Genomic DNA, 57,671 nt, shown 5'->3' with positions numbered 1-57,671 from the left:
AGATCAGCGCCCTTGGCGCGAGAAAGGTATATTTCGGTCATGGAAGTCCGGTGGAAAACCGGGCGTGGAACAAGACAGGAATTTAGACAAAGGTTTTAAGCAGTATGATACGGATTTATCTGACAAGATATGAGGCAGCCTGTGGAAAGAAAAAGTGGGAGCAGGAGCATGAGCTTGGAAAAAAGCTTCTTCACATGGGGTTAAAAGATCTATATGGAATCAGTTCAGGATCACAGAACCAGCCGGTTATTTTGAAAGGGGAGCACGGAAAACCCTATCTTAAGGATTTTCCCCACATCCGCTATAACATCAGCCATACAGACGGCATGGTGGCCTGCGGAATTGGAGACAGGGAGCTGGGAATCGATGTGGAACGGATACGGCCCTTCCGGCAGAATATCCTGAGGAAGGTTTTTTCTGATGCTGAAAGACGGCGTATGGAGGAGATACCGGAGGAGGAGCATTCCCAATACTTCTTCCGGATATGGACGTTAAAGGAAAGCTACTTAAAGGCGGTGGGCTGCGGCATCACCATGCCTCTCACCGGCATATCCTTTGAATGGAATGGGGAGGCCCATCCGGTGTGTTCTGTTCCAGGCGCAGCCTTTTATCAGACAATGGTGGAGGAGGAATATGTTCTCTCCATATGTGCCCTGGGGGATGAGAAAATCAATTTTGGGCAGAACCTTGTTTTCTCCACCGAAGGCGGAAGCCCTGGGAATGGGTCTTGCTTTCGGAAACCATAAGCCCTGCCAGGGTCAGCATGATCCCGCAGGCAGACTGGAAGCTGATGGGCTCCCTTAACAGGAGCATGGATGAGATCACAGTGATCACCGGGACTGCATAGATGTAGACGCTGGTCTTTACAGTGCCCAGTTCCTTCACGGCAAAATTCCAGGTGGCAAAGCAGAGTGCAGAGGCACCCAGGCCTAAAAACAGGATATTAAATAAGTTCTTTGTATCGGCAAAGCGGTAAAGGCCGAGGCGGAAGGGGAGAATTGCCAGTGAGGGAACCATGAACAGAAGGCCGTAGAAGAAAATGCGCCTCGTTGTTACAACGGTCCCATGGCCGTATTCTCCTATTTTTTTTGTGATCACAGAATAAGCTGCCCAGGTGACTGCGGCAGCCAGTGCCAGAAAATCCCCCTTTGGGTTCAGCTTCATGCCGGAGGTTCTCTGGAAGCTCATCAGGCTGATCCCCATGATCGCAGTCAAAAATCCCGCCAGAAAGCGGGGACCCGGTTTTTTCCCTTTTAGGAACAGCCAGTCAAACAGGGCTGTAAAAAACGGGGCTACGGCGATGATCACACTGACGTTGGCGGCAAGGGTATAGGTAAGGGCAAAATTTTCCATGAGGAAATATAAGGTTACGCCACATATTCCGGCGGCTGCGAAAAGGATTTCCTGTGTCCGGCTTTTTGTGCGCAAAAGGCGGGGACAAGCCAGCCACAGGGCAGCATACCCCATGAGAAAGCGGAAAAACAGAATTTCAAGAGGGGTGAAAGCCTCAAGAAGAACTTTGGTGGAGATAAAGGTAGTTCCCCATACAAATATGGAGAACCCGGCGGCTAAGTGTCCGTATAAATGATTTTGCTTGTTCATGATCGTCTGCTCCTGTAAGTGATTTTATGCCGCCTCATGGGAAGGGATAAACAGTATGGCATGTTACCGGTTTTTCCCATCCTGACAGCTTCTTAAATTTTAGCACAGATTATAAAAAATGTCCTGCAGAACGGCCCTGATGTTGAAAAAATGGAACTTTGCAATAAACAAGGCTTATGAAATCACGAAAAACGGGCAAAAATCTCAGAAGGAATAAAAAGCAGATTGGAGGAAATGCCATGAAAACCATGACAGACAACTTTTTAATTTCCTTTCTTCAGAGATTTGACCAGCACCCCTTTGACGTAAAGATTCATGGAAAGACTTATCACATCGGGCAGGGGAATCCAACGTTTATTGTGGATCTGAAAGAGGATATCCAAGGCAGGGATCTGCTGACCAGCACTTCTCTGGCCCTGGGAGAGGCCTATATGAAAGGGAGCCTGGATATTGAAGGGGATCTGTTTCACGCACTGAATCATTTCCTGGGCCAGATGGAGAAGTTTTCAATGGATCAGGGAAAGCTTAAGAAGCTGATTTTTTCGTCCCAGTCCAAGCGGAATCAGGAAAAGGAAGTCACATCCCATTATGATATCGGAAATGATTTCTACCGCCTTTGGCTTGATGATACTATGAGCTATTCCTGCGGCTATTTTAAGACGGAAAATGATACCTTATACGATGCCCAGTGCAATAAGGTGGAACGGATCTTAAAGAAGCTTTATCTGAAAAAGGACATGACCCTTCTGGATATCGGCTGCGGCTGGGGATATTTGCTGATCAGGGCTGCCAAGGAATACGGGACCCGGGGAGTTGGAATCACCTTAAGCAAAGAGCAGAAAAAGAAATTTGAAGAGCGGATTAAGGCGGAAGGCCTGACGGGCAGGGTGTCGGTGGAACTGATGGATTACCGGGACTTAGAAAACTGGGGCAGGACCTTTGACCGGGTTGTCAGCGTCGGCATGCTGGAGCATGTGGGAAGGGACAATTACGGTCTGTTCGTAAAAAATGCGGAAGCAGTGTTAAATCCAGGCGGATTGTTTCTTCTTCATTACATCAGTGCCTTAAAGGAATATCCGGGAGATCCATGGATGAAGAAATATATTTTTCCGGGAGGCACCATTCCAAGCCTTCGGGAGATGATCAACATTTTAAGCGAGCATCAGTTTTACACCCTGGACGTGGAAAGCCTTCGCCGCCATTATTGCAGGACCCTGCTTTTGTGGGGACAGAATTTTAATGACAACCGTTTAGAGATCCAGGAGAAAATGGGAGCAGAGTTTACCAGAATGTGGGACTTGTATTTAAGCTCCTGTGCTGCCACCTTTAACAACGGGGTCATTGATCTCCATCAGATCCTTGTGTCCAAAGGGATAAACAATCACCTTCCAATGATAAGATGGTATGAATAAATGTAAAAATCCGCCCTGTGTGTTCGTGACAGCGGCGGATTTTTGCTGTATCATGGAGAGAACGGAAAAGGCCCGGGTGTGTCCATGGGCCTTTGCAAGAGAGAAAAGGTTGCCGTATTTTTGAAAACATGTTATGATTCCATAGGATAAAACTGACAGGAAGTGGAAAGGGATCTTTGTGGAACAACATGAACAGAAGAAAAAAGAACTGGCTCCTGGTCCTGATTTATACGGTCATGATTTTCCTTTGTTTTGGCATTGTCATGGTCGTGGATAATCTGGATACCTCCAAACGTGGCAGGGAGGAAACCTCCGGCAAGTCTTATGAAGAAAGCTTAAAGCCGACGGAGCAGGAGGAAAGTACCAGTGAAAAAGAACCTATAAATTTTAAGACAGAGACAAGTGAAGAAAAAACGGAACCGGAAACCCGGAAAGAGATCAGGAAAAAACGGCAAGAACAGCCTGTAGAGGAAGAAACAGAGGAAGAGACAGAGGAATACAAGCCTCCTGTGATCGTAGTCGCCTCTGATGTCCATTATTATTCTCCAATGCTTACGGATTACGGAGAGGCCTTTGATGAGATGCAAAAGCAGGACGATGGAAAGCTGGTCAATTACATTCCTCAGCTCATGGATGCTTTTACGGCTGAGATGGAAGTACTTAAGCCCACTGCCGTGGTCTTAAGCGGAGACTTAACTCTTAATGGGGAAAAGGCGGGCCATGAAGCATTGGCGGAGAAACTGGGGATACTGGAAGAAAAGGGAGTAAAGGTGCTTGTCATTCCCGGCAACCATGATATTAACAACTATTTTTCAGCCTCCTATTTCGGCAAGGAAAAGGAAGTGGCGGATATTGTAGACCCTCAGGGGTTTTATGACATTTACCGCCGGTTTGGGTATGACCAGGCGAAGAACCGGGATGAAGACTCCTTAAGCTATGTCTATGAGCTGGATGAGAAAAACTGGCTTCTGATGCTTGACTCCGCCCAGTATGAGCCTCTTAATAAGGTCGGAGGAAAGATCAAAGATGAGACCCTGGTATGGATGAAAAAACAGCTTGAAGAGGCAAGGCGGCAGGGGATAACTGTGATCCCCATCGCTCATCACAACCTGTTAAAGGAAAGCATTCTCTATCCAACCGACTGCACCCTTGAAAACAGCCAGAATGTCATTGAACTTTTGGAATCCTACCGGGTTCCTCTTTACATAAGCGGCCACCTGCACTTGCAGAGGACCAAAAAGCATAAGCCGGAGCCGGGAGAGAGTGAGGACGCCTACCATATCAGTGAAGTGGTTGCAGACTCTTTTGCCATTTCGCCCTGCCGCTACGGGGTTCTTCAGTGGACAGAGGATGAAAGGCTGGTTTATACCACCAGGGCCATGGATGTGGAAGGTTGGGCAAAGGAAGAGGGGATTTCCGATGAAAATCTTCTTAATTTCAAAGAATACGGGATGAAATTTCTTACAGAAGTGGTCAGCAGCCAGGTTTCCGGCAAGATTAAGAACCTGCCGGAGGAACAGGTGGAAAAAATGGCAGAGCTGTATGGGGATATTAACAGGGCTTACTGTGAAGGAGTCCCTGTTAATGGGGCAGAGATCCGCTCAGGGGAAGCCTTCGGTTTATGGCAGAGGAATCTGCCGGAAAGCCGGATGTTTGCTGAAATTGGAAAGATCCTTAAGGATACGGGATATGACCACAACACCTGGGAGTGCCGGCTGGAGAAGAAGGAATGAGACAGACAGGAAAAGCAGACAGCCCCTTTACAATATATTTCATGTCGTGATATAATGATGAAATAAAATTACGTAAAGTTCGAGGTAGATTGTTCATGCAGGAAAATATTAGCGTATCCGGTGTTCTCTGTTCATCTTATGATTCGTTTTTTGAAGCGGAAAAGAAGATTGCGGATTATATCCTGGCCCATAAAAGTGACATAATCGATATGACGGTGGCGGAGCTGGCCCTTGCAAGCGGAACCAGCGATGCAACGGTGTCCAGATTCTGCAGAAGGTGCGGATTTAACGGTTTTCATCACTTAAAAATCAATCTGGCAAAGGAGGTGGCTGAGGAAAGGGGCAATTCCATTGAAGTCTCCAATGACATCAGCCGGGATAACATTGCTCAGTCCCTTCAGAATATTCTGGCCAATAAGGTGGCGGAGCTGACCCAGACCATATCCATGATGGACCCGGAGGCGTTAAACCGGATCCTGTCCGTGATCGAACGAGCCAGGACCGTACAGCTTGTGGCTGTTGGGAATACCATACCGGTGGCAATGGATGGCTCCTTTAAGTTCAATCAACTTGGGGTTGCTGCCGTATCCGGTTCCATCTGGGAAACCCAGATGGCCTATACCTGCAATCTTAAGGAAGAGGATGCCATCATCATCATATCCAATTCCGGCTTTTCCAAGCGGTTGATGACCCTGGTGGCGGTTGCAAAGGAAAACCATACGCCAACCATTGCCATTACCAACAACGCCTCATCTCCCCTGGGCCAGGCCTGTGATTACCACATCACCACAGCCACCAGGGAAAAACTCCTTCTGGGAGAGTTCTGCTTTTCCAGAGTGTCGGCTACGACCGTGATGGAAATATTGTATCTGTTCTTATCGGTCAGCAGAAAGGATTCCCATGACCGTATCAGGCGTCATGAGATCGCCATTTCTGATGATAAAAAGTAAATCAGCACCGCTGGTAAAACCGGCGGTTCTGGCTGCAGGCAAATCGGTGTCAGGACACAAGTCCTGGCTCCGATTTTCTTTGTGCTCTTTAGGAAACCCAATCCTCCTGGGATTATAAAGTGTAACGGAAGAACTTATGAAGAAACTCATCTAAGCCGATATAGTTTCTAAGAAGCCGGAAAAAGAAGGAATATGGTCAGGGAAAATATCCTGACAGTCAGAAAACTGTCTTTTGCCTGAAAATAACTGTTAAAAGGGGAAATTAAGATGAACAATGAAAAAATACTATGGAGAAACAGGCTTTCAGTAAAAATACCGATTACTATGGCAATTATAATCTTGATTGTAATTGTTGCAATGTGTTCCTGTTTAAGTCTGTTAGCAAGTACTACCGTAACTAAAATGACGGAGAAAGAGCTAAATTATATTGCAGAAGAAAATGCCAAAGAAGTATTATCGTATTTGGATAGTATGCTGGTATTTTCCCAGGCCTTATCTTTAGAAGTGCAGAGATATCAAACACTTAACAAGGAAGAAGCAAATGCAATGCTGGCAAAATCTTTGCAGGGAGTATTAAAAAACAACAAGATATTTTCCGCATATTATGCGTTTGAGCCAAACAAATATATGCCGGATACACCCAACGGACTTTCTTATTATGTTTTCCGGGATGGTTCCAGCGCAGGACTTGATGTTTTAAATGATTTTGATACATACGGAAATGCAGATTATTATTTACCTGCAAAGAATAATTTATCGGTTCATGTAACAGAACCATATGAGTACCAGCTTTCTACAGGTGAAAAGATTTGGCTGATTACGCTGAGCACCCCCATTGTAAATGAAGACGGTGAATTTTTAGGAGTTGCAAACTGTGATATCGATCTGTCCAGCATTGCAGGATTAGATTATGCAGACGGAGGATATGAGACTTCCTATAGCTATATTGTTACAAGCAATGGAATTTGTATGGCACACACTGCAGACAAAGGAATCGTTGGCACTGTGCCCCAATCTGTTTCTGATTATGAAGCAATTCAAAATGCAGTGGCAAGCGGAAAATCGGTAACCGGAAAAATCAAGAATTCTTATTCTCAGGGAAAAACTGCATTGGTCATTCATGAGGCACTTCATTTAGAGGGGACTGATGTTAACTGGTCAAGTGCTTTTGTGGTGAATGAAAGTGAGGCTATGAGCTCAGTAGCAACGATCACTTTAGCGTTAGCGGGTATTGGTATGATTGGTTTGGCTGTACTGATATTGGTCAGTGTTATGACATTAAAGAAAGGTCTTGCTCCCGTGGATTCTGTAATGGGTCTGGCAGAAAAAATGAGAAACGGTGATCTTTCTCATGACAATGGGTCTATCATTTATAAAAATGATGAATTAGGATTGCTTGCTAAAATTTTTGAAGAAACTTCGGAAATATTAGGCGGCTATATCAATGAAATTTCAAAGGTACTTGGACAGGTAGCTTCAGGCAATCTGGATCTTTCCATTGAAAAAGAGTTTATAGGAGATTTTAATAAAATAAAGATTAGTTTATGCCGTATTTTAGATTCACTTAATGATACTTTCAACGAAATGCGGGTAGCTGCTGAACAGGTGGCAACTGGTTCCCAGCAGTTTTCTGACGGTTCTCAGTCATTGAGTCAGGGGGCGATTGAACAGGCAAGTTCCATAGAAGAACTTTCTGCAAAAATTATGGAAATTACCGGTCAGGTCAAGGAAAGTGCAATGCATGCGAATAATGCCAATGATAAGGCTGAGGCCGTTGGAACAGAATTGGAAAACAGCAATAAACAGATGAATGAGCTTCTTAAGTCTATGGCTGATATAACGGAAACTTCAGGCCAGATTGGAAACATAATAAAGACCATTGAAGATATTGCATTCCAGACGAATATACTGGCTCTGAATGCGGCTGTTGAAGCTGCCAGGGCCGGAGAAGCAGGAAAAGGATTTGCAGTTGTTGCTGATGAAGTAAGAAATCTTGCATCAAAGAGTGCACAAGCAGCTAAAAATACTACCGGCTTGATTGAAAGTTCTCTTCGTTCCATACAGGAAGGTGCTGAATTTGCTGAGATTACAGCGACTTCCCTTGGAAATGTTATGACAGGCGCCAAAGAAATTATTTCGGATATTGCTGAAATTTCAGAAAAGACCGATGTACAGTTTTTATCTTTGAAAGAAGTTACAGCAGGTATTGAACAGATTTCCAATATTGTTCAGAACAATGCGGCAATCGCTGAGGAAAGCGCTGCTACAAGTCAGGAATTATCAGCACAGGCTCAGATGCTTAAAGAACAGGTTGCCAGATATACTATTAAGAAAAAGCTTTTTTAACCGAATCAAGCAGCCAAGGGGATTGGGAATATCCCCTTGACTAAAATTGCATAGAGAGTCCATGGACAGCAGGTTTGCACAATGTTATGATGACAGTGTAAACCTGCTTTTTATTTAGGATGTTGGGGATGAGTGATGAAAAAACAGCGGAAGAAAAGGGTAAATACTTTGGCCCTTATCAGGGAATACTCAAAAAGGCAATCAGCATAAAAAAACGGTTTTTTTCTTCGAAATATTATAATAAATTTGTGCAAAATCCTGAAATGCTTCAAGAAATAACATTTCTTAAAGAAAGATATTGACGAAATAAAGCAATCGTATTATATTATAGAAGTAGAGAAGAAATAAAATTTTATATATAAAAGGAGAGGTGACATATGATTTACACCGTAACATTTAATCCTGCCCTGGATTATGTCGTAAGGGTAGATCACTTCACACTGGGAGCTGTCAATAGAACTGAGCAGGAAAGCATCTATTATGGGGGAAAAGGACTAAACGTATCTGCGGTTTTATGGGCTTTGGGGTATGAAAATACCGCACTTGGCTTTGTGGCAGGATTTACCGGAGAGGAGATCTGCCGGGGAGTTAAGGGCCTTGGGTTTGAGGCGGATTTTATCCGTGTCAAAAAGGGCTTATCCAGGATCAATGTGAAGCTTAAATCCCAGGAAGAGACAGAGATTAACGGCATGGGGCCTGAAATCACCGGGGAAGACGTAAAGCTGCTTTTTGAGAAACTGGACCATCTGACTGAGGGGGATATGCTGGTCTTATCCGGCAGCATTCCAAAATCCATTGACGATGACATCTATGAGCGGATCATGAAGTCTCTGGACGGAAGGGGAGTCCGTATTGTGGTGGATGCAACAAAGGATCTCCTCATTAATGTACTTTCTTACCATCCCTTCCTCATTAAGCCTAATAATCATGAATTAGGTGAGATGTTTGGCGTAACCCTTCATGGCCCGGAAGAGATCATCGACTATGGGAAGCGCCTTCAGGAGAAGGGAGCCAGAAATGTGCTGGTTTCCATGGCAGGAGACGGAGCCATTCTGATTACTGAAGAAGGGGAAGTGTTCCGGATGGGTGTGCCAAAGGGAACGGTGAAGAATTCTGTGGGAGCAGGAGATTCCATGGTGGCAGGATTTATTGCAGGTTATCTGGAAAACGGCAGCTTTAAGCATGCACTGCATCTTGGAAGCGCGGCAGGAAGTGCCAGCGCCTTTTCAGAGGGGCTTGCAGGCAAGGAAGATATTATGAAGCTGTATGAAGAATTATCAAAGGAGGGGTTTTGATGAGAATTACGGAATTGCTGAGAAAGGAAAGCATTGAGCTGGGAGTAACGGTTTCCAGCAAGGAAGAGGCCATTGACAAACTGGTAGGCTTAATGGAAGCCGGAGGAAGGCTTAAGGATAAGGCCGGATACAGGGAAGGGATCCTGGCAAGGGAAGCCCTGGGAAGCACGGCAGTAGGCGAGGGGATCGCCATTCCCCATGCAAAGGTAGCAGCAGTAAAGGAGCCGGGCCTTTCCGCTATGGTAGTGCCTGACGGAGTGGATTACCAGGCTTTTGACGGTTCTCCTGCCCATTTGATATTCATGATTGCAGCACCGGAGGGAGAAGCGGATGTTCATCTGGAGGCATTATCCAGGCTTTCCACTCTCCTTATGGATCTAGACTTTAAGGGTGATTTAATAAAGGCAAAATCAAAGGAAGAATTTTTGCGGCTCATTGATGATAAGGAGTCAGAGCGGTATCAGAAGAAAAAAGAAGAAAAGGTTGAAGGCGCGGCAAAGCCCCAAACCGGATTCAGGGTTCTGGCTGTAACTGCCTGCCCCACGGGAATCGCCCATACTTTTATGGCTGCCGAGAATTTGGAGCAGCAGGGGAAAAAGCTGGGAATCCCTCTTAAGGCGGAAACCAACGGAGCGGAAGGTGTTGGCAATGCCCTGACAAGAGAGGAGATCGCTGCAGCAGACGGAATCATCATAGCCGCGGATAAGAAGGTGGATCTGGCCCGTTTTGACGGAAAGCGGGTGATCATGGCTACTGTTACGGAAGGTATCCAAAAGGGAGAAGACCTGGTTAAAAAAGCGGTAAGCTCCGAGACTCCTGTTTACCATCATTCAGGGTCTGCCTCCTCATCAGAAGGCGGCGATCAGGAAAGAGTCGGCCGCTCCATTTATAAGCATCTGATGAACGGCGTTTCCCACATGCTTCCTTTTGTTATCGGCGGAGGAATCTTAATCGCGCTGGCTTTCCTGTTTGACGATTATTCCATTGATCCTTCTAATTTTGGAAAGAACACTCCTCTTGCCGCTTACCTAAAAACCATTGGAGAACAGGCCTTTGGCATGATGCTTCCGGTCCTGGCGGGATACATTGCCATGAGCATTGCAGACCGTCCCGGTCTGGCCGTGGGGTTTGCAGGCGGACTTATTGCTAAAATGGGCGCTACCTTTGCAAACCCGGCAGGGGGAAGTGTAAACTCCGGTTTCCTTGGTGCTTTGCTGGCCGGTTTTATCGGCGGATACATCGTGATCATGCTGAAAAAGGCGTTTAGCAAGCTTCCAAAGTCCTTAGAAGGAATCAAACCTGTTCTTTTGTATCCATTGATCGGTATTTTCCTTGTAGCAGTGGCAACCACCTTTATCAATCCTTTTGTAGGCGCTATTAACGATGGAATCACGGGCCTGTTAAACGGCATGGGCGGCACCAGTAAGATCATTCTTGGCGCTGTCGTGGGAGGCATGATGTCCGTGGATATGGGCGGTCCTGTAAACAAGGCTGCTTATGTGTTTGGCACTGCCCAGTTGGCAGAAGGCAATTTTGATATTATGGCGGCTGTTATGGCAGGCGGTATGGTTCCGCCCATTGCCGTAGCTCTCTGCACCACATTTTTCAAGAAAAAATTCACGGAAAAGGAGCGTCAGTCCGGTTTGGTAAACTATATTATGGGTCTGTCCTTTATTTCTGAGGGTGCGATCCCCTTTGCGGCTGCTGATCCCATCCGTGTAATTCCTTCCTGTATCTTAGGTTCCGCAGTGGCAGGCGGTCTTTCCATGGCCCTTGGCTGTACCCTTCGGGCGCCTCATGGTGGTATCTTCGTCCTTCCTACCATTGGAAATCCTTTCGGATACCTGCTGGCCGTTATTATCGGCTCTGCAGTAGGCTGCCTTGTGTTAGCGGCATTAAAGAAGAATGTGGAAACAGAATAAAGTGTTTCAAGCGTCCCGGCCGGAAGGCTGGGACGCTTTTTCCCCATCCAGGCACGGAGGTTTAAATCTGTGATAATTCCGGCAGATTTTGGGCGCTTTCTCATGGGGCTGCGGTTGGGGTGGATTTTTAAGCGGTTTTGTTCTATAATCTTAAGAAGCAGGACTTAATCGTCAAAATTCCTTATGCCGCCTTATGGCAGGAGAAGGAGTTCTTAACAGGAAGAGAGCAGGAAGGAGAAAACCATGTATAAATGCTGTATATTTGATCTGGATGGGACCATTATCAACACCATCCATTCCCTGGCTTACAGTATCAGCCTGACCATGGAGCATTTTGGCTATGAGCCGGTTGATGTGGCCCACACCAAGAAGTTTGTAGGTGACGGATTTAAAACGCTGGTAGAACGGGCCCTGATTTATTCGGGAGATGATAAGCTGACCCATTTTGAAGAGGCCCTTGCATTTTATGAGGATACCTTTGAGAAAAACTGTCTTTACAAGGTGGAGCCATACGAAGGGATAGCAGAGTTTTTAAAATTCCTTAAGGATAAGGGAATTAAGATCGGAGTGCTGACCAACAAAGGCCATGAACGTGCCGTGGAATGCGTGGAAGCTGTTTTCGGCAGAGGATTTTTTGACCTGATCATAGGGGAAGGCAACGGGGTGAAATGCAAGCCGGATCCATCAGGAGCCTTTATGGCGGCAGAGCACTTTTATGCAAAGCCTTCCCAGTGCCTTTATTTTGGAGATACCAACACGGATATGAGGACAGGCATCAATGCCGGAATGGATACGGTGGCTGTGACCTGGGGTTTTCGTGAGCGTGCAGAACTGGAAGCGTTTCAACCCAAGTATATTATCGACCATCCCAGTGAGATTGAATATGTTTTTGAATAAAATTTCAAAATAAAGGAAAATTAAGGAGAGATAAGAATTCCATCTCTTCTTTTTTTTATTTAACAATACGGGAGGAACCATGACTAATTACTTAAAATGGGGATTGATTACCATAGCGGCCGTCTGGGCGGCGCTAATAGGGACCATGCTGGGATATACCTGGAACATCATGCACATGCCGCAGATGGTACCAAAGATACAGATGCCTCAGATGCAAAATGCGAATATAAGCATTGAGACCCAGGAAAAGATGGAGGGCTACTGGACCGTGGCGGTGTTTGGCGTGGATTCCAGGGAAGGGACCCTTGGAAAGGGGACCAGGTCAGATATGCAGATGATCCTTAATGTGAATCTTGGCACTGGGGAAATACGGCTGGTTTCTGTTTACCGGGACACCTATTTAAAGATAGAAGATAAAGAGCGTTACGATAAGATCAATGAGGCATATTTTAAGGGCGGCCATAAACAGGCCGTTGAAGCTTTAAATGAAAACCTGGACTTGACCATTGACGATTATGCTTCATTTAGCTGGAAGGCAGTGGCTGATGCCATTAATCTTCTGGGAGGGATCGATGTGGATATCAGCCATGAGGAATTCCGGGTGATTAACGGCTTTATTACGGAAACTGTGGAATCCACGGGCGTAGGTTCCCATCACTTAAAAAAGGAAGGCCCCAACCACTTAGACGGGGTTCAGGCGGTTGCCTATGCAAGGCTGAGGAAAATGGATACGGATTTTAAGCGGACCGAGCGGCAGCGAGAAGTGGCCGACCTGGCTCTTATAAAGGCCAGGGAAGCGGATGCGGCTACTCTCAGCAAGGTGGTTGCCGCTGTGTTTCCCCAGATATCCACCAGCATCGGCATGAAGGATATGCTTCCTCTGATGAAAAATATAAAAAGGTTCCACTTAACTGAAACGGAAGGATTTCCGTCAAAGCTTAAGGATGTGATGATCGGAAAGAGGGATTGTGTTGTCCCGGTGACGCTGGAATCAAATGTGAAAAGGCTTCATCAGTTTTTATTTGATGAAGAAAATTACGAGCCCTCGGACCAGGTAAAGGAGATCAGCCGGCAGATCGAACTTCGGGTAAAAAATAAGGGTTGAAAGGCTGTTTGGCCTGTAAACGGCAGGAGGAGTTTCTCTCCTTTTGCCGTTTACAGGCCTTTTCCTGCTCAAATGAAAAACTGTCCTTTTCCTTCAGTATAAAGTGTGCTATACTATGCAAATGGAATCAGATAGGAGATTAAAAATGAATAAAAATAGATGGAAAAGACTCCTGTTTTTATGCCTGGCGATTCCTCTTGCAGCTACGCCCTTATGGGGATGCAGCAACAGAAACGGCAGGCCCTCTGACACAGGAGAGCCTAAGCTTAAGGTTGTTACCACCCTGTTTCCATACTATGATTTTACAAGGCAGGTAGCCGGGGACCGGGTGGAGCTGACCATGGTGGTACCGGCAGGAATGGACAGTCATTCCTTTGAGCCCACTCCCGCAGATGTGCTGGCGATCCAGGAGGCAGACGTTTTAATATGTAACGGGGGAGCCCTGGAGCACTGGCTTTCCCAGGTCATAAATGCGGTTGACTCAGGTTCTATAACCATTGTCACAGGAATGGACTATGTGAACGCGGTACAGGAAGAGCTGGTGGAAGGGATGGAAGAGGAAGAACACCACCTGGAAGAAGGCGATGATCAGGCCGGGGGAGACGGCCACCAGGAGGAGATGGAATACGATGAGCATATCTGGACCTCTCCTGTTAATGCCATGACCCTGGTGGAAGCCATCCGGGACACTCTGGTGGAGGAAGACCCGGAAAACAGGGATTTTTATGAAGAAAGAGCCCAGGCATACCTTGGAAAGCTTAAGAACCTTGACAGTGAGTTCCGCCAGGTGGCTGAAAATAAAAAGCGTGACATGATCGTTGTGGGAGATAAATTTCCTTTCCGTTATCTGGCGGATGAATATGGCCTTCGTTATCGGGCAGCGTTTTCAGGCTGCAGCACGGACACGGAACCCAGCGCCAAAACCATTGCCTACCTCATTGACAGGATGCGTCTGGAACAGATTCCGGTGATCTATTACCTGGAACTTTCCAGCCACAGGGTATCGGAGATCATTGGAGAAGAGACAGGAGCAAAGCCCCTTTTGCTTCATTCCTGCCACAATGTTTCAAGGCGGGAATTTGATGGCGGTGTCACCTATCTTGAGCTTATGGAGCAGAATGTAATTAATTTAAGAAGAGGATTGGATGAATGAACCCATTAATACAATGCAGTCATGTGGATTTTGGATATGAGAACCAGGATGCTGTGGTGGATGTGACTATGGACGTGAATCCAGGAGAATATGTCTGTATCGTTGGTGAGAACGGTTCTGGAAAAAGCACCTTGATGAAGGGGCTTTTAGGGCTGTTAAAGCCAACAGGAGGCACCATATCAATGTCCGATGAATTAAAAAAAAGCGGGATCGGCTATCTGCCTCAGCAGACTGCGGCCCAGAAGGACTTTCCGGCAACGGTTTATGAGGTGGTCCTATCGGGCTGCTTAAGCCGCAGAGGAATCCTGCCCTTTTATTCCGGAAAGGAAAAAAGGCGTGGGGCTGAAAATATGGAACGGTTAGGGATCGCAGATATATCCGGACAATGCTACCGGGAATTATCGGGAGGCCAGCAGCAGAGGACCCTGATTGCCAGAGCCCTCTGCGCCACGGACAAGCTTCTGATTATGGACGAGCCCATTACAGGCCTTGACCCCTCTGCCATTGGAGAATTCTATGAAATAATCCGCAAACTGAACCGGGGGGAAGGGGTCTCCATCTTAATGGTATCCCATGATATTGCCAATGTGGTGAAACAGGCGGATAAGATCCTCCATCTCAAGCGGGAGGTTCTGTTTTACGGACCTACAAAAGATTATTTAAAAAGTGATGCCGGATATATGTATACAGGAGGTGCGTAAAGATGGGAATGATCGGTGAAATGCTGTCCTATCCATTTCTGGTCAGGGCTTTGGCAGGAGGGGTCCTGGTTTCCTTATGTGCGTCTCTTTTAGGGGTCAGCCTGGTGCTGAGACGGTATTCCATGATTGGCGACGGACTGTCCCATGTCTCCTTTGGAGCCTTGTCCTTTGCAGTGGCTTTTGGGTGGTCTCCTTTAAGGATATCGGTGCCGGTGGTGGTGGTGGCTGCATTTTTCCTTCTGCGGATCACAGAGAACGGAAAGATGAAAAGTGATGCGGCCATTGCCATGATATCTGCCGTTGCGCTGGCAGCGGGCATTATTGTCACCTCCATGACCACGGGAATGACTACGGATGTGAGCAGCTATATGTTTGGAAGTATACTGGCCATGAGTAAGGGGGATGTCCGTTTAAGCGTGATCCTGTCCTTTTTTGTGCTGGGACTGTTTTTGATCTGCTATAATAAGATTTTTTCCGTGACCTTTGATGAAAGCTTTGCAAGGGCAACGGGTGTGAACGTATCCTGGTATAATGTACTGATTGCGGTTTTAACCGCTGTTACCATTGTTCTGGGCATGAGGATGATGGGAGCCATGCTGATCTCCAGCCTCATTATTTTCCCGTCTCTTACTTCCATGCGGGTGTTTAAAAGCTTCCGGGGAGTGGTGGTATCCTCAGGGATCTTGTCGGTTGTGTGCTTTGTAATGGGTATGATGGCATCCTACCGTTATTCCATCCCGGCGGGAGCCAGCGTGGTGATGGTGAATCTGGCGGCGTTTCTGGTTTTCTCAGGGGCCGGATATGCGGCCAGGATGAGCCGGGCCGGTAAAAAGGCGGAACATGGGACCGCAGAAAAAGAGGAAAGACAGTGAAATGAACATAGAAGGAAAACAATTAAAGCGGCCTAAGTGGCATGTGAGCCAGACGCAGTTTATTGCTTATGGATTTTTTTGTTTGATTATGACAGGGGCACTTCTTTTAATGCTTCCTGTTTCCAGCAGGGATGGGCAGTCAGAAGATTTTTTAAGCTGCCTGTTTACAGCCACCAGTGCCTCCTGCGTAACAGGACTGATTGTCAGGGATACCTGGACCCAGTGGTCACTGTTTGGCCAGATGGTGATCCTGACCATGATACAGATCGGAGGCCTTGGGTTTGTCACGGTGGGCGTGTTTATTTCCATTGTGCTCAGGCGGAAGATCGGGTTAAAGGAGAGAGGGCTTTTACAGGAAAGCGTTAATACCCTGCAGATCGGCGGGGTCGTAAGGCTGGCCAAAGGCATCATAAAAGGCACCTGCCTTTTTGAAGGGGCCGGGGCCATTCTTCTGGCCATCCGTTTTATTCCGAAATACGGATTCTGGAGGGGGACGTTTTACGGCATTTTCCACTCCATTTCCGCGTTCTGTAATGCGGGATTTGATTTAATGGGAAATCAGACTCCCTACAGCTCCTTTGTCTCTTATTACGATGACTGGCTGGTGAACCTGGTGATCATGTCCCTGATCATCATAGGCGGTATCGGTTTTATCGTATGGGAAGATTTATACAGGCATAAGCTTCGCTTTAAAAAATATATGCTCCATACAAAAATGGTTTTGGTGAGCACCGCAGTCCTGGTTTTTGGAGGAGGGTTCCTGTTCTATCTGCTGGAACGGAACAACCTGCTGGTGGGGATGAATGCAAGCGGGCAGATCTTAACGTCTCTGTTCAGCTCCGTAACCGCCAGAACCGCCGGTTTTAATACCACCGATACGGCGGCGCTGACTAATGGGAGCAAGCTTCTGACCATAATCCTCATGTTCATCGGAGGAAGCCCCGGATCTACGGCAGGAGGAATTAAGACCACCACTGTATTTGTCCTTCTTATGTGCGTCCATTCCAATATCAAGCAAACCTACGGGGTCAATATTTTTGGAAGGCGTCTGGAAGATGCCGCCATCAAGCGTGCCGGAGCCATTTTGACCATCAACCTGTTCCTGGCTCTTTCCGCTTCCCTGGCCATTATGGCAATTCAGCCCCTGGGATTTTCGGACATACTGTTTGAAACCGCGTCTGCCATCGGAACGGTAGGAATGACCACAGGCATCACCAGAGATCTTTATTCCGTATCCCGGGTGATCATTATTATCCTTATGTACAGCGGAAGGATCGGAAGCTTATCGTTTGCCCTGGCATTTGCCCAGAGCCAGCGCAAGGCTCATGTGGCACAAGTGACGGAAACGATCAATGTAGGTTAAAGGAAAAGGAGTAAAATCATGAAATCAATATTAATTATTGGACTTGGCCGATTTGGTCATCATCTGTGCATCAATATGGCAAGACTTGGCAACGATATCATGATCGTGGACCAGAAGGAAGAGTTCCTGGAGGATTTACTTCCCTATGTTACCAGTGCAAAGGTAGGCGACTGCACCAATGAGACGGTCTTAAGAAGTTTGGGAATATCTAATTTTGATCTATGCTTTGTATGCATAGGGACGAATTTTCAGAGCAGTCTGGAAATCACCAGTCTGGTTAAGGAACTGGGAGGCAGAAGGGTGATCAGTAAGGCCAACCGTGATATCCATGCCAAATTCCTGCTGCGAAACGGAGCAGATGAAGTCATTTATCCGGACAGGGACATTGCGGAAAAGCTGTCTGTCCGTTACAGTACGGACCATGTATTTGACTATATTGAGCTGACGCCGGAATATTCCATTTATGAGATCCCGCCGCTTCCTGAATGGATCCACAAGTCCATAAGAGAAGTGGATATCAGAAACCGGTATCATATCAGCGTCCTTGGAATCAAGCGGGAAGGAAGAGCCCAGCTCATGCCGCCGGCGGATTATGTGATCCAGGCCCAGGAACATTTGATGGTGATTGGCAAAAGAGAGCATATTGAGCATATACTAAAGGAATTAAAGTAGAAGTGCGTAGGAGGTTTGATATGCCTGCATGGTTAGCTTCCAATGGTTCCACAGTTTTCATCGCCCTGATTCTTTTGGTGCTGGTGTGTTTTTCAGTCAGAAAGTTCATTAAAAATAAGAGAGGCGGCTGCTGCGGCTGTGGGGGCTGTGGCGGAGGCTGCAGTCATTGCCCCTTTGGGAAGTCTGAGGAAGAAGAGAAGGAGTTATAAAAGATAAAAGCCGAAGGAGGATGCCGCCTGTTTTTTGCGGTATCCTCCTTCGGCTTTTTTCCTTATTTTAAATCCAGTTTTAAGTCTCCGAATTTGATCCAGCCCATCTTTCTAAGTATTTCACCCAACAGAAGGGTGAGGAGGGCAGGAAGCAAAAAGCATACCATCAGGATTCCAAGCCACATGAAAGTCCCGCCTTTCATGGCAGTATAGACGCCGATGGGGCCTACCAGCCCGCAGGTGCCCATGCCGGAGCCTGCCGGTATGTTTTTTAGCCGGAATACCATGGTGGCTATGGGACCGGTTATCATGGAGGCAAGGGTGGGAGCGATCCAGACTTTTGGATTCTTCACAATGTTTCCCATCTGCAGCATGCTGGTGCCAAGACCCTGGGCCATAAGGCCGCCTACCCCGTTTTCCCGGAAGGAAAGGACGGCAAAGCCGATCATCTGTGCACAGCAGCCGGCTGTGGCGGCTCCTCCTGCCAGGCCGTCAAGGGATAAGGCGATGCAGATGGCAGCACTGCTGATGGGCAGGGTCAGGGCGATGCCGATCAGTGCGGATACCAGGATTCCCATAAATAATGGCTGGAGCTCGGTGGCTGTATTCACAAGAGAACCAAACCAGCTCATAAAGCCTGCCACTCCCGGTCCTACGGACTGGGCAATGAGGACTCCGGAAATGATGGTCACTCCCGGGGTGACCAGAATGTCCAGCCGGGTTTCCTTTGAGACGATCTTTCCCAGCTCCGTGGCAACCACCGTTGCAGCAAGAGCGCCTACAGGCCCGCCAAGAGCATTGCCGGCAATGCCCACGGTCGCTGCAGAAAAAAGGACCAGGGCAGGGGCATGAAGAGCATAGGCAATGGCAACTCCAAGGGCTGCTCCGGTTGCACTTTTCGCGTAATCCGCGATCACATTGAAAATAGTGAGATTGAATTGCTGACCCAGAGTACCGAATATGGTTCCGATCAAAAGTGACGCAAAAAGGCCAAATGCCATAGCACCCAATGCATCAATGAGATAGGTCTGGACAGTAATTGTGACGTTTTTCCTCTTGAGGAATTCTTTTACGCCGCCTGTTTCCATGTTAGAAATCTCCTTTAAATAGTTTGGTGCACACATTTGACCTTTGTCAAAGCAGTTGTCATGTATTCTACCATAAAATCATCAGATTGCAAGGTTTTTTGAAGGATTTTGCTAAAATTGATAATTTTTAAACAATATCCGCCGGAAAAACCCTTGGACCGCTGCTTGACTTTGTTTAAGGTTTGTGACACAATAAATAAATGTAATTTCATGTAAAACTCTGGAAAGAAAAGAGGTACCTATTAATATGACGAAAATTGATATTATTTCCGGTTTTCTTGGAGCCGGGAAAACAACTTTTATTAAGAAACTGCTGCAGGAAGCCATTGCTGGAGAGCAGGTTGTCCTGATTGAAAATGAATTTGGTGAAATCGGTATTGACGGAGGTTTTTTAAAGGATGCAGGGATCGAGATCAGGGAAATGAATTCCGGCTGTATCTGTTGCTCCCTGGTAGGTGATTTTGGTAAATCCCTTGAAGAAGTGCTGACAAAATACCATCCGGACCGGGTGATCATTGAACCGTCAGGAGTGGGAAAATTATCCGATGTCATGAAAGCGGTCATAGACGTAGCTTCTGAAGCGGAAGTGACCTTAAACAGTGCGGTTACCATTGTGGATGCACAGAAATGCAAAATGTACAGAAAAAATTTCGGTGAATTTTTTAACAATCAGATCGAAAATGCGGGAACCGTTGTATTGAGCCGTACGGATATCGCTTCTGCCGACAAGGCAGATCAGGCAGTCCAGATCATTCGGGAGCTGAATCCAAAGGCAACCGTTGTAACGACTCCATATGAGGAACTGACCGGAAAACAGCTTCTGGAGATCATTGAAAAACCGGATACAATGGCAGAGGATTTGATGAAGGAAGTAAAAGAGCGCCGTCATCACCATGAAGGGGAAGAATGCGGCTGCGGAGGCCACCATGACCATGAGGCAGAAGAATGCGGCTGTGGCGGCCATCATGACCATGAAGAAGAGCACAGCCACGAGCATCACCACCACGACCATGGCGAAGGCTGTAGCTGTGGCCACGATCACGGCCATGATGCGGATGAAGTATTTAACAGTTGGGGCCTTGAGAATGTAGGGGCTATGAGCAAAGAAGAGCTGGACAAGATTCTTGATGAGTTGGCTTATGGAGATCGTTTTGGTGATGTACTTCGTGCAAAGGGCATGATTCCAGGCGAAGAAAAGGGCACGTGGCTTTACTTTGACCTGGTTCCGGAGCAATACGAGATCCGGAACGGAGCGCCGCAATATACCGGCAAGATTTGCGTGATCGGAGCGAATTTAAAGGAAGAGGAACTTAAAAAGTCCTTTGGAAGATAATCGGAATGGAGGGAACCATGAGCAAAACGGATAAAATGGAAGACGACTTTATGCCGGTATTCCTCATAAATGGATTTTTAGAGTCTGGAAAGACCCAGTTCCTTCAGTTCACCATGGAACAGGATTATTTTAAGGCTGAAGGAAAAACCTTGTTGATTGTATGTGAAGACGGTGAAACCGAATATGACCAGTCCCTGTTAAAACGCACCAGGACAGCAGGGATATTTATTGAAAGCATTGAGGAGTTGAACCCGGACAGGCTTTTGGAGCTGGAACTGCTTTACAATCCGGAACGGGTTCTCATCGAATGGAATGGGATGTGGAGTATGGATGAATTGAAGCTCCCTGATGACTGGAAAATCCATCAGCAGATCACCTTGATCGACATGTCCACCTTTGACCTTTATTCTGCAAATATGAAGCCTTTGCTGTATTCCATGGTCCGAAATTCGGAGATGGTTATTTGCAACCGCTGCGACGGAATCGAAGATTTATCCGGATACCGGCGGACTCTTAAGGCCATGTGTCCCAAGGGGGAGATCGTATTTGAGGATTCCGATGGAGAGGTCAATGAGATTTCGGAGGAAGACCTGCCCTATGATATGAGTGCCGATGTGGTGGAAATTTCACCGGAAGCCTATGGCATCTGGTATATTGATTGTATGGAAAGACGGGACCGTTATGAGGGAAAGACCGTAGAATTTACCGCTATGGCTTTGAAAACTCCTGATTTCCCGAAAAATTATTTTGTGCCCGGACGTATGGCAATGACCTGCTGCGAGGATGATATGACCTTTTTGGGCTTTGTCACAAAGTCCAGGGAGGCAAGGGATTTAGAAACAAAGCAGTGGATCCGTGTCAAGGCAAAGATCGCCTATGAGTTCTGGAAAGATTATGAAGGAGAAGGCCCCGTATTGTATGCGGAGTCTGTGGTTCCGGCCCAGCCCATCAAAGGGTTTGTGCAGTTTTAGAAAAGAAACATAAGTCTGCTTCCAGAAATCAGAAATTGTCTCCCATGACATGAGTTTGGGCTGACAGAAAGCCGTCCTGCTGACAGTAAATCAGCAGGACGGCTTTGTTTGTATGGAAATTATTTCTTTCGCCTTTTTTACAACGAATATAAGGAAAGAGAAAAGCCGCAGGACTTCAAAAGTCTACGGCTTTTCTCAAAGATTCCAAACCTCTTATTGATCCAGGTGCTGGTTTTTCGGTTTTATTTTTAAAAAGTTACATGGGAGGCACTGGTGTGGGTCTGTCCGGATCAAAAACATCAGGAACATTAAACAGATCCGTTAAACTGTCGGGATAATAATACATCCGGTATCCGTCTAAGTTTCTCCGGGCCTGGCGGAAATAGTCGGTGCCCATCTGCATCCAGGCGGGTTTGCTGGCGTCCACGTTGCAGAAATAGCGGAACCCAAGGGATTTTAAATATGTAAAGCGCTCATTGTCATTGGTATAAGGAGTCCAGCTTCCGATATCACTTCCAAAGGGGAAGAGGATAATGTCCGTGGGGCCTGTTAAGGATTCAACGTTGCGTTTCCATTTATCACTGTCCGCCTTAAAATGGCTCATGTGTATGGTTCCCATATTCCGGTGGCCCCAACTGTGGGAGGCCAGCTCCCAGCCATGGTCTTTTAAGACCTGGGCTACCTTTGCAGCCTGTTCCCGGTCCGCTTCATAATTGGGATTGGTGTCTTTATAGGATTCATCTGTCCGGTATCCCAGGATCCCGTTATAGCCTGTAAAGGCCAGGATCCCCCTGGCTCCCTTATAGGAAAAGTCAGGATGGGTTTTTATAAAGGTTTCAAGAATGGGTACAAGATCGTAATCTCCCACAGAAACGCTGCCGTCAGCCATTTTCATCTCACAGGTGGGATATCCATCTTCTCCGATGATTATGCGGGAGGCAAAGCCGTCACCTTCCATATATTCATAATAGCAGACGTCATCCTGTGACAGGACAAAGGCTTTTTTGCCTGGGGGAAGCATGATATCGCCGTATACAAATTTTGGATTGCCGTTCTCATCCTTTCCTTCATAAGCAAGATCGTGAATCTTTACCAAAACATATCCCTTGTCATACATGGACTGCATGATCTTAAGAAATTCCGACGTGGTGGTCATCATCTGGTTGTAGCCTGCCTGTTTGGAATCTCCGTCAAAGGCTTTTGAATTATCCATAATAAGTGAATGGAAGAAAACATGGGTGACATCCTGGGGATTGATCCTCACCAGTGCATCCTTTGCGGTCTGATAGCCGGCAATGGCAGAGACAACCTCTTCCCGTGTGCTGAACCCGGGGTCAGACTGGAGGAGATTGATGGCTCCGTCGTAATCATACACTACAGCAAGAGCTTCCGCCTGGGAAAGAAGAGATTTTAAGTTTTCTTCATTGGCCTGTTCGCTTGATGTGGTCTCTGGGGTGGAAGGAGTCTGGGGGTCTTTCTCAGAAGGGAGCTCTGCGACTGAGGAATCTGCGGGCAATGCCTTGTTATTAAAGTTCTTGTTGATCGCAATTCCGCATAGGGTCAAAACAGTGACGATTAATATTCCCAGAATAACAATTAGGATAACCTGCAATGTCTTGCTCCGGCCTCTTCCGGAATAACCTCCGCGAAAGTCATGTTTGTTCATAGCTTAACCTCATAATTTCTGTAGTATTGGGGTAATATTGAAAAAACTGAAATATTCCCGGTACAAGTATAGCATACTTTGCCGGAAGATGAAATGAAAAGCAGGTAATTTTTTTTGGAAAAAGTGGCATATGTATGTGAAACAATCCCATACAATGGTACAAAGGAATTTTAGGGGATCGTGTATCATATGAAGAGAGTTACGGCATTAGTATTAAGCTGCCTTTTGCTGTTTTTCTGTTTGTGCTTTCCGGCGGCAGGGCAAGAGCCGGATATGGCGGTAGCCTCGGACATGATTATCCAGGCAGAAGAGGCCAAAAAGGTAAATGCAGAGGGAGGGCCGGCCTTACAGTCTCCCAGCGCCGTTCTGATGGAAGCGTCAACCGGACAGATTATTTATGAAAAAAACCCGGACGAAAAAAGGAGTCCTGCCAGCATTACGAAGATCATGACTCTGATACTTATTTTTGATGCGCTGGATTCCGGTAAGATCAAGCTGACGGATGAGGTTGTGACCAGCGCCCACGCAAAGTCCATGGGAGGTTCTCAGGTCTTTCTGGAAGAAGGAGAAGTGCAGACGGTGGATACCCTGATTAAGTGCATCGTAATCGCTTCAGGGAATGACGCCTCCGTAGCCATGGCAGAATACATAGCAGGAACAGAAGATGAATTCGTTAAGATGATGAATGAGAGGGCGGCAGGACTTGGGATGACCAATACCAATTTTGAAGACTGCTGCGGACTCACTGAGTCAGGCACTCATGTGACAACAGCCAGGGACATTGCGCTTATGTCCAGAGAACTGATCAATAAATATCCTCAGATCCATAATTATTCTACCATCTGGATGGAGAATATTACTCATGTAACAAAGCAGGGAACAAAGGAATTCGGCCTTTCCAATACCAATAAGCTTTTAAAAATGGCTACGAATTTCAATGTGACCGGTTTAAAGACCGGTTCCACATCAGTGGCAAAGTATTGTCTTTCTGCTACAGCGGAAAAGGATGGGGTCCGCCTTATTGCCTCGGTCATGGCAGCCCCGGATTACAAAATCAGGTTTGCCGACGCCCAGACTCTGTTGAACTACGGATATGCCAACTGCAAGCTGTATGAGGATAAGGAAATGCTTCCTCTTCCTGATATGGTGGTGGATAACGGAGTTGTGGATCAGGTCCCGTTAAAATATGGGGGCTCCTTTTCCTACTTAAGCCTTAAAGGGGAAGATTTTTCCACCATTGAAAAGAAGCTGGAGCTGGTGCCTTCCGTGTCCGCGCCTGTAGAAGAAGGGCAGAAGGCAGGAAACCTTATTTATAGCATTGGAGGGAAAAAGATAGGGGAAGTTCCCGTATTAACAGCCGAAGGGGTGAGAGAAGCCAAATTTACCGATTATTTTAAGCGCCTTTGGATGGCCTTTAATCTGTGACATATCATGGGATAAATTCTGCCCTGTAAGTGATGCACAAAAAATGTGTACCGCTTACAGGGCATTTTTTTCGTATTACGCAAAAATATTGCCGGTATACCTTGACCATTTCCCTTCTTTTTGTAAAAATATTGACGGAAGGTCCAGGAAAGGATAAGATTAATTCGTGCGCCGGCAGGAAAAGAGGTAATCCGCCGGGAAAAAGTGGTTTGAGGGAGGAAAACAATTGGGAGATCGATTGCTTGCCCTTTGGTATCAGATGTCTTTGAAGCGGAAACTGTACGTGATCATCGGAAGCGTGGGGATCATTATGGCGGCTTCCATTTTCATCAATCTGAAGGTGGCATATATTTTTATTAATGATGTGAGCATTATCATGGATGATAATCTGGCCTGTTACAAATTTCTGGAATCCATGGAAAATGAGAGCGGACGGTTTGCCCAGCTTCTGGCAAATGATACTCCGGAAAACCAGGCTGCATACCGGCAGGCCTGTCAGGAGACAAGGGAATATTTAAACAATCTGCCCTATGATTATGATAAAATCGGGGAAGAGCGCTACGGCATCACCTGGAACATCATAAATTGTTACGGCACCTATGAGAAGCAGCGGGAAAAGGTGGCGGCTATGAGGCAGAATGAGCCTGGCTATATTAAGGAACTATATAAAACATACAGTATGCAGAAATATTTAGACAGCTATGGGACGCGCCTGACCAAGGTGGTTTTAATGGGAGGGAACGATTATTACGAGATCCAGATCCCTGTGCTTAAACGTATGCCTTATATTCTGGTTGCCATCAGCATTGTCGCTTTTTTTGTGCTTATGATCCTTTTGCGCTTTATTACGGGCAGCATTGTAAAAACAGTGGTGCAGCTTGCCACAGTCTCAGGTAAGATCGAAAAGAACGATTTCTCATCTCCTGACGTCCGCTGGGATGGAAGGGATGAGATCGGACAACTGGTGAGCGCATTCAACAAAATGAAGCACGCCACACGGGATTATATTACCGCTACAGAGGATAAACGGTTAATGGAAGAAAAACTGTACCGGCAAGAACTGGAGAGGGCAGAGCTTGAGAAACGGTTTTCCATGGCCCAGCTTCAGTTGATCAAAAGTCAGTTAAATCCCCACTTTCTCTTTAATACGCTGAATATGATCACCAGGATGGCCCAGATGGAAGAAGCGCCGGTGACGGAGGAAATGCTGGTGGCCATCAGCAGCCTTCTTCGTTACAGTCTCCGCACGTCCAATGCCTTTGAACCTCTTGAACAGGAGTTAAAGGTGGTGAGGGATTACATGTACATCCAGAAAATGCGCTTTGGAGACCGGATCCAATGGGAAATCCACTGCGGCACGGACTTATACCAGGAGGAAGTGCCGGTCTTTATGCTGCAGCCGCTGGTGGAAAATGCGGTAATCCACGGCATACAGGAAAAGGAAAACGGAGGAAACATTGACATACGGATCGAGAAACGGGGAGCGCTTTTATGTATATCCGTAGCAGATACCGGAAAGGGCATGGACCCGGAAACCCTTGCAGCGATCAGGGAAGCCGTTGAAACAAAGGGGACCGGGCTTGGAATCGGGCTTGGGAATATATATAGAAGGATTTCTTATTACTATGAATATGGGAAGGTAACCATTGACAGCGGCGAAAACAGCGGCACAGTGGTACAGATAGAATTTGGCCGGAGAAGGGATATGATAGATCATGTATCGGTTGATGATAGTGGAAGATGAGATGATTGAGCGGATTGTGCTTAAAAAGATGCTTTTAAAGAAGTTCGGAGGAGAGTGTCATGTTTTTGAAGCGCAGAACGGAAAAGAAGCGGTGGAGATTTTTAAAAGGGAAGATATCCAGGTGGTGATCCTGGATATCGGGATGCCGGGAATGAACGGAATCCAGGCTGCGGAGATCATGAGGAAAGAAAAGAAAGATTGCTGCCTTATTTTTCTGACAGCCTATGACCGTTTTGATTATGCAAAAAAGGCGATCTCCATCAGGGCTATGGAATATCTGCTGAAGCCTTATTCCCAGAAAGAGGTTTTGAATGTGGTTGAGGAGGCTCTGCGGCTTGCCGGAGAGCAGGAGGACAGGCAGGGAGGAATAAAACCCCATAAGGAGGAGAAAGATGCCGAAGCGCCGTCCAAGGAGGAAAAGGACCATCAGTCCTTAGAGGATGAGTCTGATTTTAGCGGAAGCCGTTTGTCTGTGATGACATCCATGGTGGAGGAATACATCCGGTCCAATTATATGAATGATATTTCCATGAGCGAAACAGCCCGGGCCGTTGGATATTCGGAGCCTTACTTTTGCAGGATGTTCAAGCTGCAGTTCGGGCAGAGTTTTACCTCCTATCTGGCGGAATACAGGGTGGGGGAAGCGAAAAAGCTTTTAACCCAGCCTAATGTGATCGTTAAGGAGGTAGGGGTCAGGGTGGGATATATGGATTCCAATTATTTTACAAAGGTTTTTAAGCGTCTGGAAGGGGTGAATCCTTCGGAGTACCGAATGGCCAGACTAAAAGACCTCCAAAGTTAACCTGATTGTAAAAAATGCCTGTCATGATGAGATGACAGGCATTTTTTATGTGCATTTAACTGAAAAGACAAAATTCTACTATGGATGATAAAAAGTTACGATAGAATCTGCCGGGGCCAGTAGGTATAATGAATTCAAACACATGAAGTGTATACAAAGCAGAGAGGAGGAAGGGGCATGGAACAGGAACTGTTTCGAATGGAAGGGATAAGTAAAAGCTTCCCCGGAGTCAAGGCTCTCGATAAAGTAAGTCTGTCGGTTAATAAGGGGGAGGTCCTGGGGCTTGTCGGTGAAAACGGAGCCGGTAAATCCACCCTGATGAAGATTTTGTCCGGTGTGCACCGGGCAGATGAAGGTGAAATATTCATTGAAGGAAATAAGGTGGACATTGATTCCGTTGCAAAGGCCCATGAGCTTGGTGTATGTATCATCATGCAGGAGTTGAATATGTGCGGTCATCTTAGTGTGGCAGACAATATATTCATCGGCAGGGCTCATAAAAAAGGAATTTTCATCGATGACAGCAAGATGCATGAGGAAGCTCAGAAGATCCTGGAGGACCTGGGCATTGAATTGAATACCTATGCCCACGTGGGGAGCTTAAGCATTGCCCAGCAGCAGATGGTGGAAATTGCAAAAGCGATCAGCTTTCATTCGAAAATACTGGTTCTTGATGAGCCGACGGCAACTCTTACGGAAAAAGAGATCGATCAGTTGTTCGGGATCATCCGCCGTTTAAAGGAAAAGGGAGTTGGCATGGTGTATATTTCCCACCGAATGGCAGAGCTTAATCAGATCTGTGAACGGGTTACGATCATCAGGGATGGCCAGTACATAGGCACCAGGAATCTTAACGAAATTACCATGGATCAGTTGGTGAACATGATTGTTGGGCGTTCTTTGGAGGATAAGTATCCTAAATACAAGCGAACCATTGGAGAAATTGTACTTGAGGCCAGAAATGTCCGCAGAGGCACAAAAGTGAATGCGGATTATTTTTATGTGAGAAAGGGAGAGATTCTTGGAATATCAGGACTGGTAGGAGCGGGAAGAACAGAGCTTATGCGCTGCATCTTTGGTGCGGATCAGGCGGATTCCATGGAACTGACCCTGGAAGGCAAACCCATCAAGGTGAATTCTGTGATCCAGGCCATTAAGCATGGGATCGGATATGCCACAGAGGACCGGAAGCGGGATGGTCTGGCTCTTGGCCTTGATATCAAATATAACACGAACATGGCCCATCTTCCAAACATTACCCGTTATGGATTTATCAATGACAAGGAAGGGCTTAAGAATGCGGAAAAATATGTGGAGCTTCTGCGCACGAAAACTCCAAGCGTGCATCAGCTTTGCGGGAATCTTTCCGGAGGCAACCAGCAAAAGGTAGTTTTAGCCAAATGGCTGTGCAACGATGTAAAGGTGCTGATCGTTGACGAACCAACCAGAGGAATCGATGTGGGAGCCAAATTTGAGGTGTATGAGCTGTTTAACAAGCTGAGCGCCCAGGGAGTGTCCATCATCATGATTTCCTCAGAGCTTCCCGAGATCCTTGGTATGAGTGACAGGATTCTGGTCATCCATCAGGGAGAGATCAACGGGGAATTGGATGCAAAGACCGCTACTCAGGAAGATATCCTGTATCTTGCGGCAGGTTATAACAAACTAGAAGGAAAACCGGCGCCAATATTATCAGGCGGCGGTAATAGAAAGGGAGAGTAAGGATGGGAAACTTAAAAACAAAGGGACAGGACAAGAAAGGCGGTTCGTTCAACAAGTTAAATGCAGCCACACGGCGGGCAATCTACTCATTGTGCATCCTGGTCGGACTGTTTGTGCTGTTTTCGATTCTTCAGCCTGCTAAATTTTTAGCTCCGGCCAATTTACAGAACCTTCTGCAGCAGATCGTTACCTATACCATCATCGGCTGCGGCCTGACCTTCTGTCTGGTCTGCGGTGGAAACGATTTATCAGCAGGTGCTTCCATGGCATTGTCAGGCATTATTATGGTATCACTTCTGATGCAGGGACTGCCTCTTGTGGTATGTATCGCCCTTTGCCTGATCATGGGTATTATGACAGGTATTATGAATGGTTTTTTTATAGAAATTCTGGGCGTTGTGCCATTTGTTGCGACTCTGGCAACCCAGTGGGTATACCGGGGCATGGCAAACGTGCTTGTAAACGGTGCGCCCCTGTATACCACAAACATTCCTTCTAAGGCCATACAGAAGCAGTTTTACGTTCTGGGCGGCGGAAGGATCGGAGGGGATGGACTTCCCTACAGCGTTATCATCACTTTGGTATATGCTGTGGTTTTAGGAATTGTTCTTGCAAAAATGAGGATCGGACGCCAGATCTATGCCTGTGGTTCCAACTTAGAGGCTGCAAAGCTTTCCGGCATTAACGCAGTAAAAACCCGTATGTTTGCCTATTGTATTTCCGGTTTATCTGCAGCAATCTGCGGAATCCTGGTTGCTTCCCGTCTTTCCAGCGCCCAGCCAACAGCAGGAAACGGATACGAGATGGAAGCCATTGCAGCGTCTGTATTGGGTGGAATCTCCATCCTGGGCGGAGAAGGAACGATTCTTAATACGGTGATCGGAGCATTGATGATGGGAGTAATCCGGAACGGACTGAACTTAAACGGTGTCAATTCGTTCTGGCAGCAGATGATCGTAGGTATTATCCTGTTGATCGCAGTTGCATCCCAGACGGCGAAGAAGAGCGGAGACTTAGGGGCAATCAAGCGGTTTTTTGGCTTGAAAAAATAAAAACAATCAATTCAGGAGGAAAAGAAGAATGAGAAAAGTAACGGCAGTTTTGTTGGCAGCGGCTATGGCAGTTGCCGGTCTGACCGGCTGTGGAAGCAAGTCAAGCAGCGGAACACCGGCTGTAACCACGGCAGGAGAAACCAGCCAGGGAGCGGAAAAGACTGGAGAGTCAAAGGATTCAGCCAAGGGTGAAACAGCAAAAAGCGACAAGACCATTTACGTAATCGTAAAGGTTTTAGGAAACCAGTACTGGAGCGTGCTTCAGGCCGGTGCAGAACAGGCCGGTAAGGAACTGGGCTGTAACGTAGTAGTAGTAGGAACCGCTCTGGAATCAGATATCGAAGGCCAGCTTACCCTGCTGCAGAATGCAGTATCCGCACAGGCAGATGGAATCGTTATCGCTCCTTTGGACAGTGTATCCCTTGACGCGCCTATTACAGAAGCGTATAATTCAGGAATACCGGTAGTTCTGGTAGATACAGTGATCAATAGCGAAAACTACAGCGCAGCTCTTCTGACCAACAACGTGGAAGCAGGAAAGGTTGCTGCTGAGGAACTGATCCGCAGGCTGAAAGATAAGGGAGTTTCTGAAACAGAAGATACCCAGATCGCCATTCAGGTTGGCTCCACCGGTTCTCAGACAATCAATGACCGTGTTAAGGGCTTTAATGAGTACTGGAAGGATAATGCGCCTGAGAAATGGCAGGTTTTAAACAACGATATTAAGGTAAACGATGGAGATATCAGCAAGGCAGTAGGATTCTGCCAGGACTTTATCACCACATATCCTAACTTAAAGGCAGTGTTTGGTCCTAACAACGGTTCTACCGTAGGCTTTGTAACCGGCCTTACAGAATCAGGACGCACCGACATTTCCATGGTTGGATTTGATTTCTCAGCGGAAATTGAAACCATGATCCGCAGCGGTGAATACGATGTATCTTCTGTGGTACAGCGCCAGTATTATATGGGATATGACGGCGTAAAGACAGCCCTGGAAATGTCCAATGGAAACCAGGTGACAGAAAAAACTGTGGATACAGGCGTAATTCTGGTAAATACTGATAATGTGGATGATTCTGAGGTACAGAGCATCATCAATCCATAATCAAAAAACAATATAAGACATCAGACGCTTCCCCTGTGCCCAGGGGAGGCGTTTTGGGGGTAGAAGGAATGGATAAACGAATTGTAAAAGGGGTGGTGCAGGCTTTTTTTGTGGCGGCTGCCGTTTACTTTTTTTTCAGTATCCTGAAATTGGGAAATCCGGGGGAAGCCCTTTTTTTAGCAGGCAGGAAAGAAGCGCCGGAATATGTATTTTCCTATGCGGATAACCAGCCGGAGGATTATCCCACGGTACAGGGAGCCAGGAAATTTGCAGAACTGGTGTATCAGAAGACCGATGGAAGGATCAAGATCAATGTGTTTGCAGGCGGTGAAATGGGAAGTGAAAACGAAGTGGTGGAACAGCTTCAATACGGTGGCATTGATTTTGCCCGGGTTTCGGTCATGATGCTGGCTGATATGATGCCCAGGTTTAATGTGCTGCAGCTTCCTTACCTGTACCGGGATGAAACGCATATGTGGAAGGTCCTTGACGGAGAGATCGGAGAAGAATTTAAAAAGGAACTGGAAGGGAGCGATCTTGTGGCCCTTTCCTGGTACGATGCGGGAGCCAGACATTTTTACAATTCCTCCGGTCCCATAAAACGTATGGAGGATATGAAAAAAATGCGCATCCGGGTTGCAAAGTCCGACATGATGGCTGCTATGGTGGAGGCTTTGGGGGCCAGGGCAGTGCCAATGGCTTATTCGGAAGTATATGCGGCCCTGGAAACCAGCAGCATTGACGGCGCGGAAAACAACTGGCCTTCCTATGAAACCATGAAGCATTATGAGGTGGCCAAATACATCACTTTAGATGCCCACAGCCGGATTCCTGAGATGCAGCTTGCCTCCCAGTCCACCTGGGAACAGTTAAGTGAGGCGGACAGGGAAATTATCACGTCCTGCGGGGAGGAGTCCGCCCGGTATGAAAGGCAGTTGTGGGAGATCCGGGAGCAGAATGACAGGGACCGGCTGACAAAGGCCGGTTGTGTTGTCACGGAACTGAGCCCGTCGGAACTGGTGCGCTTTCGTGCGGCTGTTATGAAGGTTTATCAGATGTACTGCAGCGAATACATTGATGTTGTGAACCGGATCGCCCAGGTACGGTGATGGATTGGAGTTTGGGGATTAAGTAAGGAAATGATAGCGGATGCGTTCAGGAGAGATCAACTGCCTGAGAGCATCCGTTTTTTGGTTTTTTGGGGAATGGGTTAAAAAAGTTTAATAGGTGTTGACAAGTAATATTATATGGCATATAATATTGTTATACGATGTATAATATACAAAGTAAAATAATATTATATATCAGATCAATAGAAGAAAGGAAGGTGGGCAATCGTGGAACCAAAGCGTTTGTACCGGTCTGTAAAAAACAAAGTCCTCTGCGGTGTATGCGGTGGCATTGGAGAATATTTTCAGGTCGATCCTGTCATGATAAGGCTGATATGGGTTCTTTTGATGTTTCTTCAGTCATGGCGTCATTTGTTCCAATCGTTTATGGGGTTTTCCCTGGTGGGAGGAAGCCTGGTTCTCTATATTATCGCTGCGGTCATCATACCCCAGGCGCCGAAGGATGAAACAAGGTAGTTTTTTCTTAGTATTAAGATAGGAGTGGACACATGGTTTTTAACACAGGAGCAGCATTATTGGACGCCATTGTCCTTGCGGTAGTATCAAGGGATCAAGAGGGGACCTACGGTTATAAGATCACCCAGGATGTGAGAAATGTTATTGAGATTTCAGAATCAACCCTTTATCCCGTACTGCGAAGATTGCAGAAGGAAGAGTGTCTGGAGGTTTATGATCTGGCATTTGACGGAAGAAACAGAAGATATTATAAGATTACGGAAAAAGGACGGGTTCAATTGAATCTCTATAAAGGTGAGTGGGAAAGCTACTCGCAGAAGATATCCCGGATTTTTGAGGAGGCACATATATGAGCAGGGATGAGTTTATGAGAGATCTGGAATATCTGCTGTCGGATATTCCAGATGAGGAAAAGGCGGAGGCCATGGGATATTACAGGGATTATCTGGAAGAGGCAGGACCGGAAAATGAGGAGAACGTAATACGGGAATTCGAAAGCCCTGAGCGAATAGCTGCCATTATCCGTTCGGATATATCCGGTAATTTGAAGGACGGAGGAGAATTCACGGAGACCGGTTACCGGGATGAACGGTTTAAGGATCCTAATTACCAGATGGCAAAGCGGTATGATCTTCCGGAGGTATCCGAGGAACCGAGATACCAGGACGGAGAAGATGACAGAAAACATACAAGGCGAAGAAGAGCCATGGATGGGAACCGGACAGTGAAAACTATCTTATGGATTATACTGATCATTGCGGCTTCCCCCATGCTTTTGGGAATAGGAGGCGGTCTTGCAGGCTTAGCAGGAGGATTTATGGGAATTCTTGCGGCAGCGGTCATCGGAGTCGGCGCAGTAACCTTTGCCCTTCTTGCGGCCGGGATTTGTATGGTTTTAGCCGGTATTGTTTCCATGGTGATCCACCCTTTAAGCGGAGCCCTGGTTCTGGGACTTGGGATCCTGTTTCTTGGCCTTGGCATGATTGCCCTGGCAGTCAGCGGTGCTTTTTATGGAAGATTTATTCCTTTTCTTTTCAGGAGCTGTGTGAACGTCCTTAGCAGATTATTTCACGGAAGGAGAAGCCGTCTATGAAAAAGTTTATAAAGATATGTTTGATTGCCGGAAGTATCTGCGTTCTGGTGGGCGGGGGCATTTCAGCCGTATCTGCCGTGATGGGAGGAAAGTTACAGGATATCGTGCCCCAGAGAGCCATTGAATGGAGAAGAGAGATTTCAGGAATTGCCCTGGATAACTTCTGGGAAGGGGAAAATTTTAATGATTTTTATGTTCCGGAGACCTTTAACAGAGAAGAGAAAGGGCAGGAAATTTTTTCTTCTCCGGACGTAAAAAAATTGGATATAGTAATGCGTACGGGAAATGTTGTTTTTGTTGAGGATCCCCTTGGAAGTGAAGTTAAGATCTTCGCCAACAGGGATAAAACCTGCTGGAGCCTGTACGAAGAACATGGGGAGCTGGAGCTTCAGGAATACAATGGCTGGGAAAGAAAAGATGGCCCGGAACTGCTTTTTACGGTCCAGGTACCAAAGGATTACCGCTTTTCTGAAGTCAGTTTAAAATCTGTTCATTCAAACCGTTTTTCCGGCGGAGAGTCTTCCGGTCCAGCGATGATGGCCCAGACCCTTTCAGCGGAAGAACTGGATATTGAAGTCCAGGCCGGAGCTGTAAAGATCGGCAGGGGAAACGTGGGAACGCTTTCCATTGAAATCAATGCAGGCGCCGTGGAGTTCTCAGGAACCACCTCCGGCGACATTGAGGCAGTATGCCAGGTGGGAGCCATAAGGCTGGAACTTGACGGAAAAAAGGAAGATTATAATTACGATGTCCAGTGTAAGGTGGGAGCCGTTAAGATCGGCGAGGAAAGCAGTGCGGCCTTAAAAGGCAGGAAGCAGACAGACAACGGAGCAGGCAAAGATATGGATCTGGAGTGCAAAACAGGTGCCATCCAGGTGGTGTTTATGAATGAATTATAATATGAAAATATCTTTTGCTTTCATAACATATTACACAACTTACAGGTCATAGGACAGAAAGGAGATATACAAATGGAAGACAATCAAAAAAAATTATACCGTTCCGATACGGACAAAATGCTTTGCGGGGTATGCGGCGGAATTGCGGAGTACTTTAACGTGGATTCTACTCTCATCCGGCTGTTGTGGGCAGTGCTGGCCTGTACAGGCACGGGCATTGTAGCTTATTTTATTGCAGCGATCATCATTCCCAGAAGATAAAAGGGATTTGCATAGGCAGAAAAGGCAGGCCGTCCGGGCCTGTCTTTTCTTTTGGAAATACTGGGGAAAAATTACGTTTAATTCTTCTGCCAGCGGGCATACTCTCTTTAGATTTAAGAAAAGGAGATGTAATAATATGTCAAAGGGAAAGAAAAACGAACCATTTGATCCTCGCAATATGAAGCCAGAGGAAGTACTTAAATTCGAAATTGCCACTGAGCTTGGCCTTGGTGATAAGGTAATAGAGAGCGGCTGGCGCAGTCTGAGCGCAAAGGAAAGCGGCCGGATCGGCGGTCTGATCACCAAAAGAAAAAGAGAAATGAAGAAAGATGCTCTGTTAACGCAGGAGGAAGCATAGGGAAACACCCTGCGGCATCCCTTTACGCCCGGTAGAACAGGGCGGGCCCTGCCTGGAACGTGTGGCAGAAAATAGGAAAAGTCAGGAATTTTCTTGCAACCTTAGGAAAAAACTTTTATAATGTACTTCAAAGAGGAAAGCCTTACAGGTGTCCTTTTATGCCCAAACCCCATGGGCAGGAAAGATGCAGGAAGATGGAGAAACAGGAATTAAGAAACGGATTTACCACGGGAACCTGTGCCGCTGTTGCTGCCAAAGCAGCGGCGGTTATGCTGTTTACCGGCCGTAAATTACAACATATGAAGCTTATGATGCCAAAAGGAAGATCGGCTGATCTTCCTCTTTTTCATGTTCTCCTGAAACAGGGAGAGGTATCATGTGCCGTTAAAAAGGATGCAGGGGATGATCCTGATGTGACCCATCAGGCCATGGTGTTTGCCTCTGTTCAATATACTGACGGGAAAAAAGAGGGACAGGCCCAGGGAATCTACCGCCGGGACGGGGAAGAGGGGAAAGAACCTCTTTTTCTCACTGCCGGTGAGGGAATCGGCTGGGTGACAAAACCGGGCTTATCCTGTCCCCCAGGTATGCCGGCCATTAATCCGGTTCCCCGTGACATGATATTTGGCGGGGTGGAGGAAGCAAGAAGAGAGGCAGGCATTAACAGCTCTTTAACGATCACCGTCTGGATGCCGGAAGGAAAAGCATTGGCGGAAAAGACCTTTAACTCCAGGCTGGGAATCCAGGGAGGGCTTTCCATCCTTGGAACAACAGGAATCGTAAAGCCCATGAGCGAAGAAGCGCTGATTGCCACCATACTCCTGGAACTGCATATGAAGGCTGTGGCAGGCATGAAAGGGGTGATCCTGGTACCGGGAAATTATGGAGAAGCCTTTATCCAGGAAACCCTGGGCCTTTCCCTAAAGGATGGGGTGACCTGCAGTAATTTTATAGGGGAAGCCTTAAAGGCGGCAGGTGAGGAAGGATTTCGCCGGATCCTGTTTGCAGGACATATAGGGAAGCTGATCAAGGTGGCAGGAGGCGTATCCAATACCCATTCCAAATATGGGGACCGCCGCATGGAAATTTTGTGGGACTGTACCGCCCCTTTTTCAGAGGAAAGGGATGGATTAAAAGATAAAATTTTAACAGCCAACACCATGGAAGAGGCCGCAGGAATCCTAAAGAACCATGGAATCTTAGAGCCTGTTATGGAAGAGGCGGTGGACAGGATCCAAAGATACATGACTCTGTGGTCAGGCGGGGCAGAGGTGGAGGTGGTGACATTTTCCACCATGTACGGTATACTGGGAATGAGCCGGAAAGCCATGGAGCTAACCAGATTGTTTTCCGGGGCATCGGCGGAAGGAAAAGAACAGGAGGAGTAAACAATGGCTGGAATCATGTACGGGATCGGAGTAGGGCCGGGAGATCCGGAACTTATGACATTAAAAGCGGTAAAAAGGATCAGAGAATTAAAGGTCATTGCCATTCCCCATAAAAATAAAGAACAGTGTACGGCGTATCAGATCGCCAGGCAGGCAGTGCCGGAAATCGAGGAAAAGGAATGTCTCCTTCTGCACATGCCCATGACAAAGGATGAAAATGTCCTTGGGGAAAGCCATGATAAGGCGGCCAGGGCGGTGATGGAGTGTTTGGACAGGGGAGATGATGTGGGATTTATCACCCTGGGTGATGTAAGCATTTATTCCACCTTTACCTATCTTTGGGAACGGCTTTGGAAGGAAGGCTATTCCACCCGCTTGGAAAGCGGGATTCCCTCCTTCTGCGCCGTAGCGGCAAGGCTTGGAATTCCTCTTGTATCAGGGGCAGAGGAGCTTCATATCATCCCGGCTTCTTACCAGATAAAGGATGCCTTAAAGCTTTCAGGGGTAAAGGTGCTTATGAAGGCTGGCAGGCAGATGGGGGCAGTGAAAGAAGAACTGAGAAAATACGGAGCCAGTGCCGAAATGGTGGAAAACTGCGGAATGCCGGATGAACGGATCTATGGTACTTTGGAAGAGATTCCGGAAGATGCCGGCTATTATTCTTTGGTGATTGTGAGGTAGTTATGGTACATATCGTAGGAGCAGGTCCGGGAGCACCGGACTTAATTACAGTAAGAGGCAAGGAGCTGCTTGGCAGGGCAGATGTGATCATTTATGCAGGCTCTTTGGTAAACCCCGCCCTTTTGGAACATAGAAAGACCTTGTGCCAGGTTTATGACAGCGCAAAAATGATCCTTGAGGAGGTGATCGCCGTTATAGAAGCGGCGGAGCGGGAAGGAAAGATGACCGTCAGGCTTCATACAGGAGATCCCTGTATTTACGGAGCAATACGGGAACAGATGGATGCCCTGGAGAAAAGAGGGATTCCTTATGACGTATGTCCGGGAGTCAGTTCTTTTTGCGGTGCGGCCTCTTCCCTTAAGATGGAATATACCCTTCCAAATGTGACTCAAAGCGTGATCATCACCCGGATGGCAGGCAGGACACCTGTGCCGGAGCGGGAATCCATCGCTTCCTTTGCGGCCCATGGAGCCACCATGGTGATCTTTTTAAGTACCGGAATGTTAGATGAGCTGTCAGAGGAATTGATAAAAGGCGGTTATTTTCCGGATACTCCTGCCGCCATTGTCTATAAGGCCACCTGGGAGGAGGAAAAGACCCTAATCTGCACGGTAGAAAGCTTAAGCGCCAGTGCCAGACGGGAGAATATTAAAAAGACGGCTCTGATCCTTGTAGGCAATGCGGTGGCCCAGAACGGTTATGAACGTTCCAGGCTTTATGATCCGGTTTTCACAACAGAATACCGGAAGGGAACGGAGGAGGAAGGATGAGGCTTTCCATCATCTGCTTTACAGAGGCAGGAGTCAGGCTTTGTGCAAAGCTTGTGAAAGAATTATTAAAGACCGGCCAGCCCTGTGAGGGATATGGACCGGAAGCCCTTATAAAGTCCTGTCCTGACGGGGATCTTATGATCCCTGTTTCCACATCCCTGTCACAGTGGACAGAGGAGCAGTTTTCACAGAAGGATGGGATCGTGTACATAGGAGCAGCAGGCATTGCTGTCCGGGCAATCGCCCCCTTTCTAAGGAACAAGGCGGAGGACCCGGCGGTGGTGGTCATGGACGATATGGGCAGATTTTCCATTTCTCTTTTATCCGGACACTTGGGAGGGGCCAATGAACTGGCGGAGCGGCTGGCAGGGCTGGCAGGCGCTCAGGCGGTCATTACCACGGCTACAGACAACCACGGGAAATTTGCAGTGGACCTGTTTGCTAAGGAACAGGGGCTTGTCATCACGGAATTAAAAAAAATAAAAGAGATCTCCTCTGCCATCCTTAAGGGGGAAAGCGTGGGATTTCACTGCGATTTTCCGGTTTCAGGAAAGCTGCCTCCCGGGCTTGTTCCAGGGAAAGCTTTCCGGGCAAATCTCTGGATCACCATAAAAGAGGAGGCAGGGGAGGAAGCGCTTGGGGGGGCCTTAAGGCTGGTTCCAAGGCTCCTGGTTCTGGGAATCGGATGCAGAAAAGGGGTTTCGGCTGAAACCATAGAAAGAGTCGTGGTCCGGCTTTTCAAGGAATGGAACTTATCTCTTGAAGGCCTGGTTGCCTGTGCTAGCATTGATATTAAGAAGGAAGAAGAGGGCATCTGCCAATTTACTGCCGCAAAGGGAGTCCCGTTTTATACTTATCCGGCAGTGGTCCTTGGAGAAATGGAAGGGGAATTTTCTTCCTCCTCTTTTGTAAAGCAGGTAACAGGAGTGGATAACGTGTGCGAACGGGCGGCCCTCGCCTGTGTAAAGGAACTGGGAGGCGGCAAACTCCTGGCAAGAAAACAGGCGGCAGAGGGAGTCACGGCAGCCGTGGCTGTCTTAGATTGGAAAGTAACGGTTGAAAGATATCCGTTTGATTCATTAGGAGGCAAATTATGACAAAATCGGGAAAGCTTTACGTAATAGGGATCGGGCCAGGTTCCTATGAGGATATGACCGTAAGGGCAGCAAAGGCGCTGGAAGAGAGTGAAATCATTGTAGGGTATACCGTATATATAGACTTGATCAAAGAGCATTTCCCCCATAAGGAGATGCTTTCCACGCCCATGCGCAGGGAGCAGGAACGGTGCCAATTGGCCATTGACCAGGCGAAAGAGGGGAAAATTACAGCCATGGTGTGCAGCGGAGATTCAGGAGTTTACGGCATGAGCGGACTGATTCTTGAAATGGCCCGGTCAGAGGAAGGACTTGAGATTGAGATCATACCGGGGGTGACTGCGGCATTAAGCGGGGGAGCCGTATTAGGTGCCCCTCTTGGCCATGATTTTGCAGTGATCAGCCTAAGCGACCTGCTGACCCCAATGGAATTAATTGAAGAGAGGCTCAGGGCTTCCGCCTGGGCGGATATGGTAATCTGTCTTTATAATCCTTCCAGCAAAAAGAGAGCCGGTTATTTGAAGCGGGCCTGTGAGATCGTCATGGAGTATAAAAGTCCAGAAACGGTATGCGGCCTTGTGAAAAATATTGGCAGGAAAGAGGAGGAAATATCGGTCATGACCCTGGAACAATTAAGAGATACCCAGACAGATATGTTTACCACCGTTTATATAGGAAATTCAATGACAAAGTTGATAAACGGAAGAATGGTAACGCCAAGAGGCTACAAAAATGTGTAGGGTTCTGATTTTTGGCGGTACTGTGGAGGGCCGGATCCTGGCGGAATACTGCCATGAAAAAGAGATCAACGCATGGGTCAGCGTTGCTACCGGATATGGAAGGGCGGTTCTTCTGGAGAGCAAGTATCTCCGTATCCATGAAAGCCCCATGGATGCCCATGAGATGGAAGGGTTTATAGAAGAAAAGGGCATCACTCTTGTCCTTGATGCCACTCACCCTTATGCCACCCTGGCAAGTGAAAATATACGTTCCGCCTGTGAACGGACAGGAGTATCCTGTAAAAGGATCGTAAGGGAGTCTTCCCAGGGGCCGGAACCAGAGGAGCAGAAGGAAGGAAGAATCCTGTGGGTCAGTGACTTAAAGGAAGCTGTTCTGGCTTTGCACAACGTGCCTGGAAACATTCTTGTCACAACGGGAAGCAAGGAACTTTCTGCATTCACCAGCCTGGATTCCTGGGAAGAACGGGTTTATGCCAGAGTGCTCCCAACCCTGTCTGTAATCTCTGCCTGTGAGGAGATGGGATTTAAGGGAAAGCACCTGATCGGCATGCAGGGCCCTTTTACAGCGGAAATGAACCGGGCCATGATAAGACAGTATGACATTAGCTGTCTTGTGACAAAGGAGGCCGGAACTGCGGGAGGCTTTCCGGAAAAGCTGGAGGCGGCAGCGGAATGCGGGATCACGGCAGTTGTCATCGGGCGTCCGGGACAGGAGAAAGGGATCACGGTCAGGGATGCAAAGAAGCTTTTATCTGAGGATAAAGAAGAAGGTGACCGGAGCCAGGATATGCCTGGATGTAGGCAGCCTGAAAAGAGAAAGGTATTTTTGATAGGAACCGGCATGGGCGGAGAGGACCAGATGACAATAAGGGCATGGAAGGAATTGAAGCAATGCCATGTGGTATTCGGTGCGGAGCGGATGCTCTCCGGCATTTCTGCTGCAATTCCCCATGCCGTTAAAAAGCCCTTTTATACCAGCAGGGACATCCTTCCCTGGCTTGAAGAGCACAAGGAGTTTACCAGGATCGGGATCCTGTATTCCGGTGATACGGGCTTTTACAGCGGGGCAAAAAAGATGGCAAAATCACTGATGGCGGATCCCAATGGCCAAAAATATGATACGGAGATTTTGCCGGGTATATCATCGGTTTCCTATTTATGTTCCAGGCTGAAAACCGGCTGGGAGGATGTGGGACTTGTAAGTCTTCACGGCAGGACCTGTGACATCATGAAGGAATTGAGCGTTCATTCCAGGGTATTCGTTTTGCTGGACGGGACGAATACGGTGAGAAGCCTGTGCCGCACCCTTATGGACCATGGGCTCTGCCAAGTCAGGCTGTCTGTGGGCCAGTGGCTTTCCTACCCCGATGAACGGATAACCGTTGGAACGCCGGGGGAACTGGAAGGGCAGGATTTTGACATATTGTCGGCAGTATTGATTGAAAGGTAAGGTTGAAAGAAAACGTCTTTTAACCTTGAAGAGGCAATTATATGAGAGATGAACTGTTTATCCGGGGAGATGTGCCCATGACAAAAAGCGAGGTCAGGGCCGTGTCCATATCAAAACTGGAGCTGGATCAGGATTCCATCCTGTACGATATTGGAGCCGGAACCGGCTCGGTGTCCATAGAAGCCTCCCGGTATCTTGCCGGGGGAAGGGTCTATGCCATCGAAAAGAAGGCGGAAGCCATAGACTTAATAAGGGCCAATAAGGAAAAATTCGCAGCAGGCTGCCTGGAGATCGTTGAAGGGAAAGCACCTGAGGCATTGTCCTCTCTGGAAGCCCCTTCCCACGTATTTATCGGCGGAACCTCAGGATCCATGGACAAGGTGCTCTCCCTGGTATTAAAAAAGAATCCGGAAGTCAGGATCGTGATCAATACAATCGCCCTGGAGTCCCTGGCAGAAGTTCTTTCCTGGCTGAAGAATCATTCTGTCGCGGCTGAAATCCTGCAGGTTCAGATATCCAGAGGAAGGGAAGCAGGAGACTACCATATGATGATGGGACAGAATCCGGTATATGTGATTTCCTTTGGCGGGGAAGGGAGGAATATCCTTGAATGATTCCCGTCCCAGGCTGATGCTTGCAGCCCCGAAAAGCGGAAGCGGAAAAACCATGATGACCTGCGGGCTTTTAAATGCATTCCTTTTAAGAAAGCTGTCCTGCCGGTCCTTTAAGTGCGGTCCGGATTATATTGATCCCATGTTCCATAAATATGTGCTTGGCATTGATGGGGGAAATCTGGATACTTTTTTCCTGAATGAAGAGCAGGTCAGGGAGCAGTTTTCAGACCAGGCAAAGGGAGCCGGGATTTCCGTCATCGAAGGGGTCATGGGGTATTATGACGGAGTGGGGGGAGATACCACCCAGGCAAGTTCCTATGAGGTGGCCTGTGTCCTGGATACGCCTGTTGTTCTGGTCTTAGACTGCAAAGGGGCCAGCCTGTCCCTGGCTGCAGTGGTGAAAGGCTTCTTGGAATACAAGGAAAACAGCCATATAAAGGGCGTGATCTTAAATCGGACTTCTTCCATTATGGCGGAACGGCTGAGGCCGGCGATGGAAGAACTGGGAGTGGATGTTTACGGATATTTGCCGGAATGTGAGGAAGGGTCTTTTGCCAGCCGTCATTTAGGCCTGGTTCTTCCGGGAGAATTGGAGGGGCTGAAAGACCAGCTTTATAAGCTGGCCATGAAACTGGAAGCCACAATAGATATAGACGGACTTATAAAGCTGGCCCAGGATACGAAACCACTGCCGCTTCCTAAAGGGAGATCAAAAAAACGGGTTTTCCAGACTGCCCCGGAGAAGGAAGTGCTCATAGGAATAGCCATTGATGAGGCTTTCTGCTTTTATTATCAGGAGAATTTAAAGCTTCTTGAAGAAATGGGAGCAAAGCTCATACCTTTTAGTCCAATCCACGATAAAAGCCTTCCTCCTGGTATCTGCGGCCTTTTGCTTGGCGGGGGATATCCGGAGCTTTACGGCAGGGAGCTGTGGGAAAATGAATCCATGATCAGGGAAATAAGGAAAGCCTGGGAGCGTGACCTTCCCATACTGGCTGAGTGCGGAGGATTCCTGTATCTTCAGGAAGAACTGGAGACAAAAGACCATAAAACCTATCCTATGGCAGGTATTATACACGGAAGGGCGTTTCCTACCAAACGCCTGTTACGGTTTGGCTATATTGAGATGTTTCCCAGAGAGGATACCCGGTTTTTAAAGAAGGGGGAATCCATACGGGGACATGAATTCCACTATTGGGACAGCACCAGCAACGGCGCCTGTATGGAAGCAAAAAAACCAGGCGGGAACAAAAGCTGGGACTGTGTTCATGGAGAAAGGAATCTGTTGGCGGGATTTCCTCATTTTTATTATCCCTCCAACCCTGCTTTGCCGGAACGTTTCGTAGAAGCCTGCAAAATTATAAAGGAAAGGGAATCAAAGGAGGAAGCGAGATGAATAAGGATTTGGAAATTTTGCCCAGCAGGGTTGGCGATATAGATGAAATATCGGATCTATATGATCTGGTAAATGAATATCTGGAGAGCCATACCAATTATCCGGGCTGGAAAAAGGGAATTTACCCCGCACGGATTGATGCCCAGGAGGGTATAGGGAAAGGAACTCTTTATGTGGCCCGTTTATCCGGCAGGATCGCAGGCTCTGTAATCGTCAACCAGAAGCAGGAAAACGGATATGATACGGTATCCTGGAGGCTTGTGGCAGACCCTGAGAAGGTAGCGGTCATCCATACGCTTTTAGTCCATCCAGACTTCCAAAAATCCGGAATTGCCAAAGCCCTTTTGGAGTTTTCAGAGAAGAAAGCACTGGAAGAGGGAAGAAAAACAATCCGTCTTGACGTTTATGAAAACAATGAGCCTGCAATCCGTCTTTATGAACAAATGGGATATCAATACGCAGGGATCGCAGATTTAGGCTACGGAGCCTATGGACTTGACTGGTTTAAGCTGTACGAAAAGCCTTTAAAGGGAAGGGATCCAGACGATGAATGAAGAACTTCAGACATATGTCCTGCAAATACGTTCCCTTGATGTCTCTTCAATGGAAATGGCCCGTAAGCGGTGGGCCCAGGTGGCAAAGCCTCTGAACAGCTTAGGCGTCCTGGAAGATGACATCGTAAAGATGGCGGGAATAAGGGAAACGTCAAAGGTGGGCATGGACAAACGGGCCCTTGTCATCCTGTGCGCGGACAATGGAATCGTGGAGGAAGGGGTCACCCAGACTGGAAGGGAAGTGACCGCCCTTGTAGCTGAGAACATGACAAGAGGAGACAGCAGCGTCTGCATTATGGCAGAACAGGCAGGAGTGGATGTGTTCCCGGTGGATATAGGAGTTGCCAGGGACCTGGTTTCCGGTTCCCGTTACCCCCTTATATCCAGGAAAACCGCTTACGGAACAAAAAATTTCCACAGAGAGCCTGCCATGAAGCGGGAAGAGGCGGTCCGGTCCATAGAAACAGGCATCAAGCTGGTCCGGGAACTGGCGGAAGCAGGTTATCAACTGATCGCAACCGGAGAAATGGGAATCGGAAATACCACCACCAGCAGCGCGGTCGCTTCCATGCTTCTGAATAAAGCGCCGGAAGTTCTGACCGGAAGAGGGGCAGGATTAAATGACGAGGGCTTAAAGAGAAAGCTTGGAGTTATTAAGGAAGCCGTGGAAACATACGGCCCGGTATGCCGGGATGCGGTGGATGTCCTTGCCTGCGTGGGAGGCTTTGATGTGGCAGGGCTTACAGGCGTATTTTTAGGCGGAGCCATTTACCGGATACCGGTGCTGGTGGACGGATTTATTTCCGCAGCAGCAGCCCTTGCGGCAGACTGCATTTATCCGGGCTGCCGCAACTATATGCTGGCATCTCATGTATCGGCGGAGCCTGCAGGCAGGCTGCTTCTTGATGAGCTGGGGCTTGTGCCTCTCATACAGGCAGGCATGTGCCTGGGAGAAGGAACCGGGGCAGTGGCCGGGATCCCCCTTCTTGATATGGCGGTCAGTGTCTATACAAAAATGAGTTCCTTTGAAGACGTACATATTGAAGCGTATAAGCCCATGGGAGGCGAATCATGATCACTTTGGTTGTGGGAGGAAGCGGAAGCGGAAAATCAGAATATGCGGAAAGCCTGGTTATGAGTCTGGGAGAGGGCAGACGGATCTACATTGCCACCATGAAGCCCTGGGATGAGGAATGCAGGCGCAGGATTGAGCGGCACAGGCAGATGAGGGCAGAAAAACAGTTTGAAACTCTGGAATGCTACCGGGATCTAAAGGGGCTTAAGCTGGATATCAGCAGGAAACAGCCCTCAACAGTTCTTTTGGAATGCATGTCCAATCTGGTATCCAATGAGCTTTTTGGCCTGGGAGAAGAGGGAGAGGCTCCGCCCATGGAGGGAGCTTTGGCGGTGGAGGAGATCCTTACAGGGATCAGGAAAACAGAGGAAGTGGCCGGACACTTCATCATCGTGACAAATGAGGTTTTTTCCGACGGGGACACTTACGGCCAGGAAACCATGGCTTACCGGAAGGTTCTTGGGGAGATCAACCGGAGAATCGCGGAAATTTCCCATGTGGTGATGGAAGTGGTGGCAGGAATCCCGGTCATAGTAAAAAAGCCTGGATCAGCCTGGAAAGCATAAGACAATGGAACCGCTTGCAAACGGAAAAGAAGCTTAAAAAGATATGGGAATTTCTTATATAATATGGCGGGAGGGAGGTATGAGATGTATAAACTATTGGTGGTGGAAGATGAAAAGTCGATTGCATATGGGATCGCAAACAGCATTGAATGGGAAACATGGGGATTTGTCATAAGCGGTGTCTGCGGCAATGGAATAGAGGCCCTGGAACAGATAGAAAAGGACAAGCCTCATGTGGTGCTTTCCGATATCCGGATGCCGGAAATGGATGGGGTGGAGCTGATGCAGCATTTAAACCAGCATTACCCGGAAATCAAGATCATCATCCTAAGTGGATATAATGATTTTGAATATTTGCAGATGTCCATTAAAAACCGGGTCATGGAATATCTCCTAAAGCCCACGGACCTTGATGAGTTTGAGGTGACCTTCCGCAAAATAAAAGCGCGTCTTGACGAGGAAGGGAAAAAGGAATTAGAAGAAAGAGAATTAAAGTCAGCATACAAAGAGAGCAGAAGCTTAAAGCTTAGAAGGAAATACAATGCCCTGATCAAAGGGTATGGCTATCATGAGGAAGAGATGGAGGAAGAATTTTTCCGCCAGGGAGAAAACTGGTACGGAGTGGTGCTGGTCCATCTGGATGTCCCAGGTACGGAAGATAAGAATGGCTTTTATAAAGATCAAATGAAGGTAGAAAAGATTCTGAATGAAAGGGCCTTAAAGGAAGGCATTGACGGAACCTATATCTGGAACTTTGAGGAGAAAATAACCGGAATCTTAAGCGCCGGGCAGGAACCCTCAGAAGAGGAGCTGTATGCCTATGTAAGGCAGATGGGGGAATCGGTTTTAGAAGAGAGCGGCATTCCCATATATGCCGGTGTCAGCAACTTTTATACGGATTTTCAGATGCTTCCCCAGTGCTATGAACAGGCCAAATGCTGTGTCAGCCAGAAGATATACAGCGAAGGAAAGAACCTGGTCGTGACCTATAAAGAGATACAGGAAGCAGATTTTGATTACCACGCAATTTCCTTTGATACGGACCAGATTTTAAAGGAAATCATGGAGCAGGAGGAAAACAAGGCGGAGGACATTTTAGATAATATCTTTTCTGCATTTAAGGGAAAGGTGATTCTGGATTATGATTATATCAACCGTTTAAGTCTTGAGCTTTTATTTAATCTGTCCCGGGCCTTGCTGCGTTACGGCGTCCGGCTGGAAAAAGTGATGAAAAAGCTGGACTGCACCTATACCGGCATCTATCCTCTAAAAAGCCTGAAGGAGAAAAAAGAGTTTTTATCCAGGATCCTTCGGGAGGTCTCCAGGGAAATGGCCGGCATGAGAGGAGAATGGAAGAGCCAGACCAGCCTTGCCCAGAAAATCAGGGAGATCGTGGATGGGGAGTATGATTCCAACCAGATATCCCTGGAATATGTGGGGACAAAGGTTCATAAGAATTCCGCCTATATTTCTAAAATATTTAAAAATGAGTTTGGCTGCAATTTCAGCGATTATATCATTACAAAGCGGTTGGAAAAAAGCAGAAAACTTCTTTCTGACCCTGCATTGAAAATATATGAAATCTCCCAGGAAATGGGCTGGGCCGACGTATCCAACTACATTAAGCTGTTTAAGAAAAAGTATGGGATAAGTCCGAAAGAGTACCGGAATATCCTCCAGCCGGAAGGCGGCAGCGGAGAGAAAAACAATGAAAATGAATAGGGAAAAGGGGCAGGCAAAAAAAAGAAATATCGGTTTAAAACGCAGGATGCTGTATGGCATTTTGCAGGTGCTGATCCCGGTCATGGTGATCATCACCATGCTGTTCTGGCATACGCGGAAAGTCATGAAACAGGAGTACATGCGCACAACCCAGAGCCGGATCACGGATATTGCCAATAAGATCGATGCAAAGCTTCAGGACATTTACAGTGTCTCCGATAATTTCGCGGCCAATGACCAGTTAAATAAATACATTGAAAAGGAATATTCCCCTCTTGAACCCATGTATAAAAAGCTTGATATTGTCAGGATTTACAGCAACATATTCGGGGCCTATGACATGCTGAACCAGCGGGTGAGGATCAGCGCCATATATACGTATAAGGGAGAATTGTTTAATTTTCTGGACCCCAATAATGACACAGAAGAGGTGATCAGGAAGCTGCGGTCCATGAATATTGAAGATCCCGACCTTTTGATGAAATTCCGCTGGTTTCCCCTCCAGGATAATTTCCTTCTCAGCGACCGGCCCGATAAGGTCAGGGATAGAAAGGCTGTCATGGGCATCCGGAGGATCTATTCCTGGGAAAAGGGAAAATATGAGTATGTGCAGTTGTTTGCCTTAAAAGAGCAGGATATTTATGAACAATACAGGGAACTGGCGGAATCCGTTCCCGGCGATATTTACGTGATCACAGAGGACGGCAGCCTGATTTCCTCCAGCAATGAAAAGGCTGTGGAGGCAGGAGGGCTCTCAGAGAAGCTAAAGGGGGAGATCCTGGAACAGACAGGAGAGTTGAACGAAGGGTGGGCGGCTTTGGGAAATCAGATGATCCAGGTAAAGGCCTCCGACGTCAATGACTGGAAGATCGTCATGGTGGTTCCTGTAAAATCGGTGACAAAGGAAGTGGATGTGCTGTACTACAGGATATTCCTGGTCATGGTGGCATGTGTGGGCCTTTGCACCATGATGATCTTTTATTTATACAAAAGCTTCATGGATCCTATTGGGAAGCTGAATGCCTCCATGAAGGAGGTGTACGGCGGAAACTTAAATGCCTATGTTGAGGTAAAGCAGAAGAACGAAGTGGGAGATATGATCCGTTATTACAATTCCATGCTGGAGCGGATCAATACCCATATCATTGAAGGCCTGCAGTCTGACCGGAAGAAAAAGGAGCTGGAGCTGGAAGTGCTCATGAGCCAGATTAATCCTCATTTTCTTTATAATACCCTGGAAAACATCGTATGGATGTCCAATGAGGCGGGACGGCCGGACATTGGGCGGACGGCCGCTTCCCTTGGACGGATGTACCGCTTATCCATCAGCGGAGGGCAGGTGATCGTCCCAATGGAACATGAAATCGAGCATCTCATGGCTTACGTAAAGATCCAGAAAAACCGTTATAAGGAAGATTTTGAATTTGATCTTAAGACGGACATGCGGCAGATCCATGAACTGTTTTCCTTAAAGATAATTTTGCAGCCTGCGGTGGAAAATTCCTTTCTCTATGGAATGACAGGTTTAAAGCAGCCCATGATGATCCGTCTTACGGTCAAGGAAAAAGGCCATTGGGTCATGATAAAAATAATGGATAACGGCCGCGGCATGGACAGGGAGAAATTAAGGGAAGTCCGGGATCAGATCCGTTTTGGGAAAGTAAGAAAGGAAGAGGAAGAGCAGAACAGGCGCAGCACCGGCATCGGACTTCACAGCATAGAATCCAGAATCAATCTGTATTTTGGGGTGGACCGGGCTGTTTCCATCTACAGCAAAAAAGATGCAGGAACCCTGACCGTCATAAGGATTCCCAGGATCACCAGAGAGGACATTGACGACCACGGCAATTTAACCTCATCAAGTAGCGAAGCGGATTGCGAATTTCAAATTGACAGGAAAAACAGATAAAAAAGTGTAAAAAGCGAAAATAACCAACAAATACAAAAATCGGCCTATGTTTATTGGGAAAAAATCCGTTAGAATATAAGTAAGAGAAAGGTTATATTTCCATGAGCCTTTCTCCTAAAATAAAAAGCGGGAGGCAGGCCCATGAACAAGGAAAAAGCACCAGTATCCAAAACAAAAGTAAAGACATCCACAGCCCAGAAAAAAGAAGACAGGTATGGGTGGCTGTTTATTTCTCCTTACCTGATTTTTTTCACTGTTTTCACAGGCATTCCTTTTGTTATTGCAATTGTGATGTCATTTTTAAACATGAAATATATTACCAGGTTGGACAACTTGAAATTTGTAGGGTTTCAAAACTTTATAAAGGTATTCACCAACAAGGAAATCATGGAATCCCTCATAAGAACCTTTCAATATTCTCTGGTATATGTACCCCTTATCATGATTCTTGGATTTGTGCTGGCATTTATGCTGAACAACGGAGTCTATATGAAAAAAGCCATGCGTTCCATGGTATTTATGCCCTATGTATCCAATATGGTGGCGGTGGCCGTGATTTTTAAGGTACTGCTTGGTAATAACAGTCCCATAATCCTTGCTTTAAGAAACATGGGATTTGACCCGCCGCTGCTTTTACTGAATTTAAAGCTGGCTCTTCCAACGGTGGCCATGATTTCTGTATGGAAGGGCGTTGGCCTTAACATGGTGGTTTATCTTGGAGCGCTGCAGGAGGTGCCCTCTGAGCTGTTGGAAGCGGCGCAGATTGACGGGGCAACAAAATGGCAGCGGATCCGCAATATTATCATACCAATGATTTCTCCCACCACCTTTTTCCTGGTAATCAGCTCCATTATCGGTTCCTTCCAGAACTTTACCTGCATACAGGCCCTTACCGAGGGGGGACCGGGACAGGCGACTACCGTAATGTCCGTAAATATTGTCCGTACCGCATTTACAAAATTTGAAACCAGTCTGGCCAGTGCAATGGCTTTCGTCATGTTTGTGCTGGTCATGATCGTAACGATTATCCAGTGGCGCGGACAGAAAAAATGGGTTAATTATTAAGGGAGGGATCATCAATGACAAACAAAAAGAAAAGTATAAAGATAGCAGTTACAGTTTTTATCCTGTTGATCGGGCTGGCATCTAATTTTCCGTTCCTGTTCATGATCTCCTCTTCCTTTAAGGTCAGCGGAGAGGTCATGAAATTCCCATGGCATTTGATTCCGGAAAACCCCACTCTGATGAACTTTCAGTCATTATTTACAAACGGTATTTATAACTTTCAAAAATGGTATTTTAATACGGTGGTCATGACGGCCCTTACCATTATAATCAAGATATTCTTTGTAAGCTTTACGGCATATGGATTTGCAAGAATTAAATTTAAGGGAAAAGACGTGATATTTCTCATACTGCTGTCAGCCATGATGATACCCAGCGATATTATGATCATACCCAGATACATGATCTTTAAAAATCTGCATATCCTGGATACCATGTGGTCGCTGATCCTGCCAAGCTGTGTTGATGTGTATTTTGTATTCTTGCTGCGCCAGTCTTTTGTTTCCATTCCGGACTCTCTCAGTGAAGCGGCAAAAATTGACGGCTGCGGCCATTTGCGCATTTATTGGAAAATTATTTTCCCGTTGGCAAAACCGGCCATTGCGACCATGGCCCTGTTTTCCTTTACATGGTCCTGGAACGACTACATGGGGCCGTATCTGTACATATCAACCATGGATAAGCAGATGCTGTCTGTTGGAGTAAAGCTTTTCTCCTCCGGCTTGATCCAGGATTATGGAACGCAGATGGCTGCGGCAACGGCTGTGCTGCTGCCAATTCTGGTGGCCTTCCTGTTCTGCCAGAAGTTTTTCATCGAAGGCGTTGCTTCTTCTGGTGTGAAGGGATAATACATGAAACATAAGGCAGGTTAAAAAGCCTTTGGAATTAAAAAAGATGAGATCGAAAGGGGATATAAGATGGAAAGAAAACTTACCGGAAGAGTCACTGTTCCCACTGATGTGGATATGATACAGGAGACAAAAGAGATTGCCAAACGGTGGGGAGCCGATGCCCTGCGGGATTGTGATGGGACAGATATGCCGGAGGAGCTTAAGAAAATGCCCGTCAAAATTTACTCCACCTATTATACCACCAGAAAGGACAACCATTGGGCCATGGCCAACCCGGAGGAAGTCCAGCAGGTATATTTGATGACGGAATTTTATACGGCAATGGATGAAGGCGGACTTCGCATTCCCTTGATGAAACATCTCTACAAGGACCAGTTAAGGCCCAATACCCTTCATGACATAAAGCGCTGGTGGGAGGTTGTGGACCGTACCACAGGGGAACCCCTGGCTGCCCAGGCATGGGAATATGAGGAAAATACCCAGGAGGTCATTATTTCTCTTCCGGAGCAGTATCACGATTATACGGTAAGCTTCCTTGCCTTCATCATCTGGGATCCGGTCCATATGTATAATTTCATCACCAATGACTGGCAGGATGTGGAACACCAGATCACCTTTGACGTACGCCAGCCAAAGACCCAGAACCATGTGATCGAAAAGTTAAACCGCTGGATGGAAGAAAACCCGGACAGCAATGTGGTGCGTTTTACAACCTTCTTTCATCAGTTCACCCTTGTATTTAATGAATATGCAAAAGAAAAATTCGTTGACTGGTTTGGATACAGCGCCAGCGTCAGCCCCTATATTTTAGAACAGTTTGAAAAAGAGGCAGGGTACCCCTTCCGCCCGGAATATATCATTGACCAGGGATACCATAACAACACCAACCGGGTGCCTTCTAAGGAGTTCCGGGATTTCCAGGAATTTCAGCAGAGAGAAGTTTCCAGGCTTATGAAGGTCCTTGTGGACATCTGCCACAATCACGGCAAGGAAGCCATGATGTTTTTAGGGGATCACTGGATCGGAACGGAACCCTTTGGAGAGTATTTTAAAAACGTAGGGCTGGATGCGGTAGTGGGAAGTGTGGGCAACGGTACCACCCTTCGCCTGATTTCCGATATCCCGGGAGTAAACTACACGGAAGGCCGTTTTCTCCCTTACTTCTTCCCGGATGTATTCTGCGAAGGGGGAGATCCGGTAAAAGAGGCAAAAGTAAACTGGGTGACAGCAAGGCGGGCCATCTTAAGAAAACCGGTGGACCGGATCGGCTATGGCGGATATTTAAAGCTGGCCCTGGAATTTCCTGAGTTTATCCAATACATTGAAGAAGTCTGCGATGAATTCCGCCTTCTTTATGAGAATGTGGGAGGACAAAGCCCTTACAGCCATTTTAAGGTGGGAGTGCTGAATTCCTGGGGAAAGATCCGTTCCTGGGGAACCCATATGGTTGCCCATGCCATTGATTATAAGCAGACTTATTCCTATGCCGGAGTGCTGGAAGCCTTAAGCGGAATGCCTTTTGACGTGGAATTTATCAGCTTTGAGGATGTGATCAAAGATCCGGATGTGTTAAAGAAATGCAAAGTGGTCATCAATGTAGGTGACGCCTATACGGCTCCCAGCGGCGGGTCCTATTGGACCGATCCCAAGATCAGCAGCGCTGTAAAGGCCTTTGTGGCCCAGGGAGGCGGATTGATCGGAGTGGGAGAGCCGTCTGCCTGTGAATATCAGGGCAGGTACTTTACTATGGCAAATGTGCTGGGCGTAAATAAAGAAGTTGGTTTTTCTCTGTCAACGGATAAGTACAACTGGGAAGAGCACAGCCATTTTATTACGGAAGATTCCTCTGAAACCATTGACTTCGGGGAGGGGATGAAGAACATCTATGCCCTTACAGGAGCGGAGGTTTTAAAGAAAGACGGGGAAGATGTTCAGATGGCTGTCAACGGGTTCGGAGACGGAAGAAGCGTATATATCAGCGGAATCCCCTATTCCTTTGAAAACTCCAGAATGCTTTACCGGGCGATTTTCTGGGCGGCAGGTATGGAGCTTGAGATGAAGAAATGGTACAGCAGCAACTATAACGTGGAAGTCAATTATTATCCGGCTACAGGCAAATATTGTATCGTAAACAACACGTATGAGCCTCAGGAAACCGTGATTTATGACGGAAATGGCAAAGAATTTTCTATGCAGTTAAAGGCAAATGATATTTTGTGGTTTTCATTTTTGTATACGAATGAATGAAGCTGAAAGATGTTTTTCTTTCAACCTTACAAGATTAGAAAGGACCCATTACCAGTATGCAGACAAAGGAAACACTTGAGACATATGAGGCAATCACGGCAGAGGAAGCACATAATGCCCTGAATCATGTGATTGCCCGGATTAGAAATAATGTTTCTGTATTTTATGATAGTTTCCCGGCAGCAAGCAGCATCAGCCAGATATACCCTGCTGCAGAAAACAATGACTGGACCAATGGATTTTGGACCGGACAGCTATGGCTGGCATATGAACAGACAAAGGAGGCGGCTTTTAAGGAAGCCGCCCTTTATAAAGTACCAGGCTTCCGGGAACGCATGGTCAAAAGAATTGTAGTAGATCATCATGATATGGGATTTTTATATACCCCCTCTTGTGTGGCAGCCTATAAACTTACCGGTGACAAGCCGGCAAGAGAAGCTGCACTGATGGCAGCGGATAACCTGATGGGCCGGTTTCAGCATAAGGGGGAATTTTTTCAGGCCTGGGGAAAGCTGGGGGATCCAAAGGAATACCGGTTAATTATTGATTGTCTTTTAAATATGCCCCTGTTATTTTGGGCGTCAGAGGAAACAAAGGATACAAAATACAGTGAAACCGCACTTCGCCATATTCGAACCTCTATGAAATATATAGTCCGTGAAGATTCTTCTACATACCACACCTATTATTTTGACCCAAAGACTGGAAATCCGGTTGGCGGAGTAACGGCTCAAGGGCATAGAGACGGTTCCATATGGGCAAGGGGCCAGGCATGGGGAATATATGGCTCGGCAATCGCTTATAAATACTGTCCTGACCCAATGTATATGGAAAGCTTTCGAAAGCTTACGGCCTGTTTTCTGGAGCATTTACCCAAGGATCTGGTACCTTATTGGGATTTTGACTTTACAGATGGCAGCAGGGAACCGAGAGACTCTTCTTCCGGGGCAATAGCAGCCTGCGGAATGCTTGAAATGGCAAACTATCTGGAACCAGACGAAGCAAAAGGTATATTGCACCATGCAAAATGTTTATTAAAGGCACTGACGCAGCACTGTTTGTACCGTTCCGGTGAAGATACCAACGGAATACTGCTTCATTCCACCTATGCCAAAAGTTCTCCTTATAATACGGTAAAGGATAGTGGCGTTGATGAATGTACCCTATGGGGGGATTACTTTTATACAGAAGCACTTGTGCGGATGACTGGACAGTGGAAGGCCTACTGGTAGAAAAGAGAGTAAAAATGAAACAATCAGATGAAAGACTTATAAAAATTGTTCCGTCTGACAGACAGGTTATGATGCAGAACACAGAATTTTATGCATTCTTTCATTTTACGGTGAATACCTTTACCGGAACGGAATGGGGATATGGAACAGAATCAGCAGAAATCTTTAACCCTGATCAAATGGATGCAGATCAATGGATACAAGCTGTTAAGGCAGCAGGGATGAAAGGCGCAATCCTTACCTGTAAGCATCATGACGGATTTTGCTTATGGCCCAGTAAATACACAAAACATTCCGTGAAGTACAGTCCTTATGGGAATGGAAAGGGAGATATTGTAAAAGAAGCTGCAAAAGCCTGTAAAAAAGCCGGTTTGAAATTTGGTATTTATCTTTCCCCATGGGATAGGAATCAGGAAACCTATGGCCAGGGAAAAGCATATGATGATTATTTCGTGGCCCAGCTTACCGAACTCCTTACCGGATATGGAGATATTTTTAGTGTATGGTTTGACGGTGCCTGCGGAGAAGGTTCTAATGGCAAAAAACAGGTTTATGACTGGCAGCGTTATTATGATACCGTAAGAAACTACATGCCGGATGCCTGTATTGCCGTAAGCGGGCCGGATGTCCGCTGGTGCGGCAATGAGGCAGGTGATACCCGTACCAGTGAATGGAGTGTTGTACCGGCAGATGTATCTGTAGCAGAGCGGGTGGCTGCTTTCAGCCAGCATAGTGATGATCCGTCTTTTAGGCAGAGGGTAATAAGCAGTATGGAACAGGATTTAGGAAGCAGGGAACGTTTGGCGCAGGAACAACACCTAATCTGGTATCCGGCAGAGGTGGATGTATCTATAAGGCCGGGCTGGTTTTATCATCCGGAAGAGGATGATAAAATTAGGTCTTTGGAAAACCTCATGGATATTTACGAAAAATCCGTAGGGGGAAATACAACACTGCTTTTAAATGTTCCTCCTATGCCTAACGGACTGCTTCATGAGAAAGACGTAAAAAGGCTGCAGGAGCTGGGCAGGGAAATACAAAAAAGATACGGGAATAACCTGGCAGAAGGAACTGAAATTCTGGTCAAGGAAGAAAATAAATGGAATGCAGTAAATGGTGTGCAATGGGATGACTATGAAACTTATTATCAGGGAAAAGGACCTAAGGCAGAATTTAAGATTTCCTGGAATGTTCCCCAAAAGATTTCGGCAGTAATCTTAAAAGAAAATATATTAAAAAGCCAGAGAATTGAGGCTTTTGAAATATTATCCATGAGGAATGGAAGCCTTATAAATATATATAGGGGAACTACCGTTGGTTATAAAAAGATTGCCCGCTTTCCCCAGATAGAATCGGATGCACTGATTATACAAATTTTAGATTCAAGGATAGAACCTGCTCTTTCGTTTATTGGTATATATGAATAAAAAAATCGGTTTTATTTAAAAAAAACTATAGAATGATAAAAATAACACATAAAGTTAAAATACAACCTATATAAACCAGATAAAATGTTAGCTATAATAGGATTATAAACAAAAGGAGGGTAACAGAAATGAAATTAAAAAGTGCATTAAGACGAGGCGCTGCTTTCAGCTTAGCTGCCACAATGGTTTTAAGTACTGCCGGATGCGGGCAATCCGGTAATACGAAGGCCAATGCGGACAGTAAAACAACAGAAACCGCTGAGAAATCAGACAGCGATAAGCCATTTGATGGCGTAACAGTAAAATGGGCACTGACAGATAATGCTGCAACCGGTACTGAAACAAAGGAAATGGTAGCATTAATCAAAGAAAAAACAGGAATTAATGTAGAATTTTTCATTACTCCTACCTCAAAAGCAGGAGAAATGGACAAGGTACTTGTAAGCCTGATGGCCGGAGAAGAAATGGACATTGTAAACAGAACTCCGCTTCAATTAGAAGAATTCTACAATGCTGCTGTTTTAGAGCCAATTGATGAGCTTGCAAAAGCAGATAATTATGATATGGACACTATATATGGGGGCCTGACTGTAAAATTTAAAGATCAGACATATGCAATTCCTGCAGAAAAGGATATCTGGCTGACTTACTATAATAAGAAGATCTTTGATGAAGCAAATGTTCCGTATCCCACCGCAGAGGGCTGGACCTGGGAAAAATACGTGGAAACGGCTGAGAAGTTAAACAATCCGGAGAAGGATGTCTGGGGCTCCTTTATGAGCGATGACGTTGCATGTAACTATTTGCAGGCAACCCAGAAGGGCGTATCCCCGTACAAGGAAGACGGAACCGCTAATTTCGATGATCCGGCATATGCCGATGCAATGAAATGGTTCTTCAGTCTGGGGAACGAGTTAAAGATCCAGCCAAACTGCCTGGATCTGGCTTCCGGTACATATCCATATAACTCCTTTATGGTAAATGGCAACATCGGTATGTACGTATACGGCGGCTGGGTAGCCAGTGCCTTATCTGACAAGGTGAAATACCCAAGAGACTGGGAACTGGGAATCCTTCCAATGCCTTATCCGGAAGGCTCCGAGCTATCTTCCCTGACAATTACAAACTGCTATGGGATTCCCAAGACCTCTAAGAACAAAGAGGCGGCATTTGAGGCCATCAAAACCATTTGTGAAAACAAGTATACCTTAGGTTACGGACGTGTTCCTGCCAAGATCTTAACAGCGGATGAAGCAAAAGCTTATATTGAAAGCAGCCTGCTTCCCAAGTTCAAAGATGACAACTTAACAGTAGAAGATTTTATGGCAGGCTGGTTTGACAACAGCAGAGCATACTTAGGAGAAAAGATCATGGGTACTGCTGATACCACCATCGGACAGATTTATACAGAAGAAGGTCAGTTATACGGCCAGGGACAAAAGCCACTGGAAGACACCATGAAATCCATTCAGGACAGAGCAAACGAAGCAATAAAAGAAGCACAGAGATAAGGGGAAAGCGCTGCCATGGCATTTGGCGGCGCTTTCTTT

Annotated in this window: 54 protein-coding genes (1 of these 54 running past the window's edge); 51 read left to right on the top strand and 3 right to left on the bottom strand. The window is 46.8% G+C overall.

Annotated features, from left to right (window positions below):
* Nucleotides 1–86: the end of an MBL fold metallo-hydrolase gene (locus tag ACYVD3_RS00270; protein ID WP_460640505.1), read on the top strand. The gene continues 562 nt to the left of window position 1, outside the view; 86 of the gene's 648 nt are visible here — the last part of the coding sequence; its start codon lies beyond the left edge, outside the window; the stop codon is at nt 84–86.
* Nucleotides 87–104: 18 nt separating this feature from the next.
* Nucleotides 105–746: a 4'-phosphopantetheinyl transferase family protein gene (locus tag ACYVD3_RS00265; RefSeq protein WP_460640504.1), complete on the top strand. Its 642-nt coding sequence runs from the start codon at nt 105–107 to the stop codon at nt 744–746.
* On the opposite strand, the gene ACYVD3_RS00260 is transcribed toward ACYVD3_RS00265, so the two are convergent.
* The gene (locus ACYVD3_RS00260) at nt 670–1,602 is read right to left on the bottom strand and encodes a DMT family transporter (protein WP_460640503.1); all 933 of its coding nucleotides are present in this window, start codon (nt 1,600–1,602) and stop codon (nt 670–672) included. The genes ACYVD3_RS00265 and ACYVD3_RS00260 overlap by 77 nt on opposite strands.
* A 239-nt stretch (nt 1,603–1,841) precedes the next feature.
* On the opposite strand from ACYVD3_RS00260, the gene ACYVD3_RS00255 reads away from it, so the two are divergent.
* From ACYVD3_RS00255 to ACYVD3_RS00185, 15 genes are all read left to right on the top strand, one after another.
* Nucleotides 1,842–3,014: a class I SAM-dependent methyltransferase gene (locus ACYVD3_RS00255; RefSeq protein WP_460640502.1), complete on the top strand. Its 1,173-nt coding sequence runs from the start codon at nt 1,842–1,844 to the stop codon at nt 3,012–3,014.
* A gap of 188 nt (nt 3,015–3,202) precedes the next feature.
* Nucleotides 3,203–4,747: a metallophosphoesterase gene (locus ACYVD3_RS00250; RefSeq protein WP_460640501.1), complete on the top strand. Its 1,545-nt coding sequence runs from the start codon at nt 3,203–3,205 to the stop codon at nt 4,745–4,747.
* Nucleotides 4,748–4,842: 95 nt separating this feature from the next.
* Complete coding sequence (locus ACYVD3_RS00245; protein WP_460640500.1) at nt 4,843–5,697, top strand: MurR/RpiR family transcriptional regulator; 855 nt, start codon at nt 4,843–4,845, stop codon at nt 5,695–5,697.
* A gap of 267 nt (nt 5,698–5,964) precedes the next feature.
* Nucleotides 5,965–8,043 (top strand): methyl-accepting chemotaxis protein, encoded by a 2,079-nt coding sequence (locus ACYVD3_RS00240; protein WP_460640499.1) that lies wholly within the window; start codon nt 5,965–5,967, stop codon nt 8,041–8,043.
* Between the two features lie 128 nt (nt 8,044–8,171).
* Complete coding sequence (locus tag ACYVD3_RS00235; RefSeq protein ID WP_460640498.1) at nt 8,172–8,345, top strand: hypothetical protein; 174 nt, start codon at nt 8,172–8,174, stop codon at nt 8,343–8,345.
* A 75-nt stretch (nt 8,346–8,420) separates the two neighbouring features.
* Nucleotides 8,421–9,338 (top strand): 1-phosphofructokinase, encoded by a 918-nt coding sequence (gene pfkB, locus ACYVD3_RS00230; RefSeq protein WP_460640497.1) that lies wholly within the window; start codon nt 8,421–8,423, stop codon nt 9,336–9,338.
* Nucleotides 9,338–11,260 carry a PTS fructose transporter subunit IIABC gene (locus tag ACYVD3_RS00225; protein WP_460640496.1) on the top strand — a complete coding sequence of 641 codons (1,923 nt, stop codon included), beginning with the start codon at nt 9,338–9,340 and terminating at the stop codon, nt 11,258–11,260. The genes pfkB and ACYVD3_RS00225 overlap by 1 nt, the downstream gene beginning before the upstream one ends.
* Before the next feature lie 243 nt (nt 11,261–11,503).
* Complete coding sequence (locus ACYVD3_RS00220; protein ID WP_460640495.1) at nt 11,504–12,157, top strand: HAD family hydrolase; 654 nt, start codon at nt 11,504–11,506, stop codon at nt 12,155–12,157.
* A gap of 79 nt (nt 12,158–12,236) precedes the next feature.
* Entirely contained in the window at nt 12,237–13,262 is a 1,026-nt protein-coding gene (locus ACYVD3_RS00215; protein ID WP_460640494.1) for an LCP family protein, read from the top strand.
* Between the two features lie 145 nt (nt 13,263–13,407).
* Complete coding sequence (locus tag ACYVD3_RS00210; protein ID WP_460640493.1) at nt 13,408–14,415, top strand: metal ABC transporter substrate-binding protein; 1,008 nt, start codon at nt 13,408–13,410, stop codon at nt 14,413–14,415.
* Complete coding sequence (locus tag ACYVD3_RS00205; RefSeq protein WP_460640492.1) at nt 14,412–15,116, top strand: metal ABC transporter ATP-binding protein; 705 nt, start codon at nt 14,412–14,414, stop codon at nt 15,114–15,116. Before ACYVD3_RS00210 ends, ACYVD3_RS00205 begins: the two co-directional genes overlap by 4 nt.
* A 2-nt stretch (nt 15,117–15,118) precedes the next feature.
* On the top strand, nt 15,119–15,988 hold the full coding sequence (locus ACYVD3_RS00200) for a metal ABC transporter permease (protein WP_460640491.1): 870 nt from the start codon (nt 15,119–15,121) through the stop codon (nt 15,986–15,988).
* 1 nt (nt 15,989) lies between these two features.
* Nucleotides 15,990–17,351: a TrkH family potassium uptake protein gene (locus tag ACYVD3_RS00195; RefSeq protein ID WP_460640599.1), complete on the top strand. Its 1,362-nt coding sequence runs from the start codon at nt 15,990–15,992 to the stop codon at nt 17,349–17,351.
* Between the two features lie 18 nt (nt 17,352–17,369).
* Nucleotides 17,370–18,023, top strand: coding sequence for a potassium channel family protein (locus ACYVD3_RS00190; RefSeq protein WP_460640490.1), 654 nt, complete (start codon nt 17,370–17,372; stop codon nt 18,021–18,023).
* Nucleotides 18,024–18,043: 20 nt separating this feature from the next.
* Nucleotides 18,044–18,232: a FeoB-associated Cys-rich membrane protein gene (locus ACYVD3_RS00185; RefSeq protein ID WP_460640489.1), complete on the top strand. Its 189-nt coding sequence runs from the start codon at nt 18,044–18,046 to the stop codon at nt 18,230–18,232.
* A gap of 62 nt (nt 18,233–18,294) precedes the next feature.
* Here the strand turns inward: ACYVD3_RS00185 and ACYVD3_RS00180 are convergent, their stop codons facing one another.
* A complete protein-coding gene (locus ACYVD3_RS00180) occupies nt 18,295–19,320 on the bottom strand; it encodes a PTS transporter subunit IIC (RefSeq protein ID WP_460640488.1) in 1,026 nt (341 codons plus the stop codon).
* 247 nt (nt 19,321–19,567) lie between these two features.
* Here ACYVD3_RS00180 and ACYVD3_RS00175 point away from each other — a divergent pair, with 247 nt between their 5' ends.
* Together ACYVD3_RS00175 and ACYVD3_RS00170 are read left to right on the top strand one after the other, a co-directional pair.
* A complete protein-coding gene (locus tag ACYVD3_RS00175; protein WP_460640487.1) occupies nt 19,568–20,653 on the top strand; it encodes a CobW family GTP-binding protein in 1,086 nt (361 codons plus the stop codon).
* 17 nt (nt 20,654–20,670) lie between these two features.
* A complete protein-coding gene (locus ACYVD3_RS00170; RefSeq protein WP_460640486.1) occupies nt 20,671–21,624 on the top strand; it encodes a TIGR03943 family putative permease subunit in 954 nt (317 codons plus the stop codon).
* 256 nt (nt 21,625–21,880) lie between these two features.
* On the opposite strand, the gene ACYVD3_RS00165 is transcribed toward ACYVD3_RS00170, so the two are convergent.
* Nucleotides 21,881–23,290, bottom strand: coding sequence for a polysaccharide deacetylase family protein (locus ACYVD3_RS00165; protein ID WP_460640485.1), 1,410 nt, complete (start codon nt 23,288–23,290; stop codon nt 21,881–21,883).
* A gap of 189 nt (nt 23,291–23,479) precedes the next feature.
* Here ACYVD3_RS00165 and ACYVD3_RS00160 point away from each other — a divergent pair, with 189 nt between their 5' ends.
* The 32 genes from ACYVD3_RS00160 (at nt 23,480) to ACYVD3_RS00005 (ending at nt 57,632) form a co-directional block, all read left to right on the top strand.
* Nucleotides 23,480–24,715, top strand: a complete 1,236-nt coding sequence (locus ACYVD3_RS00160) for a D-alanyl-D-alanine carboxypeptidase family protein (RefSeq protein WP_460640484.1) — start codon at nt 23,480–23,482, stop codon at nt 24,713–24,715.
* A gap of 226 nt (nt 24,716–24,941) precedes the next feature.
* The gene (locus ACYVD3_RS00155) at nt 24,942–26,459 is read left to right on the top strand and encodes a sensor histidine kinase (RefSeq protein WP_460640483.1); all 1,518 of its coding nucleotides are present in this window, start codon (nt 24,942–24,944) and stop codon (nt 26,457–26,459) included.
* Nucleotides 26,431–27,261 carry a response regulator transcription factor gene (locus ACYVD3_RS00150; RefSeq protein ID WP_460640482.1) on the top strand — a complete coding sequence of 277 codons (831 nt, stop codon included), beginning with the start codon at nt 26,431–26,433 and terminating at the stop codon, nt 27,259–27,261. The genes ACYVD3_RS00155 and ACYVD3_RS00150 overlap by 29 nt, the downstream gene beginning before the upstream one ends.
* A gap of 177 nt (nt 27,262–27,438) precedes the next feature.
* Nucleotides 27,439–28,983 carry a sugar ABC transporter ATP-binding protein gene (locus ACYVD3_RS00145; protein ID WP_460640481.1) on the top strand — a complete coding sequence of 515 codons (1,545 nt, stop codon included), beginning with the start codon at nt 27,439–27,441 and terminating at the stop codon, nt 28,981–28,983.
* 2 nt (nt 28,984–28,985) lie between these two features.
* A complete protein-coding gene (locus ACYVD3_RS00140; RefSeq protein ID WP_460640480.1) occupies nt 28,986–30,035 on the top strand; it encodes an ABC transporter permease in 1,050 nt (349 codons plus the stop codon).
* A gap of 28 nt (nt 30,036–30,063) precedes the next feature.
* On the top strand, nt 30,064–31,143 hold the full coding sequence (locus tag ACYVD3_RS00135; RefSeq protein ID WP_460640479.1) for a substrate-binding domain-containing protein: 1,080 nt from the start codon (nt 30,064–30,066) through the stop codon (nt 31,141–31,143).
* A gap of 68 nt (nt 31,144–31,211) precedes the next feature.
* Nucleotides 31,212–32,252, top strand: a complete 1,041-nt coding sequence (locus tag ACYVD3_RS00130; RefSeq protein WP_460640478.1) for a TRAP transporter substrate-binding protein — start codon at nt 31,212–31,214, stop codon at nt 32,250–32,252.
* A 228-nt stretch (nt 32,253–32,480) separates the two neighbouring features.
* The gene (locus ACYVD3_RS00125) at nt 32,481–32,729 is read left to right on the top strand and encodes a PspC domain-containing protein (RefSeq protein WP_460640477.1); all 249 of its coding nucleotides are present in this window, start codon (nt 32,481–32,483) and stop codon (nt 32,727–32,729) included.
* 32 nt (nt 32,730–32,761) lie between these two features.
* The gene (locus tag ACYVD3_RS00120; RefSeq protein ID WP_158417333.1) at nt 32,762–33,082 is read left to right on the top strand and encodes a PadR family transcriptional regulator; all 321 of its coding nucleotides are present in this window, start codon (nt 32,762–32,764) and stop codon (nt 33,080–33,082) included.
* A complete protein-coding gene (locus tag ACYVD3_RS00115) occupies nt 33,079–33,822 on the top strand; it encodes a DUF1700 domain-containing protein (protein ID WP_460640476.1) in 744 nt (247 codons plus the stop codon). Before ACYVD3_RS00120 ends, ACYVD3_RS00115 begins: the two co-directional genes overlap by 4 nt.
* Entirely contained in the window at nt 33,819–34,721 is a 903-nt protein-coding gene (locus ACYVD3_RS00110) for a DUF4097 family beta strand repeat-containing protein (RefSeq protein WP_460640475.1), read from the top strand. The genes ACYVD3_RS00115 and ACYVD3_RS00110 overlap by 4 nt, the downstream gene beginning before the upstream one ends.
* A gap of 72 nt (nt 34,722–34,793) precedes the next feature.
* Entirely contained in the window at nt 34,794–34,982 is a 189-nt protein-coding gene (locus ACYVD3_RS00105; RefSeq protein ID WP_025233585.1) for a PspC domain-containing protein, read from the top strand.
* Nucleotides 34,983–35,118: 136 nt separating this feature from the next.
* Nucleotides 35,119–35,340 carry a small, acid-soluble spore protein, alpha/beta type gene (locus ACYVD3_RS00100; RefSeq protein ID WP_460640474.1) on the top strand — a complete coding sequence of 74 codons (222 nt, stop codon included), beginning with the start codon at nt 35,119–35,121 and terminating at the stop codon, nt 35,338–35,340.
* 194 nt (nt 35,341–35,534) lie between these two features.
* Nucleotides 35,535–36,728 carry a cobalt-precorrin-5B (C(1))-methyltransferase CbiD gene (gene cbiD, locus ACYVD3_RS00095; RefSeq protein WP_460640473.1) on the top strand — a complete coding sequence of 398 codons (1,194 nt, stop codon included), beginning with the start codon at nt 35,535–35,537 and terminating at the stop codon, nt 36,726–36,728.
* A gap of 3 nt (nt 36,729–36,731) precedes the next feature.
* Nucleotides 36,732–37,409, top strand: coding sequence for a precorrin-2 C(20)-methyltransferase (cobI, locus tag ACYVD3_RS00090; RefSeq protein ID WP_460640472.1), 678 nt, complete (start codon nt 36,732–36,734; stop codon nt 37,407–37,409).
* Nucleotides 37,410–37,411: 2 nt separating this feature from the next.
* Nucleotides 37,412–38,179, top strand: a complete 768-nt coding sequence (gene cobM / locus ACYVD3_RS00085) for a precorrin-4 C(11)-methyltransferase (RefSeq protein WP_460640471.1) — start codon at nt 37,412–37,414, stop codon at nt 38,177–38,179.
* Nucleotides 38,176–39,276, top strand: coding sequence for a cobalt-precorrin 5A hydrolase (locus ACYVD3_RS00080; RefSeq protein WP_460640470.1), 1,101 nt, complete (start codon nt 38,176–38,178; stop codon nt 39,274–39,276). Before cobM ends, ACYVD3_RS00080 begins: the two co-directional genes overlap by 4 nt.
* Nucleotides 39,273–40,013, top strand: coding sequence for a precorrin-3B C(17)-methyltransferase (gene cobJ, locus ACYVD3_RS00075; RefSeq protein WP_460640469.1), 741 nt, complete (start codon nt 39,273–39,275; stop codon nt 40,011–40,013). Before ACYVD3_RS00080 ends, cobJ begins: the two co-directional genes overlap by 4 nt.
* Complete coding sequence (gene cobK, locus ACYVD3_RS00070; RefSeq protein WP_460640468.1) at nt 40,006–41,463, top strand: precorrin-6A reductase; 1,458 nt, start codon at nt 40,006–40,008, stop codon at nt 41,461–41,463. Before cobJ ends, cobK begins: the two co-directional genes overlap by 8 nt.
* Before the next feature lie 41 nt (nt 41,464–41,504).
* On the top strand, nt 41,505–42,077 hold the full coding sequence (gene cbiT, locus ACYVD3_RS00065; RefSeq protein ID WP_460640467.1) for a precorrin-6Y C5,15-methyltransferase (decarboxylating) subunit CbiT: 573 nt from the start codon (nt 41,505–41,507) through the stop codon (nt 42,075–42,077).
* The gene (locus ACYVD3_RS00060; protein ID WP_460640466.1) at nt 42,070–43,473 is read left to right on the top strand and encodes a cobyrinate a,c-diamide synthase; all 1,404 of its coding nucleotides are present in this window, start codon (nt 42,070–42,072) and stop codon (nt 43,471–43,473) included. The genes cbiT and ACYVD3_RS00060 overlap by 8 nt, the downstream gene beginning before the upstream one ends.
* Complete coding sequence (locus ACYVD3_RS00055; RefSeq protein WP_460640465.1) at nt 43,470–44,027, top strand: GNAT family N-acetyltransferase; 558 nt, start codon at nt 43,470–43,472, stop codon at nt 44,025–44,027. Before ACYVD3_RS00060 ends, ACYVD3_RS00055 begins: the two co-directional genes overlap by 4 nt.
* On the top strand, nt 44,020–45,102 hold the full coding sequence (cobT, locus tag ACYVD3_RS00050) for a nicotinate-nucleotide--dimethylbenzimidazole phosphoribosyltransferase (protein ID WP_460640464.1): 1,083 nt from the start codon (nt 44,020–44,022) through the stop codon (nt 45,100–45,102). The genes ACYVD3_RS00055 and cobT overlap by 8 nt, the downstream gene beginning before the upstream one ends.
* On the top strand, nt 45,099–45,668 hold the full coding sequence (locus ACYVD3_RS00045) for a bifunctional adenosylcobinamide kinase/adenosylcobinamide-phosphate guanylyltransferase (protein WP_460640463.1): 570 nt from the start codon (nt 45,099–45,101) through the stop codon (nt 45,666–45,668). Before cobT ends, ACYVD3_RS00045 begins: the two co-directional genes overlap by 4 nt.
* Before the next feature lie 84 nt (nt 45,669–45,752).
* Nucleotides 45,753–47,390: a response regulator transcription factor gene (locus ACYVD3_RS00040; RefSeq protein WP_460640462.1), complete on the top strand. Its 1,638-nt coding sequence runs from the start codon at nt 45,753–45,755 to the stop codon at nt 47,388–47,390.
* Complete coding sequence (locus tag ACYVD3_RS00035; protein ID WP_460640461.1) at nt 47,377–49,299, top strand: sensor histidine kinase; 1,923 nt, start codon at nt 47,377–47,379, stop codon at nt 49,297–49,299. The genes ACYVD3_RS00040 and ACYVD3_RS00035 overlap by 14 nt, the downstream gene beginning before the upstream one ends.
* A 141-nt stretch (nt 49,300–49,440) precedes the next feature.
* On the top strand, nt 49,441–50,364 hold the full coding sequence (locus ACYVD3_RS00030; RefSeq protein WP_460640460.1) for a carbohydrate ABC transporter permease: 924 nt from the start codon (nt 49,441–49,443) through the stop codon (nt 50,362–50,364).
* Between the two features lie 14 nt (nt 50,365–50,378).
* A complete protein-coding gene (locus ACYVD3_RS00025) occupies nt 50,379–51,212 on the top strand; it encodes a carbohydrate ABC transporter permease (RefSeq protein ID WP_460640459.1) in 834 nt (277 codons plus the stop codon).
* Nucleotides 51,213–51,281: 69 nt separating this feature from the next.
* Nucleotides 51,282–53,462: a 1,3-beta-galactosyl-N-acetylhexosamine phosphorylase gene (gene gnpA / locus ACYVD3_RS00020; RefSeq protein WP_460640458.1), complete on the top strand. Its 2,181-nt coding sequence runs from the start codon at nt 51,282–51,284 to the stop codon at nt 53,460–53,462.
* A gap of 56 nt (nt 53,463–53,518) precedes the next feature.
* Nucleotides 53,519–54,694 carry a glycoside hydrolase family 88 protein gene (locus ACYVD3_RS00015; RefSeq protein ID WP_460640457.1) on the top strand — a complete coding sequence of 392 codons (1,176 nt, stop codon included), beginning with the start codon at nt 53,519–53,521 and terminating at the stop codon, nt 54,692–54,694.
* Between the two features lie 14 nt (nt 54,695–54,708).
* Nucleotides 54,709–56,121 carry an alpha-L-fucosidase gene (locus ACYVD3_RS00010; RefSeq protein WP_460640456.1) on the top strand — a complete coding sequence of 471 codons (1,413 nt, stop codon included), beginning with the start codon at nt 54,709–54,711 and terminating at the stop codon, nt 56,119–56,121.
* 128 nt (nt 56,122–56,249) lie between these two features.
* A complete protein-coding gene (locus ACYVD3_RS00005; RefSeq protein ID WP_460640455.1) occupies nt 56,250–57,632 on the top strand; it encodes an ABC transporter substrate-binding protein in 1,383 nt (460 codons plus the stop codon).
* The last annotated feature ends 39 nt before the right edge of the window (nt 57,633–57,671 follow it).

It is taken from the genome of Lacrimispora brassicae (assembly GCF_054772055.1).
The sequence above is the reverse complement of the archived record's forward strand: the minus strand, read 5'-3'. Positions and strand labels throughout refer to the sequence as shown.

Coding starts and splice junctions, on each gene's coding strand:
- ACYVD3_RS00045 (WP_460640463.1), top strand. CDS start 45,099: ATGATCACTTTGGTTGTGGGAGGAAGCGGAAGCGGAAAATCAGAATAT.
- ACYVD3_RS00120 (WP_158417333.1), top strand. CDS start 32,762: ATGGTTTTTAACACAGGAGCAGCATTATTGGACGCCATTGTCCTTGCG.
- ACYVD3_RS00130 (WP_460640478.1), top strand. CDS start 31,212: ATGGATAAACGAATTGTAAAAGGGGTGGTGCAGGCTTTTTTTGTGGCG.
- ACYVD3_RS00265 (WP_460640504.1), top strand. CDS start 105: ATGATACGGATTTATCTGACAAGATATGAGGCAGCCTGTGGAAAGAAA.
- ACYVD3_RS00040 (WP_460640462.1), top strand. CDS start 45,753: ATGTATAAACTATTGGTGGTGGAAGATGAAAAGTCGATTGCATATGGG.
- ACYVD3_RS00180 (WP_460640488.1), bottom strand. CDS start 19,320: ATGGAAACAGGCGGCGTAAAAGAATTCCTCAAGAGGAAAAACGTCACA.
- ACYVD3_RS00220 (WP_460640495.1), top strand. CDS start 11,504: ATGTATAAATGCTGTATATTTGATCTGGATGGGACCATTATCAACACC.
- ACYVD3_RS00115 (WP_460640476.1), top strand. CDS start 33,079: ATGAGCAGGGATGAGTTTATGAGAGATCTGGAATATCTGCTGTCGGAT.
- ACYVD3_RS00255 (WP_460640502.1), top strand. CDS start 1,842: ATGAAAACCATGACAGACAACTTTTTAATTTCCTTTCTTCAGAGATTT.
- ACYVD3_RS00015 (WP_460640457.1), top strand. CDS start 53,519: ATGCAGACAAAGGAAACACTTGAGACATATGAGGCAATCACGGCAGAG.
- ACYVD3_RS00165 (WP_460640485.1), bottom strand. CDS start 23,290: ATGAACAAACATGACTTTCGCGGAGGTTATTCCGGAAGAGGCCGGAGC.
- ACYVD3_RS00215 (WP_460640494.1), top strand. CDS start 12,237: ATGACTAATTACTTAAAATGGGGATTGATTACCATAGCGGCCGTCTGG.
- ACYVD3_RS00035 (WP_460640461.1), top strand. CDS start 47,377: ATGAAAATGAATAGGGAAAAGGGGCAGGCAAAAAAAAGAAATATCGGT.
- ACYVD3_RS00145 (WP_460640481.1), top strand. CDS start 27,439: ATGGAACAGGAACTGTTTCGAATGGAAGGGATAAGTAAAAGCTTCCCC.
- ACYVD3_RS00080 (WP_460640470.1), top strand. CDS start 38,176: ATGAGGCTTTCCATCATCTGCTTTACAGAGGCAGGAGTCAGGCTTTGT.
- ACYVD3_RS00235 (WP_460640498.1), top strand. CDS start 8,172: ATGAGTGATGAAAAAACAGCGGAAGAAAAGGGTAAATACTTTGGCCCT.
- ACYVD3_RS00240 (WP_460640499.1), top strand. CDS start 5,965: ATGAACAATGAAAAAATACTATGGAGAAACAGGCTTTCAGTAAAAATA.
- ACYVD3_RS00170 (WP_460640486.1), top strand. CDS start 20,671: ATGAGCAAAACGGATAAAATGGAAGACGACTTTATGCCGGTATTCCTC.
- ACYVD3_RS00150 (WP_460640482.1), top strand. CDS start 26,431: ATGTATCGGTTGATGATAGTGGAAGATGAGATGATTGAGCGGATTGTG.
- ACYVD3_RS00030 (WP_460640460.1), top strand. CDS start 49,441: ATGAACAAGGAAAAAGCACCAGTATCCAAAACAAAAGTAAAGACATCC.
- ACYVD3_RS00195 (WP_460640599.1), top strand. CDS start 15,990: ATGAACATAGAAGGAAAACAATTAAAGCGGCCTAAGTGGCATGTGAGC.
- ACYVD3_RS00100 (WP_460640474.1), top strand. CDS start 35,119: ATGTCAAAGGGAAAGAAAAACGAACCATTTGATCCTCGCAATATGAAG.
- ACYVD3_RS00025 (WP_460640459.1), top strand. CDS start 50,379: ATGACAAACAAAAAGAAAAGTATAAAGATAGCAGTTACAGTTTTTATC.
- ACYVD3_RS00110 (WP_460640475.1), top strand. CDS start 33,819: ATGAAAAAGTTTATAAAGATATGTTTGATTGCCGGAAGTATCTGCGTT.
- gnpA (WP_460640458.1), top strand. CDS start 51,282: ATGGAAAGAAAACTTACCGGAAGAGTCACTGTTCCCACTGATGTGGAT.
- cobK (WP_460640468.1), top strand. CDS start 40,006: ATGTGTAGGGTTCTGATTTTTGGCGGTACTGTGGAGGGCCGGATCCTG.
- ACYVD3_RS00010 (WP_460640456.1), top strand. CDS start 54,709: ATGAAACAATCAGATGAAAGACTTATAAAAATTGTTCCGTCTGACAGA.
- ACYVD3_RS00210 (WP_460640493.1), top strand. CDS start 13,408: ATGAATAAAAATAGATGGAAAAGACTCCTGTTTTTATGCCTGGCGATT.
- cbiD (WP_460640473.1), top strand. CDS start 35,535: ATGGAGAAACAGGAATTAAGAAACGGATTTACCACGGGAACCTGTGCC.
- cbiT (WP_460640467.1), top strand. CDS start 41,505: ATGAGAGATGAACTGTTTATCCGGGGAGATGTGCCCATGACAAAAAGC.
- ACYVD3_RS00250 (WP_460640501.1), top strand. CDS start 3,203: ATGAACAGAAGAAAAAAGAACTGGCTCCTGGTCCTGATTTATACGGTC.
- cobJ (WP_460640469.1), top strand. CDS start 39,273: ATGACAAAATCGGGAAAGCTTTACGTAATAGGGATCGGGCCAGGTTCC.
- ACYVD3_RS00190 (WP_460640490.1), top strand. CDS start 17,370: ATGAAATCAATATTAATTATTGGACTTGGCCGATTTGGTCATCATCTG.
- ACYVD3_RS00245 (WP_460640500.1), top strand. CDS start 4,843: ATGCAGGAAAATATTAGCGTATCCGGTGTTCTCTGTTCATCTTATGAT.
- ACYVD3_RS00055 (WP_460640465.1), top strand. CDS start 43,470: ATGAATAAGGATTTGGAAATTTTGCCCAGCAGGGTTGGCGATATAGAT.
- ACYVD3_RS00175 (WP_460640487.1), top strand. CDS start 19,568: ATGACGAAAATTGATATTATTTCCGGTTTTCTTGGAGCCGGGAAAACA.
- ACYVD3_RS00135 (WP_460640479.1), top strand. CDS start 30,064: ATGAGAAAAGTAACGGCAGTTTTGTTGGCAGCGGCTATGGCAGTTGCC.
- cobM (WP_460640471.1), top strand. CDS start 37,412: ATGGTACATATCGTAGGAGCAGGTCCGGGAGCACCGGACTTAATTACA.
- ACYVD3_RS00185 (WP_460640489.1), top strand. CDS start 18,044: ATGCCTGCATGGTTAGCTTCCAATGGTTCCACAGTTTTCATCGCCCTG.
- ACYVD3_RS00200 (WP_460640491.1), top strand. CDS start 15,119: ATGGGAATGATCGGTGAAATGCTGTCCTATCCATTTCTGGTCAGGGCT.
- cobT (WP_460640464.1), top strand. CDS start 44,020: ATGAATGAAGAACTTCAGACATATGTCCTGCAAATACGTTCCCTTGAT.
- ACYVD3_RS00205 (WP_460640492.1), top strand. CDS start 14,412: ATGAACCCATTAATACAATGCAGTCATGTGGATTTTGGATATGAGAAC.
- pfkB (WP_460640497.1), top strand. CDS start 8,421: ATGATTTACACCGTAACATTTAATCCTGCCCTGGATTATGTCGTAAGG.
- ACYVD3_RS00160 (WP_460640484.1), top strand. CDS start 23,480: ATGAAGAGAGTTACGGCATTAGTATTAAGCTGCCTTTTGCTGTTTTTC.
- ACYVD3_RS00105 (WP_025233585.1), top strand. CDS start 34,794: ATGGAAGACAATCAAAAAAAATTATACCGTTCCGATACGGACAAAATG.
- cobI (WP_460640472.1), top strand. CDS start 36,732: ATGGCTGGAATCATGTACGGGATCGGAGTAGGGCCGGGAGATCCGGAA.
- ACYVD3_RS00140 (WP_460640480.1), top strand. CDS start 28,986: ATGGGAAACTTAAAAACAAAGGGACAGGACAAGAAAGGCGGTTCGTTC.
- ACYVD3_RS00260 (WP_460640503.1), bottom strand. CDS start 1,602: ATGAACAAGCAAAATCATTTATACGGACACTTAGCCGCCGGGTTCTCC.
- ACYVD3_RS00005 (WP_460640455.1), top strand. CDS start 56,250: ATGAAATTAAAAAGTGCATTAAGACGAGGCGCTGCTTTCAGCTTAGCT.
- ACYVD3_RS00225 (WP_460640496.1), top strand. CDS start 9,338: ATGAGAATTACGGAATTGCTGAGAAAGGAAAGCATTGAGCTGGGAGTA.